The 57,671-nt window shown below is 57.0% G+C and carries 54 protein-coding genes, 1 tRNA gene and 1 pseudogene (1 of these 56 running past the window's edge); 28 read left to right on the forward strand and 28 right to left on the reverse strand.

All coding sequences use genetic code 11. The annotated features are described in order from the left end of the window. Positions 1-313: 313 nt before the first annotated feature. On the reverse strand, positions 314-1,513 hold the full coding sequence (gene tyrS / locus GHO41_RS09210) for a tyrosine--tRNA ligase (protein WP_153329212.1): 1,200 nt from the start codon (positions 1,511-1,513) through the stop codon (positions 314-316). Between the two features lie 212 nt (positions 1,514-1,725). On the opposite strand from tyrS, the gene GHO41_RS09215 reads away from it, so the two are divergent. Beyond that, complete coding sequence (locus GHO41_RS09215; protein WP_048372168.1) at positions 1,726-3,126, forward strand: peptidoglycan DD-metalloendopeptidase family protein; 1,401 nt, start codon at positions 1,726-1,728, stop codon at positions 3,124-3,126. Positions 3,127-3,129: 3 nt separating this feature from the next. Beyond that, complete coding sequence (locus GHO41_RS09220) at positions 3,130-4,221, forward strand: anhydro-N-acetylmuramic acid kinase (RefSeq protein ID WP_153433407.1); 1,092 nt, start codon at positions 3,130-3,132, stop codon at positions 4,219-4,221. Between the two features lie 61 nt (positions 4,222-4,282). Here the strand turns inward: GHO41_RS09220 and erpA are convergent, their stop codons facing one another. Both erpA and argC read right to left on the reverse strand, forming a co-directional pair. Next, positions 4,283-4,633, reverse strand: a complete 351-nt coding sequence (erpA, locus tag GHO41_RS09225; RefSeq protein WP_048372172.1) for an iron-sulfur cluster insertion protein ErpA — start codon at positions 4,631-4,633, stop codon at positions 4,283-4,285. 147 nt (positions 4,634-4,780) lie between these two features. After that, positions 4,781-5,815 carry an N-acetyl-gamma-glutamyl-phosphate reductase gene (gene argC / locus GHO41_RS09230; RefSeq protein WP_048389637.1) on the reverse strand — a complete coding sequence of 345 codons (1,035 nt, stop codon included), beginning with the start codon at positions 5,813-5,815 and terminating at the stop codon, positions 4,781-4,783. Between the two features lie 133 nt (positions 5,816-5,948). On the opposite strand from argC, the gene hemJ reads away from it, so the two are divergent. The 6 genes from hemJ to coq7 all read left to right on the forward strand — a co-directional run bounded on the left by hemJ (position 5,949) and on the right by coq7 (position 9,975). After that, the gene (gene hemJ, locus GHO41_RS09235) at positions 5,949-6,374 is read left to right on the forward strand and encodes a protoporphyrinogen oxidase HemJ (RefSeq protein ID WP_048372176.1); all 426 of its coding nucleotides are present in this window, start codon (positions 5,949-5,951) and stop codon (positions 6,372-6,374) included. A 30-nt stretch (positions 6,375-6,404) separates the two neighbouring features. Beyond that, positions 6,405-7,364, forward strand: a complete 960-nt coding sequence (locus GHO41_RS09240) for a nitronate monooxygenase family protein (protein ID WP_048372178.1) — start codon at positions 6,405-6,407, stop codon at positions 7,362-7,364. A gap of 52 nt (positions 7,365-7,416) precedes the next feature. Continuing rightward, positions 7,417-7,935, forward strand: coding sequence for a DUF805 domain-containing protein (locus GHO41_RS09245; protein WP_153433408.1), 519 nt, complete (start codon positions 7,417-7,419; stop codon positions 7,933-7,935). 76 nt (positions 7,936-8,011) lie between these two features. Continuing rightward, complete coding sequence (locus GHO41_RS09250) at positions 8,012-8,800, forward strand: SDR family oxidoreductase (RefSeq protein WP_048372181.1); 789 nt, start codon at positions 8,012-8,014, stop codon at positions 8,798-8,800. Between the two features lie 66 nt (positions 8,801-8,866). Beyond that, complete coding sequence (locus GHO41_RS09255) at positions 8,867-9,205, forward strand: histidine triad nucleotide-binding protein (protein WP_153329208.1); 339 nt, start codon at positions 8,867-8,869, stop codon at positions 9,203-9,205. 122 nt (positions 9,206-9,327) lie between these two features. Continuing rightward, the gene (gene coq7 / locus GHO41_RS09260; protein ID WP_048372185.1) at positions 9,328-9,975 is read left to right on the forward strand and encodes a 2-polyprenyl-3-methyl-6-methoxy-1,4-benzoquinone monooxygenase; all 648 of its coding nucleotides are present in this window, start codon (positions 9,328-9,330) and stop codon (positions 9,973-9,975) included. Positions 9,976-10,043: 68 nt separating this feature from the next. On the opposite strand, the gene speD is transcribed toward coq7, so the two are convergent. Both speD and GHO41_RS09270 read right to left on the reverse strand, forming a co-directional pair. After that, positions 10,044-10,835 (reverse strand): adenosylmethionine decarboxylase, encoded by a 792-nt coding sequence (gene speD / locus GHO41_RS09265; protein ID WP_048372186.1) that lies wholly within the window; start codon positions 10,833-10,835, stop codon positions 10,044-10,046. 238 nt (positions 10,836-11,073) lie between these two features. Then, complete coding sequence (locus GHO41_RS09270) at positions 11,074-11,496, reverse strand: OsmC family protein (RefSeq protein WP_048372189.1); 423 nt, start codon at positions 11,494-11,496, stop codon at positions 11,074-11,076. Between the two features lie 221 nt (positions 11,497-11,717). On the opposite strand from GHO41_RS09270, the gene crp reads away from it, so the two are divergent. Then, positions 11,718-12,362, forward strand: a complete 645-nt coding sequence (gene crp, locus GHO41_RS09275) for a cAMP-activated global transcriptional regulator CRP (RefSeq protein ID WP_048372190.1) — start codon at positions 11,718-11,720, stop codon at positions 12,360-12,362. Here the strand turns inward: crp and GHO41_RS09280 are convergent. The 7 genes from GHO41_RS09280 to rpe form a co-directional block, all read right to left on the reverse strand. Then, positions 12,359-13,060, reverse strand: a complete 702-nt coding sequence (locus GHO41_RS09280; RefSeq protein ID WP_153433409.1) for a lipoate--protein ligase family protein — start codon at positions 13,058-13,060, stop codon at positions 12,359-12,361. The genes crp and GHO41_RS09280 overlap by 4 nt on opposite strands. Before the next feature lie 25 nt (positions 13,061-13,085). Further along, positions 13,086-13,922: an indole-3-glycerol phosphate synthase TrpC gene (gene trpC / locus GHO41_RS09285; RefSeq protein WP_153433410.1), complete on the reverse strand. Its 837-nt coding sequence runs from the start codon at positions 13,920-13,922 to the stop codon at positions 13,086-13,088. Next, complete coding sequence (gene trpD, locus GHO41_RS09290; protein ID WP_153329204.1) at positions 13,919-14,968, reverse strand: anthranilate phosphoribosyltransferase; 1,050 nt, start codon at positions 14,966-14,968, stop codon at positions 13,919-13,921. Before trpD ends, trpC begins: the two co-directional genes overlap by 4 nt. Before the next feature lie 9 nt (positions 14,969-14,977). Continuing rightward, positions 14,978-15,571 carry an aminodeoxychorismate/anthranilate synthase component II gene (locus GHO41_RS09295; RefSeq protein WP_153329202.1) on the reverse strand — a complete coding sequence of 198 codons (594 nt, stop codon included), beginning with the start codon at positions 15,569-15,571 and terminating at the stop codon, positions 14,978-14,980. Positions 15,572-15,582: 11 nt separating this feature from the next. Beyond that, positions 15,583-17,070, reverse strand: a complete 1,488-nt coding sequence (gene trpE, locus GHO41_RS09300; protein ID WP_048389631.1) for an anthranilate synthase component I — start codon at positions 17,068-17,070, stop codon at positions 15,583-15,585. Between the two features lie 69 nt (positions 17,071-17,139). Further along, on the reverse strand, positions 17,140-17,958 hold the full coding sequence (locus tag GHO41_RS09305; RefSeq protein ID WP_153433411.1) for a phosphoglycolate phosphatase: 819 nt from the start codon (positions 17,956-17,958) through the stop codon (positions 17,140-17,142). Beyond that, positions 17,955-18,629: a ribulose-phosphate 3-epimerase gene (gene rpe / locus GHO41_RS09310; RefSeq protein WP_048372202.1), complete on the reverse strand. Its 675-nt coding sequence runs from the start codon at positions 18,627-18,629 to the stop codon at positions 17,955-17,957. The genes GHO41_RS09305 and rpe overlap by 4 nt, the downstream gene beginning before the upstream one ends. 285 nt (positions 18,630-18,914) lie before the next feature. On the opposite strand from rpe, the gene GHO41_RS09315 reads away from it, so the two are divergent. Next, entirely contained in the window at positions 18,915-19,373 is a 459-nt protein-coding gene (locus GHO41_RS09315) for a transposase (RefSeq protein WP_123750934.1), read from the forward strand. 3 nt (positions 19,374-19,376) lie between these two features. Here the strand turns inward: GHO41_RS09315 and GHO41_RS09320 are convergent, their stop codons facing one another. The 6 genes from GHO41_RS09320 to GHO41_RS09345 form a co-directional block, all read right to left on the reverse strand. Next, positions 19,377-20,201 carry an ABC transporter permease gene (locus GHO41_RS09320; RefSeq protein ID WP_048372203.1) on the reverse strand — a complete coding sequence of 275 codons (825 nt, stop codon included), beginning with the start codon at positions 20,199-20,201 and terminating at the stop codon, positions 19,377-19,379. Between the two features lie 10 nt (positions 20,202-20,211). Beyond that, a complete protein-coding gene (locus tag GHO41_RS09325; protein WP_048372205.1) occupies positions 20,212-21,459 on the reverse strand; it encodes an ABC transporter permease in 1,248 nt (415 codons plus the stop codon). A 68-nt stretch (positions 21,460-21,527) separates the two neighbouring features. After that, positions 21,528-22,568, reverse strand: a complete 1,041-nt coding sequence (locus tag GHO41_RS09330) for an ABC transporter substrate-binding protein (protein WP_048372207.1) — start codon at positions 22,566-22,568, stop codon at positions 21,528-21,530. A gap of 40 nt (positions 22,569-22,608) precedes the next feature. Beyond that, positions 22,609-23,733, reverse strand: coding sequence for an ABC transporter ATP-binding protein (locus GHO41_RS09335; protein WP_048372209.1), 1,125 nt, complete (start codon positions 23,731-23,733; stop codon positions 22,609-22,611). Between the two features lie 294 nt (positions 23,734-24,027). Further along, complete coding sequence (locus GHO41_RS09340) at positions 24,028-24,657, reverse strand: response regulator (RefSeq protein ID WP_371928883.1); 630 nt, start codon at positions 24,655-24,657, stop codon at positions 24,028-24,030. A gap of 10 nt (positions 24,658-24,667) precedes the next feature. After that, positions 24,668-27,079, reverse strand: a complete 2,412-nt coding sequence (locus GHO41_RS09345) for a PAS domain S-box protein (protein ID WP_153433412.1) — start codon at positions 27,077-27,079, stop codon at positions 24,668-24,670. Between the two features lie 54 nt (positions 27,080-27,133). Between GHO41_RS09345 and GHO41_RS09350 the strand changes: the two genes are divergently transcribed. Next, on the forward strand, positions 27,134-28,126 hold the full coding sequence (locus tag GHO41_RS09350) for an alpha/beta hydrolase family protein (protein ID WP_153433413.1): 993 nt from the start codon (positions 27,134-27,136) through the stop codon (positions 28,124-28,126). Here the strand turns inward: GHO41_RS09350 and GHO41_RS09355 are convergent. Genes GHO41_RS09355 through GHO41_RS09365 form a run of 3 tightly spaced genes read right to left on the reverse strand, consistent with a single transcriptional unit; the run spans position 28,123 to position 30,585 of the window. Beyond that, positions 28,123-28,890 carry a TerB family tellurite resistance protein gene (locus GHO41_RS09355; protein WP_048372216.1) on the reverse strand — a complete coding sequence of 256 codons (768 nt, stop codon included), beginning with the start codon at positions 28,888-28,890 and terminating at the stop codon, positions 28,123-28,125. The two genes, GHO41_RS09350 and GHO41_RS09355, sit on opposite strands and share 4 nt — an antisense overlap. 1 nt (position 28,891) lies before the next feature. Then, positions 28,892-29,563: an N-acetylmuramate alpha-1-phosphate uridylyltransferase MurU gene (murU, locus tag GHO41_RS09360; protein WP_153329195.1), complete on the reverse strand. Its 672-nt coding sequence runs from the start codon at positions 29,561-29,563 to the stop codon at positions 28,892-28,894. Next, on the reverse strand, positions 29,560-30,585 hold the full coding sequence (locus GHO41_RS09365; protein WP_153329193.1) for an aminoglycoside phosphotransferase family protein: 1,026 nt from the start codon (positions 30,583-30,585) through the stop codon (positions 29,560-29,562). The genes murU and GHO41_RS09365 overlap by 4 nt, the downstream gene beginning before the upstream one ends. Before the next feature lie 132 nt (positions 30,586-30,717). Between GHO41_RS09365 and GHO41_RS09370 the strand changes: the two genes are divergently transcribed. The 11 genes from GHO41_RS09370 (at position 30,718) to GHO41_RS09420 (ending at position 44,796) form a co-directional block, all read left to right on the forward strand. Then, a complete protein-coding gene (locus GHO41_RS09370; RefSeq protein ID WP_048372221.1) occupies positions 30,718-33,468 on the forward strand; it encodes an LPS-assembly protein LptD in 2,751 nt (916 codons plus the stop codon). Beyond that, positions 33,449-34,786 carry a peptidylprolyl isomerase SurA gene (surA, locus tag GHO41_RS09375; RefSeq protein WP_323368856.1) on the forward strand — a complete coding sequence of 446 codons (1,338 nt, stop codon included), beginning with the start codon at positions 33,449-33,451 and terminating at the stop codon, positions 34,784-34,786. The genes GHO41_RS09370 and surA overlap by 20 nt, the downstream gene beginning before the upstream one ends. Then, positions 34,783-35,772: a 4-hydroxythreonine-4-phosphate dehydrogenase PdxA gene (gene pdxA / locus GHO41_RS09380; RefSeq protein ID WP_371928884.1), complete on the forward strand. Its 990-nt coding sequence runs from the start codon at positions 34,783-34,785 to the stop codon at positions 35,770-35,772. The genes surA and pdxA overlap by 4 nt, the downstream gene beginning before the upstream one ends. Then, positions 35,769-36,587, forward strand: a complete 819-nt coding sequence (rsmA, locus tag GHO41_RS09385) for a 16S rRNA (adenine(1518)-N(6)/adenine(1519)-N(6))-dimethyltransferase RsmA (protein ID WP_048372225.1) — start codon at positions 35,769-35,771, stop codon at positions 36,585-36,587. The genes pdxA and rsmA overlap by 4 nt, the downstream gene beginning before the upstream one ends. Before the next feature lie 123 nt (positions 36,588-36,710). Beyond that, on the forward strand, positions 36,711-37,091 hold the full coding sequence (gene apaG, locus GHO41_RS09390) for a Co2+/Mg2+ efflux protein ApaG (protein ID WP_153329189.1): 381 nt from the start codon (positions 36,711-36,713) through the stop codon (positions 37,089-37,091). Continuing rightward, the gene (locus tag GHO41_RS09395; RefSeq protein WP_153329187.1) at positions 37,091-37,972 is read left to right on the forward strand and encodes a symmetrical bis(5'-nucleosyl)-tetraphosphatase; all 882 of its coding nucleotides are present in this window, start codon (positions 37,091-37,093) and stop codon (positions 37,970-37,972) included. The genes apaG and GHO41_RS09395 overlap by 1 nt, the downstream gene beginning before the upstream one ends. A gap of 33 nt (positions 37,973-38,005) precedes the next feature. After that, on the forward strand, positions 38,006-38,332 hold the full coding sequence (gene glpE, locus GHO41_RS09400) for a thiosulfate sulfurtransferase GlpE (RefSeq protein WP_153433414.1): 327 nt from the start codon (positions 38,006-38,008) through the stop codon (positions 38,330-38,332). A 301-nt stretch (positions 38,333-38,633) separates the two neighbouring features. Then, positions 38,634-40,556, forward strand: coding sequence for a PrkA family serine protein kinase (locus GHO41_RS09405; RefSeq protein WP_048372233.1), 1,923 nt, complete (start codon positions 38,634-38,636; stop codon positions 40,554-40,556). A gap of 103 nt (positions 40,557-40,659) precedes the next feature. After that, the gene (locus tag GHO41_RS09410) at positions 40,660-41,934 is read left to right on the forward strand and encodes a YeaH/YhbH family protein (protein WP_048372234.1); all 1,275 of its coding nucleotides are present in this window, start codon (positions 40,660-40,662) and stop codon (positions 41,932-41,934) included. After that, positions 41,931-43,493, forward strand: coding sequence for a SpoVR family protein (locus GHO41_RS09415; protein ID WP_153433415.1), 1,563 nt, complete (start codon positions 41,931-41,933; stop codon positions 43,491-43,493). Before GHO41_RS09410 ends, GHO41_RS09415 begins: the two co-directional genes overlap by 4 nt. A gap of 61 nt (positions 43,494-43,554) precedes the next feature. After that, the gene (locus GHO41_RS09420; protein WP_153433416.1) at positions 43,555-44,796 is read left to right on the forward strand and encodes a multifunctional CCA addition/repair protein; all 1,242 of its coding nucleotides are present in this window, start codon (positions 43,555-43,557) and stop codon (positions 44,794-44,796) included. Positions 44,797-44,954: 158 nt separating this feature from the next. Here GHO41_RS09420 and folK read toward each other — a convergent pair whose 3' ends face one another. Continuing rightward, positions 44,955-45,485: a 2-amino-4-hydroxy-6-hydroxymethyldihydropteridine diphosphokinase gene (folK, locus tag GHO41_RS09425; protein ID WP_153433417.1), complete on the reverse strand. Its 531-nt coding sequence runs from the start codon at positions 45,483-45,485 to the stop codon at positions 44,955-44,957. Further along, entirely contained in the window at positions 45,476-45,829 is a 354-nt protein-coding gene (folB, locus tag GHO41_RS09430) for a dihydroneopterin aldolase (protein WP_048372241.1), read from the reverse strand. Before folB ends, folK begins: the two co-directional genes overlap by 10 nt. 74 nt (positions 45,830-45,903) lie before the next feature. Between folB and plsY the strand changes: the two genes are divergently transcribed. Continuing rightward, positions 45,904-46,473 carry a glycerol-3-phosphate 1-O-acyltransferase PlsY gene (gene plsY, locus GHO41_RS09435; protein WP_048372243.1) on the forward strand — a complete coding sequence of 190 codons (570 nt, stop codon included), beginning with the start codon at positions 45,904-45,906 and terminating at the stop codon, positions 46,471-46,473. A 4-nt stretch (positions 46,474-46,477) separates the two neighbouring features. Here plsY and tsaD read toward each other — a convergent pair whose 3' ends face one another. Then, positions 46,478-47,503, reverse strand: coding sequence for a tRNA (adenosine(37)-N6)-threonylcarbamoyltransferase complex transferase subunit TsaD (gene tsaD / locus GHO41_RS09440; protein ID WP_153433418.1), 1,026 nt, complete (start codon positions 47,501-47,503; stop codon positions 46,478-46,480). 198 nt (positions 47,504-47,701) lie between these two features. Here tsaD and rpsU point away from each other — a divergent pair, with 198 nt between their 5' ends. The 4 genes from rpsU to GHO41_RS09460 all read left to right on the forward strand — a co-directional run bounded on the left by rpsU (position 47,702) and on the right by GHO41_RS09460 (position 52,502). Continuing rightward, positions 47,702-47,917 carry a 30S ribosomal protein S21 gene (gene rpsU / locus GHO41_RS09445; protein ID WP_002551877.1) on the forward strand — a complete coding sequence of 72 codons (216 nt, stop codon included), beginning with the start codon at positions 47,702-47,704 and terminating at the stop codon, positions 47,915-47,917. A gap of 473 nt (positions 47,918-48,390) precedes the next feature. Beyond that, positions 48,391-50,346 (forward strand): DNA primase, encoded by a 1,956-nt coding sequence (dnaG, locus tag GHO41_RS09450; RefSeq protein WP_048372249.1) that lies wholly within the window; start codon positions 48,391-48,393, stop codon positions 50,344-50,346. A gap of 67 nt (positions 50,347-50,413) precedes the next feature. Continuing rightward, positions 50,414-52,261 (forward strand): RNA polymerase sigma factor RpoD, encoded by a 1,848-nt coding sequence (gene rpoD, locus GHO41_RS09455; protein WP_048372251.1) that lies wholly within the window; start codon positions 50,414-50,416, stop codon positions 52,259-52,261. A gap of 164 nt (positions 52,262-52,425) precedes the next feature. Continuing rightward, positions 52,426-52,502: transfer RNA gene (locus GHO41_RS09460), tRNA-Ile, on the forward strand. Positions 52,503-52,706: 204 nt separating this feature from the next. Here GHO41_RS09460 and GHO41_RS09465 read toward each other — a convergent pair. Then, the gene (locus tag GHO41_RS09465) at positions 52,707-52,958 is read right to left on the reverse strand and encodes a hypothetical protein (protein ID WP_218580243.1); all 252 of its coding nucleotides are present in this window, start codon (positions 52,956-52,958) and stop codon (positions 52,707-52,709) included. On the opposite strand from GHO41_RS09465, the pseudogene GHO41_RS09470 reads away from it, so the two are divergent. Further along, a pseudogene (locus GHO41_RS09470) lies at positions 52,936-53,643 on the forward strand (hypothetical protein); the annotation flags it as partial. The gene GHO41_RS09465 and the pseudogene GHO41_RS09470 overlap by 23 nt on opposite strands. A 27-nt stretch (positions 53,644-53,670) precedes the next feature. Here GHO41_RS09470 and GHO41_RS09475 read toward each other — a convergent pair. From GHO41_RS09475 to GHO41_RS09485, 3 genes are all read right to left on the reverse strand, one after another. Then, positions 53,671-55,242, reverse strand: a complete 1,572-nt coding sequence (locus tag GHO41_RS09475) for a hypothetical protein (protein WP_153433420.1) — start codon at positions 55,240-55,242, stop codon at positions 53,671-53,673. A gap of 630 nt (positions 55,243-55,872) precedes the next feature. Continuing rightward, the gene (locus GHO41_RS09480; protein WP_153329182.1) at positions 55,873-57,099 is read right to left on the reverse strand and encodes an SLC13 family permease; all 1,227 of its coding nucleotides are present in this window, start codon (positions 57,097-57,099) and stop codon (positions 55,873-55,875) included. Positions 57,100-57,265: 166 nt separating this feature from the next. Then, positions 57,266-57,671 carry the 3' end of a polyphosphate kinase 2 family protein gene (locus GHO41_RS09485; RefSeq protein ID WP_218580244.1) on the reverse strand. It continues 422 nt past the right edge of the window, so only the last 406 of its 828 coding nucleotides appear in the window; its start codon lies off the right edge, out of view — the gene reads right to left on this strand; its stop codon occupies positions 57,266-57,268.

Raw genomic sequence — 57,671 nt, forward strand, 5'->3', positions numbered from 1 at the left:
GGTTAAGCTTTCGCTCAACCGAGGCGCGCATTCTACAGCAGCCTCTGTTGCTGTCAAGCGGTTATTTTAAGATGTTTCCAAAGTTTCCTTTGTAACATCAACCACTTGCGCTTTCGATCTCTCGTTAGCGGGAGGCGAATTCTACAGCGCTACACGCTGCTGTCAACACCTCATTTCCTGCTTCGATGAATTGAAGCTGGCACCATCAAAATCATCCAACTCATTGATATTCAAAGAGTTTTCCGTTTCGACTACGCCGGAAGTGGGCGCATTATAGGCTAATAAAATGCGCCGTCCAGCACTAATTTCAGTTTTATTCAGCTTTTAGCGTAATTCGCGCAAAAGACTTCTTGCCAGCCTGGCAAACGTGAGTCGAACCCACTGCATATATATAGGAGCGATCAACCACCTCACCATCTATACGCACACCACCCGAGCCCAGCAAATCCCGCGCAACCGCAGAGTTCTTCACCAAGCCTGCTTTATTAAGGACGGCCGCAATCGGCATGTCTTCTGCCGACACGAGTTCAATCTCAGGCAAGTCATCCGGCAACTCGCCATCCTTCATCCGGTTACCCGCACCGCGATGAGCATTAGCTGCCGCCTCTTCACCATGGAAGCGCGCCACAATCTCTTCAGCCAGCTTGATCTTGATGTCACGCGGATTAGCCCCCGACTCAACATCAGCACGCAAAGCATTGATTTCGTCCATCGAACGGAAGCTCAGCAATTCGAAGTAACGCCACATCAACGCATCCGGAATAGAAACCAGCTTGCTATACATCACGCCCGGCGCTTCCTGGATCCCGACGTAGTTACCCAAAGACTTGGACATCTTCTTAACACCGTCCAACCCCTCAAGCAGCGGCATCGTCACGATGCACTGAGCTTCCTGGCCGTAGCCGCGCTGCAACTCACGCCCCATCAGCAAGTTGAACTTCTGGTCAGTACCACCCAGCTCAACATCAGCCTTCAGCGCAACAGAGTCATAACCTTGCACCAACGGATAAAGGAACTCATGAATAGCGATTGGCTGGTTGGTGGTGTAGCGCTTGTCGAAGTCATCGCGCTCGAGCATACGAGCAACGGTGTATTGAGACGTCAGACGAATAAAGTCAGCAGGCCCCATTTGATCCATCCAGGTGGAGTTGAACGCCACCTCGGTCTTGGCCGGATCAAGAATCTTGAAGACTTGGGTTTTATAAGTCTCGGCATTATCGAGTACTTGCTCACGCGTCAGCGGAGGACGCGTGGCACTCTTGCCACTTGGATCGCCAATCATCCCGGTGAAGTCCCCAATAAGGAAAATCACCTGATGCCCCAGATCCTGGAACTGGCGCAGCTTATTAATAAGTACGGTGTGCCCCAAGTGCAGATCCGGCGCCGTCGGGTCGAAACCTGCCTTAATACGCAACGGCTGGCCGCGCTTGAGTTTCTCGACCAATTCAGACTCGACCAGCACCTCTTCGGCACCACGCTTGATTAGCGCTAGCTGCTCTTCAACCGACTTCATATCAGACCCGTAAGGCTCAAATTCAAAAAGGAACCAACCATACAAGATCAGAGACTAATTACAAGTTCTGCCCGGCATATGGCGACCATCCGCCCAGGAAAGGTTCGTCGACTTGCTTCAAGGGTGATTTGGTTATATTTTATACAGTTATTTCATCTTTACCGTGTCAGTCATCTTTTCCAATTCATCCTTTATTCAAAGTCAAATTATCTATGACCAGTCAACCGCCTAAAGCGCCACCGCTTTATCCGAAGACCCACCTGCTTGCCGCAAGTGGTATCGCCGCCCTTTTAAGCTTGGCCCTGTTGGTTTTCCCATCGAGCGAAGTAGAAGCAAAAAGAACAACCCTGAGCCTCGAACTGGAAACCCCTGCCGAGCAACTCAAGCAAGACCAAGGCAGCGAAGAGCTGGTCCAGACGACCAACGACGCTACCCCAGCGCCTTTTGCTCAAATAGAACAGCCAGACAGCCCCCCCGAAGCCACCGCCAAAGTCGAAGAACCCAAAGCCCCAAACCATCGTGAAGTGGTCGTCACCAAAGGCGATACGCTGTCTACTTTATTCGAAAAAGTAGGCCTGCCCGCGTCCTCCGTTCATGAAATTTTGGCCAGCGACAAACAAGCCAAGCAATTCAGCCAGCTCAAACACGGCCAGAAACTTGAGTTTGAAATGGGCCCTGACGGTCAGCTAAACAACCTGCACAGCCAGGTAAGTGATCTTGAAACCATTACCCTCACCAAAAGTGCCAAGGGCTACACGTTTCGCCGCGTGACCGCACAACCGACTCTCAAATCCGCCTACGTACACGGCGTTATCACCAGCTCATTGTCTGCCTCCGGCCAGCGTGCAGGCTTGCCGCACAGCATGACCATGCAAATGGCCAAGGTATTCGGCTACGACATCGACTTCGCTCAGGACATCCACCCTGGCGACCAATTCGAAATCATCTACGAGCAAAAAGTGATTAACGGCAAGAGCGTCGGCACCGGCAACATCCTGTCTGCCCGCTTTACCAACCGCGGCAAAACCTACACCGCAGTGCGCTACACCAACAAGCAAGGCATCAGCAATTACTACACCGCTGACGGCAATAGCATGCGCAAAGCATTCATCCGTACTCCGGTTGATTTTGCCCGTATCAGTTCGCGATTCTCTTCAGGCCGCAAGCACCCCATCCTGAACAAAATCCGCGCCCACAAAGGCGTCGATTATGCAGCTCCGCGCGGCACACCGATCAAGGCAACGGGCGATGGCAAAGTCTTCCTTGCAGGCCGCCAAGGTGGTTACGGCAACACCGTCATCATCCAGCACGGCAACACCTACCGCACCCTGTACGGGCACATGCAAGGCTTCGCCAAAGGCATTAAAACTGGTGGCACAGTGAAGCAAGGCCAAGTGATTGGTTACATCGGTACAACGGGGCTGTCCACCGGACCGCACCTGCATTACGAGTTCCAGGTCAATGGCGTTCACGTAGATCCGCTTGGCCAAAAGCTGCCAATGGCCGACCCGATCGCAAAAGCAGAGCGCACCCGCTTCCTGCAACAAAGCCAACCGTTAATGGCCCGCATGAACCAAGAGAAAGCCACTCTCCTGGCTTCGAGCAAGCGTTAAGCCATGGCCCTCTATATAGGCGTAATGTCCGGCACCAGCCTGGACGGTCTGGACATTGCACTTATAGAGCTGGGAGCGAGCATTAAACTGCTCGCCACCCACTACACGCCCATGCCAGACGCACTGCGCAGTGAACTACTGGGCTTGTGCAGCAGCGGACCAGACGAAATAGCCCGTTGTGCCATCGCTGAAAACCATTGGGTCGAACTGGCCGCTCAGGGCATCAATAGCCTGCTCAAGCAGCAGCAGCTATCGCCCAATGCCATCCGCGCCATTGGCAGCCATGGCCAGACGATCCGGCACGAGCCTGCACAAGGTTTCACCGTCCAGATCGGCAACCCTGCCTTGCTGGCAGAGCTCACCAATATTTGCGTAGTGAGTGACTTTCGCCGTCGCGACGTAGCCGCTGGCGGTCAAGGCGCACCGCTGGTTCCAGCCTTCCATGAAGCCTTGTTTACCGATGATGTAGGCTACCGAGCAGTATTGAACGTAGGAGGCTTCAGCAATTTAAGTCTGATTACTCCTGAAAACCCCGTCGCAGGGTTCGACTGCGGCCCGGGGAATGTTCTGCTGGATGCCTGGATACAAACGCAACGCAATCAACTCTATGACCGAAATGGCCAATGGGCAGCCAGCGGCAATGTCGCCCCTCTTCTGCTTAGCACCTTGCTGAATGACCCTTTCTTTCAAACAAAGGGCCCAAAGAGTACAGGCCGCGAGGTGTTTAACCTCCCATGGCTGCAGAATCACCTGAGCGCGCTTCCGGCCTTTGCCGCAGAAGATGTTCAGGCCACCCTGCTGGAGCTCACCGCGCAGACTATCGTGCAGTCACTGCAGGCAGCCCAAGCGCGTACCAGCGAACTATTAGTCTGCGGGGGTGGAGCGCATAACGGTGCATTGATGGCCCGCCTCGCTCAGTTACTGCAGCAAACACAAGTCAGCAGCACCCAGGCCAAAGGCGTTGATCCTGACTGGGTTGAGGCGATGGCCTTTGCATGGCTTGCGCACTGCTGCCTTGAAAACATCCCCACCAACCGCCCAAGCGTCACCGGGGCACGCGGCCTGCGTGTTCTGGGCGCTATATACCCTGCCTGATCGCAGACAGCAAAACGCCGCGATTCAACGCGGCGTTAAGGGTGTAGCAGGTATCGCGAAATTAAATCGAGAACGATGATCCGCAGCCACAGGTCGTGGTTGCATTCGGGTTCTTGATGACAAAGCGCGAACCTTCCAGGCCTTCCTGATAATCCACCTCAGCACCTGCCAAGTACTGGAAGCTCATCGGATCGACCACCAGGCTTACGCCTTCGCGCTCAACGATGGTGTCATCGTCGGCAACGTCTTCATCGAAAGTAAAACCATACTGAAAACCGGAACAACCGCCGCCCGTTACAAATACGCGCAACTTCAAACGATCATTACCCTCTTCATCGACCAGGCTCTTCACCTTGTGCGCAGCACCTTCGGTGAATTGCAAAGCCGTGGGGGTGAAGGATTCGACGCTCATGCTGACTATCTCCCGGCGCTATGCCGCCATAATGCGTGATGAAGCGCATTATCCGCTTCTCCTAGAAAAGCGGTCAACTATTAAGGGAGCAGCGGCAAGCTTCAAGCTACAGGCTTGCCGCGCACAACGTGAAGCTTACAGCTGCTCTTACGGCAACATCCCGGCGTGAGACAAGCCCAGGCGCTCATCCAGACCGAACAGAATGTTCATGTTCTGCACCGCTTGGCCAGAAGCCCCTTTAACCAGGTTATCGATAACCGACAACACCACGACCAAGTCACCGTCCTGTGGGCGATGCACCGCGATACGGCATACGTTCGCCCCGCGCACACTGCGGGTTTCCGGGTGGCTGCCGGCAGGCATCACGTCAACAAAAGGCTCGTTGGCATAACGCTTTTCGTACAACGCCTGCAAGTCGACCGAACGATCCACCACAGTGGCGTAAAGCGTGGAATGAATACCACGAATCATCGGCGTCAGATGTGGGACGAAGGTCAAACCCACGTCTTTACCCGCAGCACGACGCAGGCCCTGACGAATTTCTGGCAAATGGCGATGCCCTTTTACCGCATAGGCTTTCATGCTTTCGGACGTCTCGGCATACAACGAGCCGACACTCGCACCGCGCCCGGCACCGCTGACACCCGATTTACAGTCAGCAATCAGCACAGAGGTATCCGCCAGCCCGGCTTCCAGCAACGGCAAAAAGCCCAGTTGTGCGGACGTTGGATAGCAACCCGGCACCGCAATCAGGCGGGCCTGTTTGATTTGCTCGCGGTTAACCTCAGGCAAACCATAAACAGCTTCCTTCAGCAACTCTGGCGCGCCGTGCGGCTGACCGTACCACTTGGCCCATTCATCCGCGTCCTGCAAGCGGAAGTCTGCAGACAGGTCGATCACCTTGGTGCCAGCCGCCAGCAATTCGCCAGCCAGTGCATGAGCAACGCCGTGAGGCGTGGCGAAAAACACCACGTCGCAGGCCGCCAATGTCTGAGTGTCCGGCACGCTGAACGCCAGGCCGTCATAGTGACCGCGCAGGTTCGGGTACAGATCGGCAACTGGCAGGCCCGCCTCGGATCGAGAAGTGATGGCAACCACTTCAGCTTGCGGATGCTGTGCCAGCAAACGCAGTAATTCGACACCGGTGTAACCCGTGCCGCCGACAATACCGACCTTGACCATAACCTGCCCTCAACGAACCCACTGGAAAGCCCTCGATAATAGGGACACCGCGCCCCTGCGACAACCGTCAAGGTGACTCTCAGACGCTCTACTACTACTATTTGGTCTACCGTGAACCTGGGAATAACTAAAAATGCTTTATCTATGGATCAAAGCCTTCCACATCATCAGCATCGTCTGTTGGTTTGCAGGCCTGTTTTACCTGCCTCGCCTCTTTGTTTACCACGCACAAAGCGAAGATTCCGTCAGCAAAGAAAGATTTAGCCTCATGGAACGCAAGCTGTATCGCGGCATCATGGGCCCCGCAATGATCGCCACTCTGATCTTCGGCGGCTGGCTGCTCTACCTGACCCCGGGCTTTCTCAGCCAAGGGTGGATGCATGCCAAACTGACCCTGGTGTTCCTGCTAATCGGTTATCACCACATGTGTGGCGCTCAGGTAAAACGCTTTGCCCGTGGCGAGAACACACGCAGCCACGTGTTTTATCGCTGGTTCAACGAAGTCCCTGTTTTATTCCTGCTGGCCATCGTCATCCTGGTGGTGGTCAAACCATTCTGAATTCAACTCTCCCAACCTTGAGGTTATCCAATGTCACTGCCTGCCTTGCTGGATCAACGCTTGCGCCTGCCGGTAGTTGCCGCGCCCATGTTTCTGATTTCTAACCCGCAACTCGTCCTGGCGTGTTGCCGCAATGGTGTCGTGGGCAGCTTTCCGGCGCTCAATCAACGTGACAGCAGTGGTTTCAAAGCCTGGCTTGAAGAGATCGAAGCCGGGCTGGCGACATTGGAAAACCCGGCGCCCTACGCCGTTAATCTGATTGTGCACAACAGCAACCCACGGCTGCAGGCGGATCTGGCGATTTGCATCGAGCATAAAGTGCCCATCGTCATCACCAGCCTGGGCGCGGTTAAAGAGGTCGTTGATGCTGTCCACAGCTATGGCGGGCTGGTTTTCCACGATGTGACCACCCGCCGCCATGCCGAAAAAGCCGCAGAAGCGGGCGTAGATGGCCTGATTGCTGTGGCCGCAGGCGCCGGTGGCCATGCTGGCACCTGGAGCCCGCTCGCGCTGGTGGCAGAAATTCGTCAGTTCTTCGACAAAACCCTTTTGCTGGCCGGTTGCATCAACCACGGCCACGAAATTTTGGCCGCTCAAGTGTTGGGCGCGGACCTCGCTTACTTGGGTACACGCTTTATCAGCACTCAGGAAAGCCATGCCCCTGACGCATACAAAGAGATGCTAGTGGCCTCCCATGCCGCCGACATCATCCACACTGCGGCGGTATCGGGCGTACCCGCCAGTTTCATGCGTCAAAGCCTTGAGAATGCAGGTTTTGATCTGGCAGCCCTTAAAACCCAGGGCGAAGTAAAACTCAAGCCGCTCACCGACGAAGCCAAAGCCTGGAAAACCGTATGGTCCGCGGGTCAGGGTGTAGGAGAAATCACCGATCTCCCGACAACCGAGCAATTAATTACCCGCATGGACGAGGAGTACCGCACAGCGTTAAGCCTTACCTCACAACTGGCCCAGCATTGGCCGCGACACTGACACCTCGAAGCCCGGCGGGCTTTTTTAAAGACACACCGACAAGGAAGCCACCATGCCAGAACCGAGCCTGGGCAATACACCCTCAGAAACACCTTTCGCCACGCTGGACCCTCTGGGGTTCGACGGTCGCATCGGCCGTTTGCGATTTTTGGTCTGGAGCACCGTGATCACCCTCATTGCTATCGTGACCGGGGTATTGGTACTGCTGGCCGTCAATGTTTCACCCACATTGGGTATTACCTGCGGCGCAACACTGGCCATTGCTTATGCGTTCATTAGCCTGAGAATTGGCGCCCAGCGCCTGCATGACCTCAATTGGTCCGCCTGGATGTTGCTGCTTCATCTGGTACCGATGGCCAACCTGATACTCGCGGTCATGATGCTCCTGATGCCCGGCACAGAAGGCCCGAACAAATACGGCCCGCCGCCACCGCCCAACAGCCGCTCAGTCACCATCGGCGCGTGGATCATCATTTTCTTCATCGGTTTGAGCCTGTTCGTGATGGCGGCGCTCTTCGCTTTAGGCTTAATGGCAACGTTGATCAACGCAGCCACCAGCAACACCCTGTAAACTGCGCAGCTAAATGAACGCGTTAACGCCAGGGACATCATTGTCACCGGACTGTACCGTTGCGATGGAGAGAAACATGACCCGTTACGCTTTGATCACTGGTGCTTCCAGCGGCATTGGCCTGGCCCTGGCAGAAGCGCTTGCCCGTCGCGGGCGCAGCCTCATCCTTGTAGCGCGTCAGCGCGATGCACTGGAAAGCATTGCGCTTGAGTTGACCCAGCGTTTCGGTGTCGAGGTGTTATTCCGCGCCTGTGACTTGGGCGAACCCCTGCGCCTGTCCGGCTTTTTGCTGGAGCTGGAGGAAGGTGACCGGCAAATCGACCTGCTGATCAACTGCGCCGGCATTGGCACTTGCGGTCCGTTCCTCGCCCATGACTGGAGCGCCGAGCAAGACCTGATCGAGCTCAACATCCTGGCCCTGACCCGCATGTGCCATGCCATTGGCAACATGATGGCCGTGCAGGGTGGCGGGCAAATCCTCAACGTCTCATCGATCGCCGCCTACCAGCCCGGCCCGTGGCTCAGCACCTACTTCGCGAGCAAAGCGTATGTCCTGCATTTCTCGGAAGGCTTGCGCGAAGAAGTGAAAAAAACCGGCATCAAAGTCTCAGTGCTGTGCCCCGGAGTCACCCGCACCGGCTTTTTCGACGCGGCGAACATGAACCCGGAAGCCGTCAAACGTAATAAAAGTGCCCTGAGCCCTGAAGAAGTTGCCCTTTACACCGTGCGCGCACTCGACAAGAACAAGGCGATTATCATGCCCGGCTGGCGCAACCGCTGGCTCACTCGCATGCCACGCCTGCTTTCTCGCTGGCTGACCCGCAAAATCGCAGCCTCAGTGAACAAATCTTACTGCCCGCGTTAACGAGACTGGGCGTAATCGGTGTCCGTGAGTACACTCAGACCGGACTTCACTCACGGAGACAACGCTTTGGATACTCTGTTTACCAAAATCATCAACCGTGAAATACCGGCCAAGATCATCTACGAGGATGATCAAGTGCTGGCTTTTCACGATATTGCCCCCCAAGCGCCGATTCACTTTTTGGTCATTCCAAAAAAACACATCGCCACCCTCAATGACCTGACCGAAGAAGACAAACCACTGGCCGGGCATATCCTGTTTACCGCGCAGCGCCTGGCCAAAGAGCTGGGCTGCGAAGACGGTTTTCGCGTGGTGATGAACTGCAATGAAAATGGGGGCCAGACGGTTTACCACATTCATATGCACGTTCTGGGTCAGCGCCAGATGAACTGGCCGCCGGGCTGATCGCCCTGCCCGACCGTATACACAGTGGGGGCCACCGCTCCCACGCCGCCGCATGATCCAACGCAAACCCTGCCTGCGCGTTTGAGGTAAACTGGCCACCGTGATTTTTTCCGGAGGTAAGCATGACTACCCAACGTCACTACTCGCCGATTGACCGTCTCCTGTTGCAAGCCGATACCGCCATGCGCACCCTGCTGCCCTTCAGTGGTCAGCCGCATCGCCCTTCCCCGGCCATTGTCAAAACCGAAAAGCCGCTCGATGAAAAAACCGCCCGCCACGTGGCCGGGCTGATGCGCATCAACCACACCGGCGAGGTATGCGCCCAAGCGCTGTACCAAGGGCAGGCCTTGACCGCCAAATTGCCGCACGTGCGCGAAGCGATGGAACATGCCGCTGAAGAAGAAATCGACCACTTGGCCTGGTGCGAACACCGTATCCACCAACTGGGCAGCCATACCAGCGTGCTTAACCCGCTGTTCTACGGCATGTCATTTGGCATTGGTGCCGTCGCCGGCCTGATCAGTGACAAAGTCAGCCTCGGCTTTGTTGCCGCGACTGAAGACCAAGTGTGCAAACACCTCAACGAGCACCTTGAGCAACTGCCTGCCGAAGATGAAAAATCCCGCGCCATTCTCGAGCAGATGCGCCTCGACGAAGAGCAACACGCCGAGTCAGCATTGAATGCGGGCGGCTACCGCTTTCCGGCGCCGGTAAAATTTGGCATGAGCCTGCTGGCGAAAGTCATGACCAAAAGCACCTATCGCATCTGATCCCGGCATCCGGACCATAAAAAAGGCGGTTACCTCTCGGTAGCCGCCTTTTTTTGTTGCGCGAAACCTTACCCCATATTGCGGGCGTAGAAGATTTCGAGCATTTCATGCTTCACGCGCTCAGTGACCTGCGCACGTTGTTCAACCGACAGATTGCTGGTCGCGTCGCCGAACAGGTAATTATCCAGTTCGAAGTTCTTGAGCAGCATCTTGGTGTGGAACAGGTTTTCCTGGTACACGTTCACGTCGGTCATCTGGTAACCGTCGCGGGTGTCTTCGGAGAGGTAGTTCTGGATCGAGTTGATCTCGTGATCGATAAAGTGCTTTTTGCCTTCTACGTCACGGGTAAAACCACGCACACGATAGTCGACCGTCACGATATCCGAATCAAACTGATGGATCAGATAGTTGAGAGCTTTAAGCGGTGAAATAACGCCGCACGTCGACACGTCAATATCCACACGGAAAGTCGCAATACCGTCCACAGGATGAATCTCTGGATAGGTGTGCACCGTGATATGACTTTTGTCGAGATGACCCAAAATGGTCTCAGGCAGCGGGCCAGGGGATTCTTCAATCTGGCTTTCGGTAGGCGTTACCGGCTGCTCAGAAATCAGAATAGTGACGCTGGCGCCTTGTGGATCGTAATCCTGACGAGCGATGTTCAGGATGTTGGCCCCAATGATATCGACCACATCTGTGAGGATCTGCGTCAGGCGTTCTGCGTCGTACTCTTGATTGATGTACTCAACGTATGCCTGCTGGTCTTGCGGGGTTTCCGCGTAGCAGATGTCATAGATGTTGAAGCTCAAGGTCTTTGTCAGGTTATTGAACCCGTGGAGCTTGAGTTTGCTTTTCACCGTTATAAAACTCTCTATGTCGATGCGGCTCGGCCGCGTGATCCAGCATGCCCGTCAAGTGCGTGGACGCACCTGCGTAGGACGGTTAACACCTCTTCGCGATGGCGATTTTGGTTATTTGTTCGGACGTGAGCCGGGGTTATTCCCTGCCACTGCCCTTAAAAAAGTGGCGCATTATGCAGACGTCAGCTTCTGATCGCCAGAGTCTGCAATGCTTTTATGTAAATTGGATGTCGGCTCAGCCTAGCTCAACAATTTCATAGTCGTGGCTGATAGCTACACCGGCTGCGCCCAGCATGATCGACGCCGAGCAATATTTCTCGGCAGACAGCTCAATCGCACGCTTGACCTGAGCTTCTTTCAAGCCGCGGCCCTTGACGACAAAGTGCAGGTGAATTTTGGTGAACACTTTTGGGTCTTCAGTGGCACGTTCTGCTTCCAGAAAAGCCTCGCAGCTTTCAACCGGCTGACGCGACTTTTTAAGGATACTGACGACATCAAAGTTACTGCAGCCACCGAGCCCAAGCAGGAGCATTTCCATAGGCCGTACGCCCAGGTTACGACCGCCACTCTCAGGAGGGCCGTCCATGACAACCACATGGCCGCTCCCTGATTCGCCCAGAAACATGGCTTCACCAGCCCATTGAATGCGTGCCTTCATCACCCAGACTCCACTGTTCTAAAAGGGGCGCCAGCTTAGCACAGGGCCTGAAAGCGGTGACTCACCGCACCAAAGGCTTTATCCGTCAGCCCATAATAAAAAATCTACAAACCATACAGAATCTGTCTGTTAAGCTGGCGCCAAATCACTGGCGCCAGCCAGCCAGCGCTCTCTATATAAATAGATCTGCCCCTTACTGTGTACGCTTTCGGGATACAACCATGGTTGCTATTACCCCTCTATCCAAGATCAAGAATCTCGACAAATTTTTGACTCATTGCCAACGCAGACGCTATCCAACCAAGAGCAATATCATCTGCGCAGGCGAACACTCACACACGCTGTTTTTCATTCTCAAAGGCTCTGTCACCATCCTGATTGAGGACGACGAAGGGCGCGAGATGATCATTGCCTACCTCAACTCAGGCGACTTCATTGGCGAGCTGGGTTTGTTTGAACAGGCAGGGCAAGAACAACCCCGCAGCGCTTGGGTTCGAGCCAAGACTGAATGCGAAGTCGCAGAAATCAGCTACGTAAAGTTCCGAGAGTACGCACAACAAGAACCCGAGATTCTTTACTCCCTGAGCGGCCAGATTGCTCAGCGTTTACGTAATACCACCCGCAAGGTGGGCGACTTGGCGTTCTTTGATGTCACAGGCAGAGTCGCGCGTTGCCTGCTGGACCTGTGCAAACAACCCGACGCCATGACCCACCCGGACGGGATGCAGATCAAAATCACGCGTCAGGAAATCGGCAGAATTGTCGGCTGTTCACGAGAGATGGTCGGCCGTGTGCTCAAAGGTCTTGAAGAGCAAAACCTGGTCAGCGTCAAAGGCAAAACCATGGTGGTGTACGGCACCCGCTAAGGGCGCAGCAGGGGCGCCAGAATCTGTTGATAACTGGCACCCAGGCGCTCGAAGAAATCGGGCGCGGCAAACACTTCATGCAAGGCAATATGGCTGTCAGCGAGGCAGTGTTGATCCAGCGCACAGCGCTGATTGAAACGATTGACGGCAGCCACCATCGACTCACGCTCATCCTCAACCAGCAGTGCACCGTGCACCAGACCTACAGGTCGTTGGCCGCCCTGGCTTTGGCGCCAACGCTGAGCCGTGCCAACCAGTTTGCGGGCATTGAGATTGACGTTAAAACGGCCATCACAAAAGGCGCCTTCGACTTCGCCTAAAGACGCCGTGCCGCCCAAAGCCGTCAACAGATCACAGATCGGGTCACACAAGCGGCGATAGGCCGTTTCGATACGACCGTGATCGCCTTCGCTGCGGGGCGGTGCATACACCAGCGCGATATTGACGGTAGAAGGCGATTGAGGAACAGGCTCTCCGCCCGTATCACGCAACAAAATCGGCCAACCACTGGTGGCCAATTCAACACTGGCTTGATCAAATCCGGCCAACCGGCTCAAGCGCCGAGGCATCACCAGCGCACGGTCAGTAGGCTGCCATAACAGCAAACCCGCCTCCTCATTCCCAGCACACACCGAGGCCAGCAAATCCTGCTCGGCTTTAAGACCTGCTTCAACGGTGAGTTGCTGGATAAGCGCCATAGAGACCTGCCTGACACAAAACGGGTTAATCCAGCGTCGAGCCTGTCACGTGCACGCTGCGCTCCGGGAAGAACAAACGCTGCAGCTCAACACCTGGCTGCTCAGCGCGCATAAACACCTCACCGACGAGGAACGAATACACCTCGCTGATTTCCATCAGCTCAACGTCGGCCCGGTTGAGAATCCCGCTTTCAGTGATCACCAAGCGATCACGCGGCACCCGAGGCAACAAGTCCAGCGTGGTTTCCAGGCTGACCTCAAAGGTGTGCAAATTGCGGTTGTTGATACCCACCAGCGGGGTATCCAAGGTCTTCAAGGCACGTTCCAGCTCATCGGCATCGTGCACTTCAACCAGCACATCCAGGTTGACGCTTTTGGCAACGGCAGCCAGCTCGGCCATCTTCACGTCATCCAGCGCAGAGACGATCAGCAAAACGCAATCCGCCCCCAATGCGCGCGCTTCAACGATCTGATAAGGATCGATCATGAAGTCCTTGCGGATCACCGGCAACTTGCACGCCGCACGGGCTTGTTGCAGGTAAGCATCGGAGCCCTGAAAGTAGTCAACGTCGGTCAATACCGATAAACACGTTGCGCCGCCCAGCTCATAACTTTTGGCAATGTCGGCCGGAACAAAATCTTCGCGGATCACGCCCTTGCTCGGCGATGCCTTTTTAATTTCGGCAATCACAGCCGGTTGCTTCAGCTTGGCCTGAGCCAACAAGGCTTTGGCAAAACCGCGTACAGGATCTGCCTGAGCCGCCAGACCTTCAAGCTCCGCCAGGCTCACGCGTGCGCTGCGCTCGGCGACTTCTTGAACTTTACGCGCCAGAATTTTTTCCAGAACGGTAGGCACACTCATGCTTCATTCTCCTGCTTGAAGATCGCGGTAAAGGCGCCCAGCTCTTCGAGTTTTTCTCGCGCCAGACCTGTGTGCAACGCATCGTGGGCCAAGGCCACACCCTCTTTGAGCGTGTAGGCAAGGTCAGCGGCATACAACGCAGCGCCTGCATTGAGTACGATCATTTCAGCGGCCTTCTGGCCAGCCTCAGTTTTGCGACGGCCCAAGGCATCGCGGATCAGCTCCAATGATTGCGCCGGGCTATCCACCACTAGGCCAAACAAACTCTGGCTCTTTATACCCAAGTCTTCTGGCTGAACCCAGTACTCAGTGATTTCACCTTTTTTCAGCTCAGCCACAAACGTCGGTGCGGCCAGGCTGAACTCATCCAGACCGTCTTGCGAATGCACCACCAGCACGTGTTTGCTGCCCAGACGCTGCAACACTTCAGCCAGCGGACGGCACAGCGCTTGGTTGAACACCCCGACCACTTGATGCAACACACCAGCCGGATTCGTAAGCGGGCCAAGCATGTTGAACAGGGTGCGCAGCCCCAGGTCGCGACGCGGGACCGCCGCGTGCTTCATGGCGCCGTGATGGGACTGGGCAAACATAAAGCCAATGCCGACGCTGTCGATGCAACGCGCCACCTGAACAGGTGTCAGGTTCAGGTACACACCGGCAGCCTCGAGCAGGTCGGCACTGCCGCTCTTGCCCGACACCGCACGGTTACCGTGTTTGGCCACCGTGCATCCGGCAGCAGAAATCACCAGGGCAGACGCCGTGGAGACGTTGAAAATGTTCGCGCCATCGCCCCCGGTGCCAACGATATCCACCACGCCGTCCAGGGTATTGAGCTCGACCTTGTCCGCCAACTCACGCATGGCCGTGACGGCACCGACGATTTCGTCGATGCTTTCGCTCTTCATGCGCATGCCCATCATGAACGCGCCAATCTGTGCTTCGGTACATTGGCCGGTCATGATGTCGCGCATCACATCGCGCATCTCGGCTTCGCTCAAATCAAGGTGACCGACGATACGGCTCAGGGCTGTTTTGATATCCATAAGAAGTCCTTAGCGCGTGCCGTCAGTTTGTTTGAGGAAGTTAGCGAACAATTCGTGGCCCTGCTCAGTCAGAATCGACTCCGGGTGAAATTGCACCCCTTCGATGTTCAGCGTTTTGTGGCGCAGGCCCATGATCTCGTCAACCGAACCATCGGCGTGTTGCGTCCAGGCCGTGAGCTCCAGGCACTCCGGCAGGGTTTCGCGCTTGACCACCAGCGAGTGGTAACGCGTCACGGTCAGCGGGTTGTTCAGGCCCTGGAATACACCCGTGTCCAGGTGATAGACCGGGCTGGTTTTACCGTGCATCACTTGCCGGGCGCGAACTACGTCACCGCCAAAAGCCTGGCCGATGGACTGATGGCCCAGGCACACACCCAGAATCGGCAGCTTGCCGGCAAAGTACTTGATCGCTTCAAGGGAAATGCCCGCCTCATTAGGCGTGCACGGGCCGGGCGAGACCACAATGCGCTCAGGCTTGAGCGCCTCGATCTGGGCCACGGTCAATTCGTCGTTGCGCACCACTTTGACCTCGGCACCCAACTCGCCGAGGTATTGCACGACGTTGTAAGTAAAAGAGTCGTAATTGTCGATCATCAGCAACATGGCAAAGCGCCTCAGGCGTCGGATGCGGGGGTTTGTTCAGCGAGCGCTACGGCACGAAACATCGCGCGACGTTTATTCAGCGTCTCTTCCCACTCCAGGGCCGGTACCGAGTCAGCGACAATGCCGCCACCGGCTTGTACGTGCAATTCGCCATCTTTGATCACGGCGGTCCGAATCGCGATGGCCGTGTCCATGTTGCCGTTCCAGGCGAAATAACCGACTGCGCCGCCATACACGCCACGCTTGACTGGTTCCAGTTCGTCGATGATCTCCATCGCGCGAATTTTCGGCGCACCCGACAACGTGCCCGCAGGCAAAATGGCGCGCAACGCGTCCATTGCGGTCAGGCCGCTTTTGAGCTGGCCAGTGACGTTAGACACAATGTGCATCACGTTGGAGTAACGCTCGATCACCATCTTCTCGGTGAGCTTCACCGAACCGGTTTCCGAGACGCGCCCCGTGTCGTTACGCCCAAGGTCAATCAGCATCAAATGCTCGGCAATTTCCTTGTCATCCCCCAGCAGGTCTTTTTCCAGCGCCAGGTCCGCTTCTTCCGTGGCGCCGCGTGGGCGAGTCCCGGCAATCGGGCGCACGGTAATCAGATTGTCTTCCACCCGCACCAGCACTTCCGGCGAACTGCCCACCACGTGGAAGTCACCAAAGTTGAAGAAGTACATATACGGCGTCGGGTTGAAGCAACGCAGCGCGCGGTACAGATCAATCGGCGCGGCCTTGAAGTCGATCGACATGCGCTGCGACGGCACAACCTGCATGCAGTCGCCCGCCAGGATGTAGTCCTTGATCGTATCGACGGCTTTTTCGTAATCGGCCTGGGTAAAGCTGGAACGGAACACCGGATCAGCGGCTTGCTGCTGGGTGAAATCCAGGCCACGGCGCGGGGCAATCGGTTGGCGCAACTGCTCAAGCAACGCCTCAAGACGCGCCTGGCCCTGGTCATAGGCATCAGCCTCAGACGGATCCACCAGCACAATTGCGTGCATCTTGCCGGCCAGGTTATCGAACACCACGACAGCGTCCGACACCATCAGCAAAATGTCCGGCACACCCAGCGGGTCCGGGTTCGGGCATTTACCCAAACGCTTCTCGACATAACGCACGCAGTCGTAACCGAAATAACCCACCAGACCGCCGTTAAAACGCGGCAGACCGGCAATGGTCGGTACGTTGTAACGCGCCTTGAACGCCTCAACGAAAGCCAACGGGTCTTCAACCTCGTGAGCTTCGATTTCTACACCGTCGTGGGTGATGCGGATCTGTTGCTCATGGGCACGCAACACCGTGCGGCATGGCAAACCAATGATCGAATAACGCCCCCACTTCTCGCCGCCCTGCACCGACTCCAGCAGATAGGAGTTGGGCTGGTCGGCCAGTTTCAGGTAGATCGACAGCGGCGTGTCGAAGTCGGCAAGGGTTTCACGTGCAAGCGGGATACGGTTGTAGCCAGCAGCGGCCAAGCGCAGGAATTCTTCGCGGATCATGAGGTGCCTCGTGGTCTGAGGTAAAACAGTCAGGTATGCAAACGTGCCGGATCTGCGGCCAGATAAAAGTCAGGCGCGCCAACGCCAACGGGCCAGGGCCTTGATAACTTTCATCCAGAGTTTGCGAGTGACCACCACGATGGAATCTCTTTGAGAGGGGTGAACAGGAGCGCCCAACGTTATCTCAGGCGCCGAATCTAAGCAACCGGCTATCAGCTCTTGCAGGTTATCAATAACTGCATCCGGTGACTCTTCGGCAATCGGTCGGCCATGGTTATAGCCGTAACTCAGCGCAACACAGCGTACACCTGCGGCCTTGGCCGCCAGCACGTCATTGCGCGAATCGCCGACAAACAGCGACTCTTGCGGGGTTACACCGGACATTTTCATGACAAAAAACAGCGCTGCAGGGTCCGGCTTTTTCTGCGGCATGGTATCGCCGCCGACAATCCAGCGAAAAAACCGGCCCAACTTCATCTCATCCAGCAGGGGCGCCACAAACCGCTCGGGTTTGTTGGTAATCAGGGCCATTTCAACGCCCTGCTTTTGCAGCCACTTGAGGCTTTCGCGCACACCCGGGTAAACCTTGGTATGTTCATGGCCGCCCGCGTAGGCTTCCATAAAAATCTCCAGCGCCTGCTCGGCTTCGGCGTCATCGACGCCCTTGGCGTCCATGTTGCCCGCCAGCGCACGACGCACCAGCAACGGCGCACCGTTTCCGACCCACATCCGCACGTTCTCGATGCCCGCCGGTGGGCGCCCCAGTTTGAGCAGCATGCTCTCAACGGCGACGGCCAGATCTGGAACCGAGTCGATCAAGGTTCCATCCAGATCGAACATCACCAGTTTAGGCAGCGGCCCCTGAAGCGACTGCTCAAAACGGCTCATGGGCGCGCCAACGCTAGCTCGGCGCGCATTTTCTGGATGACTTCTTCGTAGTTCGGCGTGTTGAAAATGGCCGAACCGGCGACAAAGGTGTCTGCACCGGCTTCAGCGATTTCACGGATATTGCCGACGTTCACGCCACCATCGATTTCCAGGCGGATATCACGGCCCGAAGCGTCGATCAGTGCACGGGCTTCCCGCAGCTTGTTCAACGTACCGGGAATGAACTTCTGCCCGCCGAAGCCCGGGTTCACGCTCATCAGCAAGACCATGTCGACCTTGTCCATCACGTACTTGAGCACATCCAGCGGCGTGGCCGGGTTAAACACCAGGCCCGCCTTGCAACCGCCTTCGCGGATCAACTGCAAAGAGCGGTCAATGTGCTGAGTGGCTTCGGGGTGGAAGGTGATGTAAGTCGCCCCGGCTTCGATAAAGTCGCCAATGATCCGGTCGACCGGGCTGACCATCAAATGGGCATCGATGGGCGCGGTGATGCCGTACTTGCGCAGCGCGGCGCAGACCATCGGGCCGATGGTCAGGTTGGGGACGTAATGATTGTCCATGACATCGAAGTGCACGATATCAGCGCCCGCGGCGAGCACATTGTCGACTTCCTCGCCCAGGCGGGCGAAATCGGCAGAGAGAATCGATGGGGCAATAGCGAAGGGCTGCATAACGCACCTTTTAATAAGCAAATCACGGTGGCGGGCATTGTATACGCCCTGCCAAGAAGCGCCACCGCACCGTGATGATTGGCGCCCAAAGCCAACTTCACGACCGCTTCGCGCCCGATCGCAGCCTGCGGCAGCGACTACAGGGCGCATACCTATGTAGTCGCTGCCGCAGGCTGCGATAAGGGCCAAAGGACCTTCCAGCAATATCTTGCGAATAAAGAAGGCGGCTCCGTCTACGCCCAACGGCTAGTTTTAAAAAACACGGACCTAGACGAGGGCAAAGGAATGCCGCGTTGCTATACCAGCAATCGCCTATTAAAAGGCCGCTACTGCGAACCAGGACGACTGTATCTACTCACCACGGTGACTGATCAACGGCGTCCAGTGTTTGAAGACTTTCAGTTAGGCAGGCTTTTAGTCGATCAATTTAAACAAGCCCATGACGAAGGCATCGTGACATCAAAGGCATGGGTCGTGATGCCGGACCATTTTCATTGGTTAGTCGAACTGAACAACAAAACACTGGGCGAATTAATGTGCCGTATCAAGTCACGCAGCAGCGTGACCGTTAACAACGCCAGCCAGTCCAGCGGTCGACTATGGCAAAAGGGTTATCACGACAGGGCATTGCGCCGTGAAGATGACCTCAAAGAAACCGCCCGCTACATCGTACAAAACCCGATCCGTGCGGGCCTGGCCGCACGAATCGGGGACTATCCCTTATGGGATGCGTGCTGGATGTAACCCTTATGCCTGGGCTGTGCGCATTTTTTCGCTGCGCCCGCGCAGCCATTCCAGGGTCAGCAGCAACACCACCGAGAAGGCAATCAACAACGTCGCCGCGGCGGCAATGGTCGGGCTGAGGTTTTCGCGGATGCCGCTGAACATCTGCCGTGGCAAGGTCGCTTGTTCGGGCCCGGCCAGAAACAGGGTCACGACCACTTCATCAAACGAGGTCGCAAAGGCAAACAACGCCCCCGAAATCACCCCCGGCGCAATCAGTGGCAAGGTCACCCGACGGAACGCCGTCAGCGGCGAAGCCCCCAGGCTGGCCGCAGCACGCACCAGGTTCTGGTTGAAGCCCTGCAAGGTCGCCGACACGGTGATGATCACAAACGGCACGCCCAACACCGCGTGCACCACGATCAACGAAAAGTAGCTGTTACCCAGGCCCAGTGGCGCAAAGAACAAGTAGCTGGCCACACCGATAATCACCACCGGCACCACCATCGGCGAGATGACCAAGGCCATCACCAGCGCCTTGCCCGGGAAGTGCCCCCGGGTCAGGCCAATGGCCGCCAACGTACCAAACACCATGGCCAGCACGGTCGCGGCAGGCGCCACGATCACGCTGTTTTTCAAGGCCCGCATCCACTCCGCCGAGCCAAAGAAATCCTGGTACCAGTGCAGCGAAAAGCCCTGCAACGGATACACCAGAAAGCTGCCCGAGTTGAACGACAACGGGATGATCACCAGCACCGGCAAAATCAGAAACAACAGGATCAACCCGCACAGAATGCGCAAGCTGTAAAACCACACCCGCTCAATGGGCGACATATAAGGACTCAGCATGGCGGTCTCCTTAGCTCAAGCGCAGGCGGCTTGCGCCTACCAGCCAGTTGTAAATCAGATAAAGCACCACGGTCGCCAACAGCAGCAGGCCGCCCAATGCCGTCGCCATACCCCAGTTGATGCTGGTGTTGGTGTAGAACGCCACGAAGTAGCTGACCATTTGATCGTTCGGGCTGCCCAGCAAGGCCGGGGTGATGTAGTAGCCAATCGCAATGATGAACACCAGCAAGCAACCCGCGCCCACACCGGCATAGGTCTGTGGGAAATACACTCGCCAGAAACTGGCAAACGGATGGCAACCGAGTGAGATCGCAGCGCGCATATAGGTCGGAGAAATGCCTTTCATCACGCTGTAGATCGGCAGAATCATGAACGGCAACAAGATGTGCACCATCGCGATGTAGACACCGGTGCGGTTGAACACCAGCTCCAGCGGCTTATCAATAATGCCCAGGCTCATCAGCCCGCTATTGATCAGGCCACCCGATTGCAACAAGACAATCCAGGCCGCGACCCGAACCAGCACCGAGGTCCAGAACGGCAACAGCACCAGAATCATCAACAGGTTGCTTTTGCGTGCCGGCAAGTTGGCCAACAGGTACGCCAGCGGATACGCCAGCACCAGGCAGATGCACGTGATGACAAAACCCATCCAGAACGTACGCGCAAAAATGTCCAGATAGATCGACTGATCCGGAGTGGCCGGGGCTATTTCGCCCAAGTCGTCGATACGGTGATCAACGGAGGCCAACAGGTAAAACGGGGTAACGCTTGAGGTGTTGCGCTTGATTGCCTGCCAATAAGCCGGGTCGCCCCAGCGCTCGTCCAGGCCTTCCATCGCGTCTTTGTAAGACGCTGGCTGCGCCTTGAACGGCAAGCCCTTGGCGGTTTTCATCAGCAGGCTGCGGTAGCCGGCCAATTCCATATTCAGACGCTTGGACAAATCACCCAGCACTTGATTCTTGCGGGCTTCGGCCAAGTCTTCACTCAACGCCTGGTACACCGGCTCAGCGGGCAACCCCTTACCGTCCCAGCTGTGCACGGCCACCACCGTACGCGGCAAGCCCTCTACCACTTCCGGGTTACCGACACTTTTGTAGAGCAGGGCCGCGATGGGCACCAGGAACACCAGCAACAAGAAAATAACCAACGGTGCGATCAGGGCCTGCGCTTTCCAGCGATTAACCCGTTCGGCACGCTTTAGGCGTTTTTTCAACGACGTGTTGGAGACCTCGTTCAGGGGAACGGCGATGGCCATGGCGAACTCCGGAAATCTTTAAACGATGGCGGCGTGGCCAGATCAGCCACGCCGCAGTTGCGTACTGCTTACTTGGCAGCCCAGGCGTTGAAACGCTGCTCCAGTTGCTCACCGTTATCAGCCCAGAAGCTGACGTCGATTTGCACCTGATTAACGATGTTTTGCGGGGCGGTCGGCATATCTTCCTGCACGTCTTTAGGCAGCAAAGGCATGGCTTCTTTGTTCGCCGGGCCGTACGCAATGTTTTGCGAGTAGAGACTCTGCTGTTGCGGCTGCAAGGTGAAAGCCATGAACTTCTTCGCCACGTCGGCTTTAGCCTTGCTCAGGCCTTTAGGGATGGCCCACGCATCGAAGTCATAAATGCCGCCATTCCAGACGATCTTCAGATTGCTTTCTTTTTGTACCGCAGCGATCCGGCCGTTGTACGCCGAGCTCATGACCACATCGCCAGAGGCCAGGTACTGCGGCGGCTGAGCGCCCGCTTCCCACCATTGGATGAAAGGCTTGAGCTCATCGAGTTTTTTGAAGGCGCGGTTCTGCCCGTCCTTGCTCGCCAGCACGGTGTACACATCTTTCGGCGCCACGCCGTCGGCCATCAAGGCAAATTCGAGGGTGTATTTGGCGCCTTTACGCAAACCGCGCTTGCCAGGGAATTTTTGCGTGTCCCAGAAATCCGCCCAGCTGGTCGGAGCAGTTTTCAGTTTGTCCGCGTTGTAAGCCAGCACCGTTGACCACACGAAGAAGCCCGCGCCGCAGGTCTGGATTGCGCCTTTGACGTACTGGTCCGGGTTGCCGAACAGTGCAGGGTCCAACGCTTCAAACATGTCTTCATCGCAACCACGGGCCAGTTCTGGCGACTCAACTTCTACCAGGTCCCAAGAGATGCTTTTGGTGTCGACCATGGCCTTGATTTTGGCCATTTCACCGTTGTACTCACCGGCGATGATTTTGCCGTCGCCCTTGGTTTCCCACGGCTGGTAAAACGCTTTGACCTGCGCCGCCTTGTTCGCGCCGCCAAACGACACTACGGTCAGGTCAGTCGCGGCCAGCGCACTGCCCGCAAACATCAGGCCGAGGCTCAGAGCCGTTAACTTTAAAGTCTTGTGCATTGTGTGTTCTCCGCTGTGCAGGGTAGGTGAAGACGGGCGATCAATTCGCCTCTAATACAGGGTCCAGCGCACGTACATGTTCGACTTGCCAGCCCAGCGGCACGACATCGCCGACGGCCAGGGTGGGGTCCAGCTCGGCAATCGGCTGTTTCACAAAGAAATCGGTCTTGCCGCAGACTTCCAGACGAACCCGGACGTGGTCGCCCAGATAGATAAATTCTTCGACACGCCCCGAGAAACGGTTGGCGCAGGACTCGCTCGCGTCCTTGAGGGTGATGCGCTCGGGACGAATTGACAGCGTCACCGGATCGCCCGTGCGGCCCACATTCACGGCCAGCGCCTGCACCTTCTCGCCACGGCTCAACTCGACCACGCAGCGCTCTCCGTCCTGGCTGTGCAGGCGGCCGCTGAGGCGGTTGTTTTCGCCAATAAAGTTGGCCACAAAGGTGTTTTTAGGTTCTTCGTAGAGGGTACGCGGCGGGGCAATTTGCTGGATCTCGCCCTGATGGAACACCGCCACCCGGTCCGACATCGTCAGCGCTTCGCCCTGGTCGTGGGTCACGTACACCACGGTCACGCCCAGGCGTTGGTGCAGGTGCTTGATCTCCATCTGCATGTGTTCACGCAGCTGTTTGTCCAGTGCGCCCAATGGTTCGTCCATCAGGACCAACTGCGGTTCGAACACCAGCGCCCGCGCCAGGGCAACGCGCTGCTGCTGGCCACCCGACAATTGCGCCGGATAACGCTGCGCAAACGCGTCGAGCTGGACCATGCTGAGGACTTTTTTCACCCGCTCGCTGACATCGGTGCGGTTCAGGCCGCGCACCGTCAACGGAAACCCGAGGTTTTCGGCCACCGTCATGTGCGGGAACAAGGCGTAGTTCTGAAACACCATACCGATGTCGCGCTTGTGCGGCGGCACATTATTGATGGCCCGCCCGGCCAGCAAAATCTCGCCAGCGGTCGGCGTTTCAAAGCCGGCCAGCATCATCAGACTGGTGGTTTTGCCCGAACCGGACGGTCCGAGCAAGGTCAGAAACTCGCCTTTGCGAATATCCAGATTAAGATCTTTGACGATCAGGTTTTCGCCGTCATAGCTCTTTTGCACGCCACGGAAGCTGACCAATACATCACTCGCCCCAGCGCTTGCACCGACCTCACTCATAACCGCACCTTTTGTTTTGGACTGCTGTAATCCAAGACTAAAGAAGGTGCCAGCCCGCAGAAATCGGGGCGCAGGAGAGATTTACATCAGCAGGCTGGAAGGCTTTTTGTAGGGATTGCCCTATAGCAATGTCGCAAACAGAACGCCCCCTGCCACCCGGCCCAACGACTACGTTGAGAGCCGTCACAAAACTGTCGCAAACAGATATGCACACCCAAAAAAACTGTAGGGGCGAGCTTGCCTCGCGATCTTTTTTGCCTTCTAAAAATCGCGAGGCAAGCTCGCTCCTACGGTTTAGATCAACTTATGCTCCATCGCATACTTCACCAACTCCGCCAGCGAAGTAACGTTGAGCTTCTGCATCAAACGCGCTTTATGGGTGCTGATGGTCTTGCTGCTCAGCGCCAGTTGCTGGGCAATGTCGTTGACGTTCGCGCCTTGAGCCAGGCGCTCAAACACCGAAAACTCACGCTCGGACAACAACGCGTGCAGCGGCCGCTCATCCGTCAGTCCCACCTCAAACACCATGCGATCTGCCAGCTCCGGGTCGATATAGCGCCCGCCCGCGGCCACCTTGCGAATGGCGGACAACAGCAGTGCCGGGTCGCTGTCTTTAGTGGCATAGCCCGCCGCGCCAAACTTCAAGGCACGGGCCGCCATTTGCGCTTCGTCGTGCATCGACAACACCAAAATAACCGGCGGGTTGTTCAACGCACGAATCCGCGGGATGGCCTCCAGCCCATTCACCCCCGGCATGGAGATATCCAGCAGCACCACTTCACACGGCACATGGCGCAAGGTTTCAAGCAACTGCTCGCCATTGCTCGCCTCGCCCACCACCAACAAGTCTTTCGCCAGGCCGATCAATTGCTTGATGCCTTCACGAACGATGGTGTGATCTTCTGCTACCAGTACACGAATCACAGGTCCTTCCTTATTCAGAATCACTTGGGTCTGGCTGGCGTTGAATCAATGGCACGCGCACCGCCAGGGTAGTGCCCTCGCCCGGTTCACTGTGCAGGTCCAGGGTGCCGCCAAGCATCAGGACGCGCTCGCGCATGCCCACCAGGCCGAAGGAGGTCGAGCGCCCGGCCGTCGGTTCAAAGCCGCGGCCATCATCACTGATGGTCAGGCACAACTCCCGACCTTCGACACTCAAGGTCAACTCAACCGTTTGCGCATCGGCGTGGCGCAGCACGTTGGTCAGGGCTTCCTGCAAAATCCGGAACAGGCCCACTTCCTTGGCCGCACTCAACGGCGGCAGTTGTTCAGGGACTTGTACCAGACACGGGATATTCGAGCGTGCTTCAAAACGACGGGCCTGCCACTCAATCGCCGAGCTGATCCCGGCATCCAGAATCGGCGGGCGCAAGGCCGTGGCCACATCACGCACGAGCTGGAACAACTGGGCGATGAGTTTTTTCATACTATTGAGCCGCTCACGCAACCCCGGATCAAGGTCCGCATAGGCCAGCTCACACATCGAGGTTTCGAGTTTAAGCACCGTGAGCATTTGCCCCAGCTCGTCATGAACCTCGCGGGCAATTCGCGCCTTTTCTTCCTCGCGCACGCTCTCCAGGTGCGCTGACAACTCACGAAGCTGACCGCGCGAGCTGTCCAGCTCCAGCTCGATGCGCTTGCTCTCGCTGATGTCCCAGACAATCCCGTCCCAAACCACCGTACCGTCTTCAAGACGGCGGGTAATGGCTTTGATCTCGGCCCAGCGTTGCAGCCCTTCGCGGGTCAGGATTCGCCCTTGCCACGACCAGTCGCTGTCACTGTCTATGGCCACGTCCTGCACCCGATGGTAATCAGCTCTGTCATCCGGATGCACGAGGCTGCGCAGGCCAACATCATGTCGGCGTAAGGTCGCCGGAGAAAACCCCACCAGGCTCTCGCTGCCTTCACTGATGTAAGGGAAGTCCAACTCGCCCGTCAGCAACGAGCGCTCCAATCGAAACACAAGCCCCGGCACGTTGGCTGCAATGCCTTGCAGGCGCGCATCGCTTTCTTGCAGGGCAGCCTGTACACGGCGGCGCTCGGTGATGTCATGCAGGTAAACCACCAGGTATTCGGCCTGTTTAAAGCGCAGGAAGCTCAAGGTCACGTCAGCCGGGAACTCGCTGCCATCAGCCCGCACGCAAATCGCTTCCATGCGCTGCGCCGTGTCCTCGTTACCCCGCGCGCGGCGCCACAAGCCCAACCAGCGGTCCATGTTCAGGCCTGGCTCGAAATCACTCAATGGTCGGTCGAGCACCGCGCCAAGTGAATACCCCAACATGCTTTCGGCCGCCTGATTGGCATACCGGACATGGCTGTCCCAGTTAACCCATAAAATGCCCACCGGGCTTTTGTCGATGGAAAACTGCGTCAGGCGCAGGGCCTCGGCGCTGGCAGCCCCCTCGGCGAGGTCTTCGCGGGCTTTCAACAACGCCTGCTCCAGAACACTCTGCTGGCGGCGCTGCCACACCACAATGGCCATGCTGGCCAACATCAGCGCTGCGAACAACAGCACGAGGTTTTGCCAGAAGCCGGGGGAATGGGTTGAGCGCGCGAACTTGGGCTGCAGCCAGCGCGTGTGCAGTTGTTCCATGTCCCGTGCCGGTATCGCATGGAGCCCGCGCTCCACGATGCCAGCCAGCTCGGGCAAGTCCCGGCGCGTACCCACCCGCAAGAGCTGCGGCAAGCCAATGTCGCCAACCACTGCCAACGCTGTGAACTCAGGCTCGGCAGAAAGCCGCGCCAGTTGCGCTTCATCAATCACCGCATAGGTGGCTTGCTGACTCAGCAGGAGTTGCAGGGCCTGACGCTCCAGCGGCACGCCTTGCAGATTGAGCCCTGGATAACTGGAGCGCAAAAAATCTGCCGTCGCACTGGGCATCCGCACGGCGACACGGGTTTTGCTGTCGATGCGATCAAGGTCTACCGAACCTGAGCCATTGCGTTCACCGACCAACAATTGCGGGACCCGCATATAAGGGTCAGAAAAAATCCACACGCGCAGCCCGGCTGGGGTTTGCTTAAGCCCCGGCGCGATGTCGATTTGCCCCTCACGCGCGGCCTTCTCCAACTGTTCAAGGTCCGGGTAGGTGCGCCAGGTCAGGTCAATGTCCAGGCTCTGCGCCAGCCATTTCATCAGCTCAACATTGGCCCCGGACAACTGCTGCAAGCGTTGGTCAAACGTGGCATAAGGCGCCTGCAATACCAGGCCGACCCGCAGCGCTTTATGCTGCGCCAGCCATTGCTGTTGCTCGGGACTTAATTGCGCAGCCGGGATGGACGCCGCGTGCCCCATCAAGGGCAGCCACAACCAGCCGATAACCAACAGATAGCAAAAACGCTTCATCGCAACACTCACACCCATTACGCTGCCGGGATAACTTCTGGCCTGGAATTACTTATGTCTTCTTTGCGCCTAGCGTTGGCGGCGTTGTACCTGTCATCTGCCTTACCGGTCCTGGCGGCCGAGCCAGCTCCCGACACCACACCCGCGCAACCCGCACCCGTGGTGCGTCAACCCTTGCCTGAACGCAGCCAGGAAGATGCCACTGCACTTGAACGACAAGTGCCGGCCGCTGAGCAGCAACACCTGCAAGCCGCGCAGGACACTTTTCTGGCGCTCTGGAAACCGGCCAACAGCAGTGACCCCAGCGGCGTCGTGGTGATCGTCCCCGGTGCTGGTGAAAACGCGGACTGGCCACGGGTCGTAGGCCCATTGCGCAACAAACTGCCAGACGCCAACTGGGCCAGCCTCAGCCTGAGCTTGCCTGACCTGCGCAGCGAAGCCAGCCAACCGCGCGCGGCCGAACCAGAGAAAACTCCTACAGAGCCCGCGCCGAACAGTAGCAGTAAAGAGGCCAGCACCACAGCCAAACCCATCGAGCAGGCCGCCAGTGTCGGTACCGAGAACCCGGACACCGAGCTGCAACCCGAGCAAACCCTGGAAGCGCTGACCAACGCTGATGCCGAGCGCATTTTCGCCCGCATCGACGCGGCCATTGCCTTCGCTCAGCAGCAACACACGCGCAGTATTGTGCTGCTCGGGCACGGCACGGGGGCTTATTGGGCAACGCGTTACCTGAACGAAAAGCAGCCCAAGCAGGTGCAAAAGCTGATCCTGGTGGCAGCGCAGTCACCCGCTCAGGTCGAACCCGATATCAATGTATTGGCCCCGGCGCTCTCGGTTGAACTTCTGGATGTGTTCTACAAAGACAAACCGCTTATGCGCAAAGCCGCCTTGCAACGGCTACACGCCAGCAAACGCATGGATCGCTCAAATTTTAACCAGGTCGGTCTGGACACCATTGCCGGCAATCGCGAGGCTGAGCAGGAACAACTGTTGCGCAGGGTTCGCGGCTGGCTCAGCCCGAAGGCAGTGGATAAGCCAGACTAACGAAAACCGCGGTACTCACGGATCAACGCATACGCGTGATGCAGCTCACGGGTTTTATCGGTGGCCTCACGCACCTGCGCCGGGGTTGCACCGGCGCCCGCCACTTTGTCCGGGTGGTGACGGCTGAGCAAACGCCGGTAAGCCCGTTTGATGTGCTCGGGGTCGGTGCTCGCGGTCACGCCGAGCAAGGCCAGCGCCTGCTGGTACGTGCCGCCTCGGGTCGCGGGCGTTTTTTTCTGCGGCTCGTAATCGGCCCCCAGCAGTTGCACTTGCTGCGGGGCCCAGCCCAACCAACGGCCCCACTGAAAAATTAATGTTCTCTCTTTGGGGTCAACCCGCCCGTCCGCCACGATCATTCGCCAACAGGCACGCAACACGCCTTCGGCCGCCGTTGGCTGAGCCCGCAGGCGCAGCAGATAACCGCGCAACGAGTCATGCCCGGACTTGCCCCGGTTAAACGCGGCAATCGCACGCTGCTGCGCGGCCGGATTCATGTCGAGCTGGCGCATTTCCTGGCGCGCCTGTTCGATATGTTTATCCACAACCCGCCCGCCGCTCTTGGCCAGCCGACCGAGTAAAACAAACAGCAGCTCATCATTGCGCAAGGCCGGGCGGCCACCCAGACGCTCACGCAATTGCGCCCAACTGTGAAGTTGCAAGCGCCGGTCAAGGGCTTGCCCCAACAAGGCGCCAAGCATGGCCCCCGGAATGCTGGCGATGAAAAAGCCAGCCCCGGCTCCGATCAGAGTCCCTGGCCACAGCATCTTAGTGTTTGCCCTTAATCAACAACTCAGCCTCTGCCAACCGTTCATGTGTACCGACATCCACCCACTGCCCCTGCAAGCGCTCGCCTGTCACTGCACCTGCAGCCATGGCGGTGCGCAGCAAAGGCGCCAGCTTGAATGCCCCCGCTGTCGAGCCGTCAAACAGCGTCGGGCTCAAGACCGCAATCCCGCTGTAAGTCAGCGTGTCGGCACCGGGCAGCGCGTCCTGCACGCGACCATCAATCAGCGAAAAATCGCCGGCGGGATGATGCGCCGGGTTGTCCACCAGCACTAAATGCGCCTGCCCGGCCAGGGGTTGGCGCAACCCGGCGAAATCGTAATCGGTCCAGATGTCGCCGTTAACCACGACAAAAGGTTTATCGCCCAACAGCGGCAAGGCTTTAAAAATGCCTCCACCGGTTTCCAGCGGCTCGCCTTCGGCGGAGTACTGAATGCTCACGCCAAAGCGTGCACCATCGCCCAGGTGGTCTTCGATCTGCTGGCCGAGCCAGGCGTGATTGATCACGATTTCGGTAAAACCTGCCGCTGCTAGCGCGCGCAGGTGGTACTCGATTAATGGCACGCCGCCTGCGCGAATCAACGGTTTAGGCGTGTGCAGGGTTAACGGGCGCAGGCGTTCGCCTTTGCCCGCAGCCAAAATCATCGCTTTCATGCAGGGGTCTCGGCCGAAAGGCGCAGGCTGGCGAACAACTCACCCAGCTCAGCCAGTTCAGGACGGCGCGCCAGAACCGCTTCTATATAAGAGAAGAAGCGCGGCACGTCGGCCAGGTAGCGGGGTTTGCCATCACGGTGGCAAATACGGGCAAAGATGCCGATCACTTTCAAGTGGCGCTGCACGCCCATCAAATCACTGGCCCGCAAGAACTCTTCAAAATTGGCACCCACCGGAATACCCAGCGGCAAGGCCAGCTTCCAGTAGTCTTCCAGCCAGGCGCGCACGCGCTCTTCGGGCCAACTCAGGAACGCGTCTTTGAACAGGCAGGTGATGTCATAGGTCACCGGGCCATACACGGCATCCTGAAAATCCAGCACGCCGGGGTTGGGAATACTGAGCATCAGGTTGCGCGGCATAAAGTCGCGGTGCACCAACACTTGGGGCTGCGCCAGTGCGCTGTCGATCAACAGCGTGCTGACACGCTGCCAGGCCGCCAATTGTTGCTCGGTGAACTCGACGCCCAAATGGCGGCGCACGTACCACTCCGGGAACAGCTCAAGCTCGCGGCGCAGCAAGGCCACGTCATAGCTGGGCAAAGGGGCCGTCATCGGCAATTGCTGGAAGGCCAGCAAGGCTTCGATGGCGTCCTTGAACAATTCATCGGCGTTGCTGCTGTTGATCACGTCCAAAAAGGTTTTATTGCCCAGATCGTTGAGCAAAAGGAACCCGCGCTCCAGGTCTTGAGCGTAAATTTTTGGAACATTTATCCAGCTGGTACGCAATAAATCTGCGATTTCGACGAAAGGTTGGCAGTTTTCCTGGGGCGGAGGAGCGTCCATCACGATAAAACTGCGGCCCTCGCCCTCCCATCGGAAGTAGCGTCGGAAACTCGCGTCACTGCTGGCCGCAGTCAATGTGGCCGGGGGCACGGGACCCCATCCCTCGTTCTCGAACAAGGTGTGCAACTGTTCATCAAGCCAAACATTCAGGTGTTGCAAGCGTACATCTTGGTCAGGCATTACAAGGGTCTCCGACGGCGCTAGCCGTCAAGCGGGTCATGCTTTATTATCCAGAATCTTTTCCAGACCATCGATAGGCGTGCGGTCCCCCCACCGCGGGCTGATGGCACGCAGGAAGCCCGGACTAATAAGATGGCATTGAAATCCCCCGCGTTTCGTAAAAAATTTCCGTTGCTGGTAACTGGCAGTCTGCTGGCCATGCAACCTCTAGCCGTGCCATTCGTATTTGCCGAGGAGCAGTATGACTGTTCCGCATCGGCTTCGGGTGGCTGGGATTGCGCGCCGAAAGCAAATACTGCGCAATTGCCACCACGCCCATCGCACAACGGCACTGTGGCGCAAGCCAATGGTGAGTCTGGCGAGCAAGGTGAGCAAACCCCGCTGGTGACATCCGCCAAAGGTCGTGGCCTCAAGGCGCGCAGTGCTGACTACAGCCACCTTGACTGGGTCCCGCGTGACAAGCTCACGCCGGCGCAACTGGCTGAAACCGGCCCGTATTGCTCTGGCGCCTATATCGAGCCTACGCGTCCCGGCATGCGTGACACCACCAGCAAAAGCGATTCGCCGACCTTCATTGGCGCCAAAGCTTCCCGCTACCAACAGGAAGAGCAAATCGCGACCCTGGCCGGTGATGTGGTCATGCGCCAGGGCAGCATGCAGGTCGAGGCTGACGAAGCCAACTTGTACCAGGCCGAGAGCCGTGGCGAGTTGAGCGGCAATGTGCGTCTGCGTGACAACGGTGCACTGCTGGTTGGCGACCACGCCGATGTGCAGCTGGACACCGGTGCCGCCAAGGTCGACAACGCCGAGTACGTGTTGCACAAGTCGCGTATTCGCGGCAGCGCGCTGTACGCCAAACGTGCCGAAGACGCGATCATCCGCCTCAAGGACGGTACGTACACCACGTGCGAACCGAACAGCAACGCCTGGCAGCTCAAAGGCAACAACATCACGTTGAACCCGGCCACCGGTTTCGGTACCGCAACCAACGTGACACTGCGGGTTAAAGACATTCCTGTCCTTTACACCCCGTACATTTACTTCCCGATCGATGATCGCCGTCAGTCCGGTTTCCTGCCGCCGTCCTTCAGCAGCAGCTCCGACACCGGCTTTACGCTCGTGACCCCGTACTACTTCAACCTGGCACCCAATTACGATGCCACGTTGTACCCGCGCTACATGACCAAGCGCGGTCTGTTGATGGAAGGTGAGTTCCGCTACCTGACCGAGTCCAGCGAAGGACAGTTCGGTGCCGCGTACCTCAACGACGACAACGACGATCGCAAGCTGCAGACCGACTACGAAAAAACCCGCTACATGTACAACTGGCAGCACAAGGGCGGGCTTGATTCGCGCGTGCTGACCGAAGTTGACTACACCAAGATCAGCGATCCGTACTACTTCCAGGATCTGCAAAGTGATCAGGTCGGCGTCGAAAGCCGTGACTACCTGAACCAGCAAGCAGCTGTCAGCTACCGTGGCGATGACTTCACCGCCAAGCTGAACGTGCACGCTTACCAGTTGGCGACCGTGACCCAGGTCACGCCGTACAACCAGATGCCACAGCTCACCTTCAATGGTGGCCTGCCGTATCACCCGGGTGGCGTGAACTTCTCCTACAACACCGAGCTGGTGCGGTTTGAGCGTGACCTGGAAAACGGCAACTACACCGACGAATACGGCGTCACCACGCCGCGTCTGGATAACAACGTACAAGGCCTGGCGCGCGCCAACGGCACACGTCTGAACCTCGTGCCAGCCATGTCGTTGCCGATGACTTCGAGCTACGGTTTCGTGACCCCGTCCCTCAAGTACGCGTACACCCAGTACGATCTGGATCTTGATGGCCGTGGCAAAACGCAAATGGTCACGGCTGGCGACAAGTTCGACAGTTCGGTCAGCCGCAGCGTACCGATCGCCAGCGTTGACAGCGGCCTGTACTTCGACCGCAACACCAACTGGTTCGGCAATAACTACCGCCAGACCTTGGAACCACGGGCGTTCTACCTGTATGTGCCTGAGCGTGACCAGGCGAACATCCCTGTATTCGACACCAGCGAAAGCTCGTTCAGCTATTCCTCGCTGTGGCGTGACAACCGCTTCACCGGCTCTGACCGCATCGGCGACGAAAACAAACTGTCGCTGGGCCTGACCAGCCGCTGGATCGAAGAAAACGGCTTTGAGCGTCAACGCGTGAGCATTGGCCAGGCGTACTACTTCAAAGACCGCAAGGTTCAGTTGCCAGGCGTGAGCGACGATCGCGATGACTCGACGTCACGTGTGTCTCCATATGCACTGGAATACGCTTACCGCTTCAACCGCGACTGGCGTGCAACCGCTGACTACAACTGGGACCCGGAAACCCGTAGCCCACGTTCTGGCAGCGCGATGATGCACTACCAGCCAGAAGACAACCCGAACAAGGTCGTCAACCTGGGCTATCGCTATCGCAACGACCAGGTGGTGTACAACCAGTACACCGGCAAGTGGCAGTTCGGCGGTGATTACCTGACCCCGAGCGATCCTGGCTTCATCAAGGATTACTACAAAATCCAGCAGCACGACTTCTCGGTGATCTGGCCGCTCGTGCCGCAATGGAGCGTCATCAGCCGCTGGCAGTACGATTACAACCGCAACCGTACCCTGGAAGCCTTCGGTGGCTTTGAGTACGACAACTGCTGCTGGAAAATGCGCCTGATCAGCCGCTACTGGGTTTCCAACGACGAATACACCCAAGAAGCCCCGCAAAACGAAAAGGGCGACCATGGGATCTTCCTTCAAATTGTGCTGAAAGGTCTCGGCGGCGTTACAGGCGCCAAAGTAGAGAGCTTCCTCGACAAAGGCATCCAAGGTTATCGTGAACGTGAAGATCAAGCTTTCTGAGTGTCTGCGCCCCCTAGTATTGGGCGCATTGTTCCTAGGTACTGCGGCGGCACACGCTGCAGTTCAGCCCCTTGATAAGGTGGTGGCCATCGTCGATAACGACGTGATCATGCAGAGCCAACTGGACCAGCGTGTCCATGAAGTTCAGCAAACCATCGCCAAGCGCGGGCAGGGTGTCCCCCCTGCCAGCGTTCTGGACCAACAAGTGCTTGAGCGTCTGATTGTCGAAAACCTGCAACTGCAGATCGGCGAGCGTTCGGGCATTCGTATCACTGACGAAGAACTGAACCAGGCCATCGGCACCATTGCCCAGCGCAATAACATGACCCTTGATCAGTTCCGTCAGGCGTTGGCCCACGACGGCCTGTCCTATGACGATGCGCGCGAGCAGGTTCGCCGCGAAATGATCATCAGCCGTGTACGTCAACGCCGTGTGGCCGAGCGTATTCAGGTGACCGATCAGGAAGTGAAAAACTTCCTCGCCTCTGACCTGGGCAAGGCGCAATTGTCCGAGGAATACCACCTGGCCAACATCTTGATCCCGACGTCTGACAGCGCGAGTTCAAGTGAAGTCCAGGCGGCGGCCCAGAAGGCTGAAGACCTCTACAAGCAACTCAAACAAGGTGCTGACTTTGCCCAGTTGGCGATCGCCCGCTCCGGCAGCGATACCGCTCTGGATGGCGGCGACATGGGCTGGCGTAAAGCGGGCCAGTTGCCACCTCCGTTCGATCGTATGCTGAGCAGCATGCCGACAGGCGACATTACGCCTCCGGTCCGCACGCCTGGTGGCTTCATCATTCTCAAGCTGCTCGACAAGCGCGGCGGCCAGACCGTGATGGTCGACGAAGTTCATGTTCGTCACATCCTGATCAAGCCAAGCGAAATCCGCACTGAAGCGCAAACCAAGGAACTGGCACAAAAACTCTACGACCGCATTCAGTCGGGCGAAGACTTTGCCACCCTGGCCAAAACCTATTCGGAAGACCCAGGCTCAGCCCTTAACGGCGGCGACCTGAACTGGATCGACCCGAACGCGCTGGTGCCGGAGTTCCGTGAAGTCATGGCTGAAACCCCACAAGGCGTCCTGTCCAAGCCATTCCGTACTCAATACGGCTGGCATGTTCTGGAAGTATTGGGCCGTCGCTCCACTGACAGCACCACCCAGGCCCGCGAGCAGCAAGCCATGAACGCCTTGCGTAACCGCAAGTACGACGAAGAGCTGCAAAGCTGGCTGCGTCAGATCCGTGACGAAGCCTACGTAGAAATCAAACTCCCTGGCGCAACCAACCAGGCAGAGAGCGCAGACCCAGCACAGTGAAAACACAGCGTTTTGCACTGACACCCGGCGAGCCGGCAGGCATAGGTCCCGACCTGTGCCTGCTTCTCGCCTCGCAACGCCAGCCACATCCCCTGATTGCCATTACCAGCCGCGACCTGCTCCACGAGCGGGCCGCGCAACTGGGCGTGGCTGTCAGTTTGCTGCCCGTCAGCCCGGACAACTGGCCCGGCCAACCGGCACCTGCAGGCAGCCTCTATGTCTGGGACACGCCGCTCAATGCCCCTGTCACCGCAGGCACATTGGACAAAGCCAACGCCCCGTTCGTACTGCAAACCCTGACCCGTGCAGCCCTTGGCTGTGTTGCAGGCGACTTTGCAGGCATGATCACCGCGCCCGTGCACAAAGGCGTGATCAACGAAGGCGGCATCGCGTTTTCTGGCCACACCGAATTTCTGGCAGACCTGACCGGCACCGAGCAAGTCGTGATGATGCTTGCCACGCGCGGGCTTCGCGTCGCGTTGGTGACCACTCACCTGCCGCTGCGTCAGGTGGCCGATGCAATCACACCTGAGCGCATAACCCGGGTAACCCGAATTCTGCATGCCGACCTGCAACACAAGTTCGGCATCGCCCAGCCGCGTATCCTCGTGTGCGGGCTCAATCCCCACGCCGGTGAAGGCGGTCACTTGGGCTTTGAAGAAATCGACATCATCGAACCCACCCTGGAGCGTCTGCGAAGCGAAGGCATGGACCTGCGCGGCCCATTGCCTGCCGACACTCTGTTTACCCCCAAATATCTGGAGCACTGCGATGCAGTGCTGGCGATGTACCACGACCAAGGCCTGCCCGTGCTCAAGTACAAAGGGTTTGGCGCCGCCGTCAACATCACCCTGGGCTTGCCGATCATCCGCACGTCTGTTGACCATGGCACCGCCCTGGATCTGGCAGGCAGCGGCAAGATCGACACTGGCAGTCTGCAAGTCGCCCTGGAAACCGCCTATCAGATGGCCGAGACACAACTATGACCGAGCAATACCAACACAAGGCGCGTAAGCGCTTTGGCCAAAACTTCTTGCACGATGCGGGCGTTATCGACCGCATCCTGCGCGCGATCAATGCCAAGTCGGGCGACCGCCTGCTGGAGATTGGTCCGGGCCAGGGCGCACTGACCCAAGGCATCCTCAGCAGCGGCGGGCAACTGGACGTTGTCGAGCTGGACAAAGACCTGATCCCGATCCTGAATCAGCAATTTGCCGGCATGAGCAACTTCAACCTGCACCAGGGCGACGCGCTGAAGTTTGACTTCGCCACGCTCAATGCTGCGCCACGCACGCTGCGTGTCGTCGGCAACCTGCCGTACAACATCTCCACGCCGCTGATTTTTCACCTGCTGAAAAACGCCGAGCTGATCCGCGACATGCACTTCATGCTGCAAAAAGAAGTGGTTGAGCGCATGGCAGCAGGGCCTGGCGGCGGAGACTGGGGTCGTCTGTCGATCATGGTTCAGTACCACTGCCGCGTCGAACACCTGTTCAACGTCGGCCCTGGCGCCTTCAACCCGCCGCCAAAAGTTGACTCGGCGATTGTCCGCCTGGTGCCACACGACGTACTGCCCCACCCGGCCAAGGATCACCGCCTGCTGGAGCGCGTGGTGCGTGAAGCCTTCAACCAGCGCCGCAAAACGCTGCGTAACACCCTTAAAGCCTTGCTCAGCAACGACGAAATCGAAGCCGCCGGCGTCGATGGCAGCTTGCGCCCGGAGCAACTCGACCTCGCCGCTTTCGTGCGCCTGGCCGACACACTCAGCGAAAAAGCGGCTAACGCGCCCGTCGCTGACTGATTACTGAGAAAAAACGGTGCCCGTACCAGACATAGCCTCTGGCCGGGCACCCGCCCTCTAGCCTAGACTCAGGCAGCTGTTTTATTCCGAACGTTGTCTGTGCTTTTCAGTAAGGCCTCTCGCATGCATGAGCCCCGCTATGTGATCGACGTCAGCGTCGTCACGCGTTACCTGCCAGAACAATCTCAACCCGAGCATCAGCGCTACGCCTTTGCCTACACCATTACAGTAAGCAACACAGGCACCGTGGCGGCCAAACTGCTGTCCCGGCATTGGGTGATTACCGATGGTGACGGGCATGTCGAAGAAGTGCGCGGAGCCGGAGTGGTCGGGCAACAGCCATTGATCGAGCCCGGCGAGCAGCACACGTACAGCAGCGGTTCGGTGCTCACCACCACAGTGGGCACCATGCAGGGCAGCTACCTGATGCTGGCAAATGACGGCCATCAGTTCAAAGCCATCATCAAGCCCTTCCGCCTGGCCGTACCCGGAGCGCTTCACTGATGGCGGTCTATGCCGTGGGTGACTTGCAAGGGTGCTTGCAGCCCCTCAAGTGCCTGCTGGAGCAAGTGGCCTTCGACCCGGCCAACGATAAACTGTGGCTGGTGGGCGACCTGATCAACCGCGGTCCGGAATCACTCGAAACCCTGCGCTTTCTCTACCACATGCGCGAATCTGTGGTGTGCGTGCTGGGCAATCACGACCTGCACCTGCTGGCGGTTGCCTACAACATCGAACGCCTGAAAAAGGGCGATACGCTGCGCGACATCCTGCAAGCGCCCGATTGCAACGACCTGCTTACCTGGCTGCGACAGCAACCGCTGCTGCACTACGACGCCGAGCGCAATACGGCGCTGGTGCACGCCGGGATACCGCCGCAGTGGTCACTGAAAAAAGCCCTCAAATACGCCGGTGAAGTTGAACACGCCTTGCGCGATGACAGCCTCATCAAGCCGTTCCTGGACGGCATGTACGGCAACGATCCGGCCAAGTGGGACAGCGACCTCACCGGTATCACCCGCCTGCGGGTCATCACCAACTACTTCACCCGCATGCGCTTTTGCACCCGCGACGGCAAACTCGACCTCAAGAGCAAAGAAGGTCTGGGCACCGCGCCGCCGGGATTTGCGCCATGGTTCAGCTACAAAGAACGCAAAACCCGGGACACCAAGATCATCTTTGGCCACTGGGCGGCACTTGAAGGCCAATGCTCTGAGCCTGGCGTGTTCGCACTCGATACCGGCTGCGTCTGGGGCGGTGCGATGACCTTGCTCAATGTCGATACCGGCCAGCGCCTGAGCTGCGACTGTGATGAGCAGGGGCACCCGGCCCCTCAACTGCTTTGCCCTCCAACCCCCTCTTCGCAACCGCCGCTCGCGCCCTGATTCGCACGCGCTGTCTGGCTAAAGGAAACTCCCATGACCGAATTCAAACGCATTCCCCCAGAGCAAGCCCAAGCCTTGCGCGAAAAAGGTGCTGTAGTCGTCGACATCCGCGACCAATCCACCTATGCCGCCCTGCATATCACCGGCTCACAGCATCTGGACAACCAGTCGATCGCTGACTTCATTCGCGCAGCCGACCTCGACGCCCCGCTGATCGTCACCTGCTACCACGGCAACTCCAGCCAAAGCGCAGCGGCTTACCTGATCAGCCAAGGGTTTTCTGACGTTTACAGCCTCGATGGCGGCTTCGAACTGTGGCGCACAACCTACCCCGCAGAAACGTCCAAATCTGAAGCCTGAAAATATTTTCATCCGCCCAAGCCCGCGTCCTGAGCGGGCTGGCGCTCTTGCAGACCAACGGTCGCGCCAACAATTCACGCATCTCTTCTTGACCTCCCTGATTACCAACTATCCTTAAGCGCAGGCCATCCGAATCTGGGGAGAGCCGGTACACCGGTGTATGGATCATCAGTAGTAACTTCAAGGGGTTAAGCGCCTTGATGGTGTCCTGGGGGGTACACGGCAACTGCAACGTTGCTGCATGCCAGCACTCGAACTGACCGATCAATCGCCGGCTCCACGTATCGAGCGAGGTGACGTCATGAGTATTTTTAGCCACTTCCAACAACGCTTTGAATCCACACGCCAAGAAGAGCTAACGCTCCAGGAATACCTTGAGCTGTGTAAACAAGACAAAAGCGCTTACGCCTCAGCTGCCGAACGGCTGCTGATGGCCATCGGTGAACCGGAACTCCTGGACACCTCAACCAACTCCCGCCTGTCGCGCATTTTTTCGAACAAAGTGATTCGCCGCTATCCGGCCTTTGCCGACTTCCACGGAATGGAAGAGTGCATTGACCAGATCGTGTCGTACTTCCGCCATGCCGCGCAGGGCCTGGAAGAGAAAAAACAAATTCTCTACCTGCTCGGCCCGGTGGGCGGCGGCAAGTCTTCGCTGGCTGAAAAGCTCAAAGAACTGATCGAGAAGGTCCCGTTCTATGCGATCAAGGGCTCACCCGTCTTTGAATCACCGCTGGGGCTGTTCAACGCGACCGAAGACGGCGCGATTCTTGAAGAAGACTTCGGCATCCAAAAACGCTACCTGAACACCATCATGTCGCCTTGGGCGACTAAACGCCTGGCCGAATTCGGTGGTGATATCAGCCAGTTCCGCGTGGTTAAACTCTACCCTTCGATCCTCAATCAGATCGGCGTGGCCAAAACCGAGCCCGGTGACGAGAACAACCAGGACATTTCGGCCCTCGTCGGTAAGGTCGATATCCGCAAACTCGAAGAATTCCCGCAAAACGACGCCGACGCCTACAGCTACTCGGGCGCACTGTGCCGGGCTAACCAGGGCCTGATGGAATTCGTCGAGATGTTCAAGGCACCGATCAAGGTGCTCCACCCTCTGCTCACCGCCACCCAAGAGGGCAACTACAACAGCACCGAAGGGCTGGGCGCGATTCCGTTCAACGGCATCCTGCTGGCTCACTCCAACGAATCGGAGTGGCACACCTTCCGCAACAACAAGAACAACGAAGCGTTCATCGACCGGATTTACATCGTCAAAGTCCCGTACTGCCTGCGCGTCAGCGACGAAGTCAAAATCTACGACAAGCTGTTGTTCAACAGTTCGCTGGCTAAGGCCCATTGCGCGCCGGACACCCTGAAAATGCTCGCGCAGTTCACCGTCCTGTCGCGCCTCAAAGAGCCAGAGAACTCCAACATCTACTCCAAGATGCGGGTCTATGACGGCGAGAACCTCAAAGACACCGACCCGAAAGCCAAGTCGATTCAGGAGTACCGCGACAGCGCGGGCGTGGATGAAGGCATGACCGGTCTGTCGACCCGTTTCGCGTTCAAAATCCTTTCCAAAGTGTTCAACTTTGACCCGCACGAAATTGCTGCCAACCCGGTGCACCTGCTCTATGTGCTGGAGCAACAGATCGAGCAAGAGCAGTTCCCGGCGGAAACCCGCGAGCGTTATTTGCGCTTCCTCAAGGAATACCTGGCACCGCGCTACATCGAATTCATCGGCAAGGAAATCCAGACCGCTTACCTGGAGTCCTACAGCGAGTACGGGCAAAACATCTTCGACCGCTACGTGCTTTACGCCGATTTCTGGATTCAGGACCAGGAGTACCGCGACCCGGAAACAGGCGAAATCCTCAACCGCGTAGCGCTCAACGAAGAGCTGGAGAAAATCGAAAAACCGGCCGGCATCAGCAACCCGAAAGATTTCCGCAACGAAATCGTCAACTTCGTGCTGCGCGCCCGCGCCAACAACAATGGCAAAAACCCGACCTGGCTCAGCTACGAGAAGCTGCGCGTGGTCATCGAGAAGAAAATGTTCTCCAACACCGAGGACTTGCTACCGGTTATCAGCTTCAACGCCAAAGCGAGCAAAGAGGACCAGCAAAAACACAACGACTTCGTAACCCGCATGGTCGAACGCGGCTACACCGACAAACAAGTACGACTGCTCTCCGAGTGGTATCTGCGAGTCAGAAAATCGCAGTGAGGCAGTTGTAGGCCTCAAGCCTCAAGCTGCAAGAAGAAAACACACGCGCTGTGCTTCGACTTGCAGCTTGCAGCTGACAACTTGAAGCTGCCCGGAGGGCCTTATGAGCTATGTGATCGACCGACGCCTCAATGGCAAGAATAAAAGCACGGTAAACCGTCAGCGTTTCCTGCGGCGTTACCGCGACCACATCAAAAAGGCGGTCGAAGAGGCCGTAGGCCACCGCTCCATCACCGACATGGAGCATGGCGAGCAAATCAGCATCCCGGGCCGCGACATTGATGAGCCCGTGCTTCACCACGGCCGTGGTGGCAAGCAAACCACGGTTCACCCCGGCAACAAGGAATTCACCAGCGGCGAACATATCCAGCGCCCGCAAGGGGGCGGCGGAGGGGGCGGCGGCCCGGGCAAAGCGGGTAATTCCGGTGAGGGCATGGACGAATTCGTCTTTCAGATCACCCAAGAAGAGTTCCTCGAATTTATGTTCGAAGACCTCGAATTGCCGAACCTGATCAAACGCCACCTCACCGGCACCGACACCTTCAAAACTGTGCGCGCGGGCATCAGCAACGAAGGCAATCCGTCGCGCATCAACATCATCCGCACCCTGCGTTCGGCCCACGCACGGCGCATCGCGCTGTCCGGCAGCAGCCGGGCAAAACTCAAAGAAGCCAAAGCTGAACTTGAGCGGCTAAAACGCGAAGAACCGGACAACTTCGGCGATATCAAAGACATCGAGGCCGAAATAGAGAAACTCAGCGCGCGGATACACCGCGTGCCGTTCCTTGATACGTTCGACCTCAAGTACAACCTGCTGGTCAAACAACCCAACCCCAGCTCCAAGGCGGTGATGTTCTGCCTGATGGACGTTTCCGGGTCCATGACCCAGGCCACCAAAGACATCGCCAAGCGCTTCTTCATCCTCTTGTACCTGTTCCTGAAACGGAACTACGACAAGATTGACGTGGTGTTCATCCGCCATCACACCAGCGCCCGCGAGGTCGATGAAGAGGAGTTTTTCTATTCCCGGGAAACCGGCGGCACCATCGTGTCCAGCGCACTCAAACTGATGCAAGAGATCATGGCCGAGCGGTATCCGGCCAATGAATGGAACATCTACGCGGCCCAGGCCTCGGACGGTGACAACTGGAACGATGACTCGCCTATTTGCCGCGACATCCTGGTCAACCAGATCATGCCGTTCGTGCAGTACTACACTTACGTTGAGATCACCCCGCGCGAGCATCAGGCGCTCTGGTTCGAATACGAGCGCATCAGAGACTCGTTCCCCGACACGTTCGCTCAACAGCAACTGGTCTCGGCCGGCGATATCTACCCGGTCTTCCGTGAACTCTTCCAGCGCAGGTTAGCCACATGACCGCCAAAGAGCAAAAACGCCAACCCATTTCCACAGGGTCCGAGTGGACCTTTGAGCTGATCCAGGCTTACGACCGCGAAATCAGCCGCCTCGCGGAACGTTATGCGCTGGACACCTACCCCAACCAGATTGAGGTGATTACCGCTGAGCAAATGATGGACGCCTACGCGTCCGTCGGCATGCCGCTGGGTTACCACCATTGGTCCTACGGCAAACACTTCTTGAGTACCGAGAAGTCCTACAGCCGTGGGCAGATGGGGCTGGCTTACGAAATCGTGATCAACTCCGACCCGTGCATCGCCTACCTGATGGAAGAAAACACCATCTGCATGCAAGCCCTGGTCGTGGCCCACGCGTGCTACGGGCATAACAGCTTCTTCAAGGGCAACTACCTGTTCCGGACCTGGACCGATGCCAGCTCGATCATCGACTACCTGGTGTTCGCCAAGCAGTACATCATGCAGTGCGAAGAACGCCACGGCATCGATGCCGTCGAAGACCTGCTCGACTCCTGCCATGCCTTGATGAACTACGGCGTGGACCGCTACAAACGGCCCTATCCGATTTCTGCCGAAGAAGAACGCCGTCGCCAGAAAGACCGCGAAGAGCACCTGCAAAAGCAAATCAACGACCTGTGGCGCACCATCCCCAAAGGGGTGGGCAAATCCAGTGAAAAGGACAACGCCCGCTTCCCGGATGAGCCGCAGGAAAACATCCTGTACTTCATTGAAAAACACGCGCCACTGCTGGAACCCTGGCAGCGTGAAGTCGTGCGCATTGTGCGCAAAATCGCCCAGTATTTTTACCCGCAGCGCCAAACCCAGGTGATGAATGAGGGCTGGGCCACGTTCTGGCACTACACGCTGATGAACGACCTGTACGACGAAGGGCTGGTCACCGATGGCTTCATGATGGAGTTCCTCACCTCGCACACCAGCGTGGTCTTCCAGCCAGGCTTTGACAGCCCGTACTACAGCGGCATCAATCCCTATGCTCTGGGGTTTGCGATGTACCAGGACATCCGCCGCATGTGCGAGCACCCCACCGAAGAAGACCGGCGCTGGTTCCCGGACCTTGCAGGCAGCGACTGGCTGACCAGCATCAAATTTGCCATGAGCAGCTTCAAGGACGAGAGCTTCATCCTGCAATACCTGTCGCCCAAGGTCATTCGCGACCTCAAGCTCTTCAGCATCATGGACGACGATCAAAAAGACGACCTGCTGGTGCCTGCGATTCACGACGAGAACGGTTACCGCACCATCCGCGAAACGCTGGCAGCGCAATACAACCTGGGCAATCGTGAACCCAACGTGCAGATCTGGAGCATTGATCGACGCGGCGACCGCTCCCTGACCTTGCGCCACCAACAACATGACCGCAAACCTCTGGGTGACTCCACCGACGAGGTACTCAAGCACCTGCACCGTCTGTGGGGCTTCGATATCCATCTGGAGACCCTGCAAGGCGACCAGATCATGAAGGTCCAGCACGTACCGCCCAAAGGCGAGCATGGTGAAAACGACTACGGCCGTCTGGACTTGTCCGCCGTCCACCTGTAACCACATCGACCTCCGCTAACGCGGCACACGGGTTATCCTGTCGCGCTAACGGAGGCTTTTTATGAAGATCTATAAAGTGGGCGGCGCAGTGCGCGACCGCTTGCTGGGCAAACCCGTCACCGACATCGACTGGGTGGTGGTGGGCGCGACTGCCGAGCAAATGCTCGCCGAAGGGTTTCGCCCGGTGGGGTCAGACTTCCCGGTATTTCTTCACCCAAAAACCGGTGAAGAATATGCACTTGCCCGAACCGAACGCAAAAGCGGCCATGGCTATGGTGGCTTTATCTTCCATGCCAGCCCCGACGTCACCCTCGAAGACGACCTGATACGCCGCGACCTGACCATCAATGCGATGGCCGAAGACGCTGATGGCAATATCACCGACCCGTACCACGGCCAGCGAGACTTAGAAGCACGCATTCTGCGCCACGTTTCCCCCTCGTTTGCCGAAGATCCCTTGCGAGTCCTGCGTGTTGCCCGCTTTGCCGCCCGTTATGCAGGGCTTGGTTTCAGCATCGCTCCCGAGACCCTGGAACTCATGCGCCAACTGTCCGCCTCTGGCGAACTGCAGGCCCTGACGCCCGAGCGTTGCTGGAAAGAAATCTCTCGCGCACTCATGGAAGATGACCCACAGGTATTCATCGAAGTGCTGCGCAGTTGCGACGCGCTTGAAGTGCTGCTGCCAGAGGTCAACGCCTTGTTTGGCGTGCCACAACCTCCCGCTCATCACCCCGAAGTCGACAGCGGTCTGCACACGCTGAGCGTGCTTGAACAAGCCGCCTTGCACCATCAACCGCTGACCGTGCGCTGGGCTTGCCTGCTGCACGACCTCGGTAAAGGGCTGACACCCGAAAGCCAGTGGCCACGACACATTGCCCACGAGCACAAAGGGCTGCGTCTGATCAAAGCCGTCAACGAACGCTACAAAGTACCGAGAGATTGCCAGGAATTGGCCCTGTTGGTGGGCGAGTACCACACCCATGGTCATCGCGCCCTGGAGCTCAAGGCATCGACATTGCTGGAGTTGTTGCAGCGGTTTGATGTATATCGCCGCCCTCAGCGTTTTGAAGAATTTGTGGTGGCCTGCGAAATGGACGCCAGAGGGCGTTTAGGTCTGGAGAACCGCCCTTACCCACAGGCGGACTATCTGCGCGGCGCGGCCCTGGCAGCACAAGGCGTGACCGTACAACCGCTGATCGAGCAAGGTTTCAAAGGCCCCGAACTGGGCGAAGCCCTCAAGCACGAACGGCTCAAGGCCTTGCAAGCCTACAAAGACGCCGCCAAACACAAGACGATGCCGTAGCAGTTGCCGAGCGTGCGAGGCTACGTCCGGCTGCGCAGCAGTCGTAAATCAAACACTGCGGGGCGACCGTAAAACCTTGCAGTTGGTGTTTACGATCGCTACGCAATCGGACGTAGCCTCGCAGGCTCGTCAACTGCTACAGGGTTTTGCGCGCCCCCTTAAACCGAGCGTTCAAGCATCTCTGCCGGCGTCAATTGCACGCCCCGCCACTCAAACGCCACAGGCGCCAATACCTGGTCGATCTGCGCTTCGGCCCACATCTGGGCAAGGGTTTTACCCACGCCCGGATGCACCTTATCTGGCGCCATCAACGACAACGGCCACAGCACAAACGCATTCTTGAGAATTTCTGCTCGCGGCAAGGTCAGGAATTCAAAGTCGCCCACCAGATCGCCGTAAAACAACACATCGATATCCAGCGGCAGCCCTTTGCGATCCGGGGCATAACGCCCGTTATCCGCTTCAATCAACTTCAAACGTCGGCTTAATTCCATCAGTGGCAAATCGGTTTTGGCCGCGACCACCAGATTGAAAAATGGCCCGCTTTTGATGCCTACCGGCTGACTTTCAAACACCGCCGAACACGTCATGCCCACTAAAAAGCCCGCAAGCGCGTCCAGCCCGGCACACAAATGCCGTTCACGCTCGGTATTGCTACCGAGCCCGAGATAAACCTCTGTTAGCGGCATCCGCGCTCAATCTCCACACCCACCCCTGTGGCCGCCGCAACGGCGCCGGGCTTGGTCAGCTTGAGGTGCAACCAGGGAATATTGAATTCACTCATCAGCACCTGCGCCAAACGTTCGGCAAATGTTTCTACCAGTTGGAACTGAGCCTGCTCGGCAAACGCCTGGATGCGCGCCGACACACTGGCGTAATCCAATGCCAGGGTCAGGTCGTCTCCGGCCGCTGCCGGGCGGTTATCCCACGCAAAACTCAGATCTAGCCGCAGGCACTGACGGATGCCGCGCTCCCAGTCATAAGCACCGATAACGGTGTCAACTTCCAGGCCTTCGATAAACACTCTGTCCAAGCACTCTTCTCCGCAGCACGACAAGGGCGCAATGCGCCGTTAGAATCAGGGCGTCCTTGCCCGGAATAGTTAGCATGTTTTGGTTACTGGCGATGCTCGCCTACCTGCTTGGTTCTATGTCCTTCGCTATTTTGCTCAGCCGCCTGACGGGAAACCCCGACCCGCGAATGAGTGGCTCAGGCAATGCCGGCGCAACCAACATGTTGCGCCTGGCCGGTAAAAAGCTCGCCATCCTGACCTTGCTTGGCGATCTGTGCAAAGGGCTTTTACCGGTATTGCTGGCCTATCAACTGGGCTGCACGCTCCAGCAACAAGCCTGGATCGGCGCCTGCGCCGTTGTAGGGCACATGTACCCACTGTACTTCCGCTTTCGCGGCGGCAAGGGCGTTGCCACCGCGGCCGGCATGCTGCTGGGCCTTTATCCGCCCGCCGCGCTGCTGGCTGCTGTCGCATGGCTGCTGACCTTCCAGCTCAGCCGCACGAGCTCGCTGGCCTCACTGATTGCCGCCCCCCTCACCCTGCCCTTGCTGGCCTGGCAAGAACCTGCAGCGCTGCTGCCCATGAGCGCCCTGACGACGCTCATTGTGTGGCGGCACCGCAGCAATCTACGCGACCTGATGGCTGGGCGCGAACGGCATTTCTGAACACTTACAGCGGTGGCAACTGCTCCATCGGCCAACGTGCCTGCACGCTGATCGCCAGGCTCTCGTGCTGGCCCGCCAGCAAACGCTGACACCCGGCATAAGCAATCATCGCGCCATTATCGGTGCAGAACTCCGGGCGAGCGTAGTACACCTGACCGTTCATCTCGCCGAGCATTTTCTCGAGCGATTCACGCAGCGCCTTGTTCGCACTCACCCCCCCGGCAATGACCAGACGCTTCATCCCGGCAGCCTTCAGCGCGCGCTTGCACTTGATGGTCAGGGTTTCGACAACGGCTTGCTGAAACGCCAGCGAAATATCGCAACGCGCTTGCTCCGTATCTTCGCCCGCGTCCACACAACGCTGCCAGGTATTCAGCGCGAAGGTTTTAAGGCCGCTAAAACTGAATTGCAGCCCCGGACGATCGGTCATCGGCCGCGGGAACACAAAACGCCCGGCAACCCCTTGTGCAGCCAGGCGCGCGATCTCAGGGCCGCCCGGATAACGCAACCCCATCATCTTGGCGGTTTTATCGAAGGCTTCGCCCGCCGCATCATCCAGGCTCTCGCCCAAGAGCTCGTATTGACCGATGCCATCGACACGCACCAGCTGCGTATGGCCGCCCGACACCAACAAAGCGACGAACGGGAACTCAGGTGGCTGTTCTTCCAGCATGGGGGCCAATAAATGGCCTTCCATGTGATGCACGCCAAGGGCAGGAATACCCCAGGCAAAGGCCAGCGCTTGGGCACACGAAGCCCCGACCAGCAAGGCCCCGACCAGTCCCGGCCCTGCCGTATAGGCAATGGCGTCAATCTCTGTAGGCACGCAATCGGCCTCAGCCAACACCTGACGAATCAAGGGCAGCATGCGCTTGACGTGATCACGCGAGGCAAGCTCCGGCACCACACCGCCATAAGCGCGGTGCAGGTCGATCTGACTGAACAGCGCATCGGCCAAAAGCCCGCGCTCACTGTCGTATAGCGCGACGCCGGTTTCGTCGCAGGAAGTTTCTAATCCCAGTACTAGCATGGGTTTACGCCTTGTTGAGGCTCAATTCGAAGGCGCGCATAATAGTCGCCACTCCCGCCCCCGACCAGCGGTTTTCGATCAGAGGCTTTGCATTCCGGGCGTTGAGGGGTTAACATCCGCAACCCTTAAAAACCGACGTCTTACAACGCAATTTAGCCTTGGGACGTTGACCCCGGTAATGAATGAAGGTAGCTCTGGATGCCAGCCGTCAAAGTAAAAGAGAACGAACCCTTCGACGTAGCTCTGCGTCGTTTCAAGCGCTCCTGCGAAAAAGCCGGTGTACTGGCTGAAGTTCGCAGCCGCGAATTTTACGAGAAGCCGACTTCTGAGCGTAAGCGCAAAGCAGCAGCAGCTGTTAAGCGTCACGCGAAGAAAGTTCAGCGCGAGCAGCGCCGCGCCGTTCGTCTGTACTAATACACAGACGTTCGTTGCAAGCTTCTGCCAAGCCCGGCCTAAAGCCGGGCCGTAGGCAGTTGCAGCAAGTTACACGCTCTACCGTCAAGGCCGCAGATGCGACCGCGACAAAGCGTAACACCACGTCAGACCTGGTTTTAACAACCAGCGGTGCACGTCTTTACTGACGAGCCTTACAAGGCTACCGACGAGCACACTTTTCCTGATTATCCCAAGACAATCAGCCCAAGGTACTTCTCCTGTGCCTGCTTATGAGCCACCCGAGACCCACCACAGGTCAATTCGGACTCAGAGCGCAACACCTATCGAACATATTCGTACTGATTAAAACCCTAGTCAGATGAGATTCGACAGATACACTTCCCCACAATGACTGAGCAGACGCCACACGATCGAGCCATGCACCTGCGTGCACGCCATCATGCCAAGCCACTCATCTGGGTTAATTTCTGCTCCGTGATGACGAGAACGCCATGGCCGGGTTAATCCCCCAGAGCTTTATTGACGACCTTCTGAACCGCACCGATATCGTCGATGTCGTCAGCTCGCGCGTGCAAATGAAGAAAGCAGGCAAGAACTACACGGCTTGCTGCCCGTTTCACAAAGAAAAAACGCCCTCGTTCAGTGTCAGCCCCGACAAACAGTTTTATTACTGCTTTGGCTGCGGCGCAGGCGGCAATGCCCTCGGCTTCATCATGGACCACGACAACCTGGACTTCCCCCAGGCCGTCGAAGAGCTGGCAAAAGCTGCCGGCATGGAGATTCCCCGAGAAGAAGGCGGCCGCTCACACAAGCCACGGCAACCTACCGACTCACCGCTCTACCCGCTTCTGACCGCCGCCGCCGACTTTTACCGGCAAGCGCTCAAGAGCCATCCTGCGCGCAAAGTCGCCGTCGAATACCTCAAAGGCCGCGGCCTGACCGGCGAAATCGCTCGCGACTTTGGCCTCGGTTTCGCCCCGCCCGGCTGGGACAACCTGTTCAAGCACTTGAGCAACGACACCCTGCAGCAAAAGGCGATGATTGACGCCGGGCTGCTGGTGGAGAACGCCGAGACCGGCAAACGCTACGACCGCTTTCGCGACCGCGTGATGTTCCCGATCCGCGACAGCCGTGGCCGCATCATTGCGTTCGGCGGCCGCGTGCTCGGCGACGACAAACCCAAATACCTGAACTCCCCGGAAACCCCTGTGTTCCACAAGGGCCAGGAACTCTACGGGCTGTTTGAGGCACGCAAATTCAACCGCAGCCTCGATGAAATCATCGTGGTTGAAGGCTACATGGACGTCATCGCGCTGGCCCAGCAAGGCCTGCGCAATGCCGTCGCCACCCTCGGCACCGCCACCAGCGAAGAGCACATGAAACGCTTGTTTCGCGTGGTGCCCAGCGTTCTATTCTGCTTTGACGGCGATCAGGCTGGCCGCAACGCTGCCTGGCGCGCCCTTGAGGCCACACTTTCGTGCTTGCAGGATGGTCGCCGTGCGCGCTTTCTGTTTTTGCCCGAGGGCGAAGACCCGGACACACTGGTGCGATCCGAAGGCACCGACGCCTTCAAGGCGCGCATCAACCAGCACGCACAACCGCTGGCCGATTACTTTTTCCAGCAACTGACCGAAGAAGCCGACCCGCGGTCGCTTGAGGGCAAAGCCCACATGGTCACGCTGGCAGCACCGTTGATCGACAAAGTGCCGGGCGCCAACCTGCGCACGCTGATGCGTCAGCGCCTGACCGAAATCACCGGCCTGACCCACGACATGGTCAGCCAACTGGCACAAAGCGCGCCCGTCAAACCTCAGGCCCAACCCGCTTACGACCCCGGCATTGATTACGACGCAATGCCCGACTACAGCGACTTCCAGCAACCGGACGTGTACATCCCCCAACAGGAATGGACCCCGAAAAAGCCTGGCGCTGGCGGTAAAAAGTGGGAAAACAAACCTTGGGACAAAAAAGGCAAACGCGGTGCCGAGCGCGAGCAGGCCTGGGTGCCGGTCGGCGTCGAACCGCCCACGCTAACGGCCTTGCGCACCCTGCTGCACCATCCCCAACTGGCAAAAAAAGTTGAGGACGCCGGGCACTTTGCGGCCGAAGACCAGACCAATAATCAACTACTGATTGCTCTGGTAGAAGCCGTACAGAAAAATCCTAAGCTAAGCTCTATTCAGTTGCTGTCGCGCTGGCACGGCACCGAGCAGGGTCGATTGTTACAACGATTGCTGGAAAAGGAATGGCTAATTGACGCCGATAACCTTGAACAACAGTTTTTCGACACCATAACTAGCTTGTCAGCACGCCAACGTGAGCGAAATCTAGAGCAACTTCTTCGAAAAGCACGTCAAGGCGAGCTTAGTACCGAGGAAAAAAACCAGTTACGCGACCTCTTGAGTCGCAATAATCCTGCATCAAACCCGACCTCAACTGGCGCGTGAGGTCACAGCTAAGGTATAATCCTCGGCTTGTTTTTTGCCCGCCAAGACCTTCAGTGGATAGGGTGTTATGTCCGGAAAAGCGCAACAGCAGTCTCGTATCAAAGAGTTGATCACCCTCGGCCGTGAGCAGAAGTATCTGACTTACGCAGAGGTCAACGACCACCTGCCCGAAGATATTTCAGATCCGGAGCAAGTGGAAGACATCATCCGCATGATTAATGACATGGGGATCCCCGTACACGAGAGTGCTCCGGATGCGGACGCCCTTATGTTGGCCGATGCTGACACCGACGAAGCCGCTGCTGAAGAAGCAGCCGCAGCGTTGGCGGCAGTAGAGACCGATATTGGTCGTACGACTGACCCTGTACGTATGTATATGCGTGAAATGGGTACGGTAGAGTTGCTGACACGTGAAGGCGAAATCGAAATCGCCAAGCGTATCGAAGAAGGCATCCGTGAAGTGATGAGCGCAATCGCGCACTTCCCTGGCACGGTTGACCACATTCTCTCCGAGTACACTCGCGTCACCACCGAAGGTGGCCGCCTGTCCGACGTTCTGAGCGGTTATATCGACCCGGACGACGGTATTACGCCACCTGCCGCAGAAGTTCCGCCACCTGTCGACGCCAAAGCGGCTAAAGCTGACGACGACAGCGACGATGACGAAGCAGAATCTTCAGACGATGAAGAAGAAGCTGAAAGCGGTCCAGATCCGGTCATTGCTGCCCAGCGTTTTGGTGCCGTCTCTGATCAGATGGAAATCACTCGCAAGGCGCTGAAAAAGCACGGCCGCGACAGCAAGCAAGCCATCATCGAACTGGTTGCCCTGGCTGAGCTGTTCATGCCGATCAAACTGGTTCCGAAGCAATTCGAAGGTTTGGTTGAGCGTGTTCGCAGTGCCCTGGAGCGTCTGCGTGCACAAGAACGCGCCATCATGCAGCTGTGCGTACGTGATGCACGTATGCCACGCGCCGACTTCCTGCGCCTGTTCCCGGGCAACGAAGTTGACGAAAGCTGGAGCGATTCGCTGGCCAAAGGCAAAAGCAAATACGCTGAAGCCATTGGCCGCCTGCAACCGGACATCATCCGTTGCCAGCAAAAGCTGTCGGCACTGGAAGCAGAAACCGGCTTGACGGTTGCTGAGATCAAGGACATCAACCGTCGCATGTCGATCGGTGAGGCCAAGGCCCGCCGCGCGAAGAAAGAGATGGTTGAAGCGAACTTGCGTCTGGTGATCTCCATCGCCAAGAAGTACACCAACCGTGGCTTGCAGTTCCTCGACCTGATCCAGGAAGGCAACATCGGCTTGATGAAAGCGGTAGACAAGTTTGAATACCGCCGCGGCTACAAATTCTCGACTTATGCCACCTGGTGGATCCGTCAGGCGATCACTCGCTCGATCGCCGACCAGGCCCGCACCATCCGTATTCCGGTGCACATGATCGAGACGATCAACAAGCTCAACCGTATTTCCCGCCAGATGTTGCAGGAAATGGGCCGTGAACCGACCCCGGAAGAGCTGGGCGAACGCATGGAAATGCCTGAGGACAAAATCCGCAAGGTATTGAAGATCGCTAAAGAGCCGATCTCCATGGAAACCCCGATCGGTGATGACGAAGACTCCCATCTGGGCGACTTCATCGAAGACTCGACCATGCAGTCGCCAATCGATGTAGCCACCGTTGAGAGCCTTAAAGAAGCGACACGCGACGTACTCGGCGGCCTGACGGCACGTGAAGCCAAAGTACTGCGCATGCGTTTCGGTATCGACATGAATACCGACCACACCCTTGAGGAGGTTGGTAAGCAGTTCGACGTTACCCGTGAGCGGATTCGTCAGATCGAAGCCAAAGCGCTGCGTAAGCTGCGCCACCCGACGAGAAGCGAGCACTTACGCTCCTTCCTCGACGAGTGATCCCAAAACCCCCGGCCCTGCCGGGGGTTTTGCTTTGTGGGCAATACAGCGCCTGCACGCCTTCAAATGCGACAGAATTCGCACACAGAATTCTTCGTACCTCTAATTAAGATTTTTCGGATAGCACTCCTAAGAAACCATCGTTATAATCCCCGGCTTACTTAGGGCCTATAGCTCAGTTGGTTAGAGCAGGGGACTCATAATCCCTTGGTCGCAGGTTCGAGTCCTGCTGGGCCCACCACATTAAAAGCCGCGCACTGCGCGGCTTTTTTGTGCCCTTAACAAAAAGCTCATCGCCCCACTCCCCCTGTAGCAGTTGACGAGCCTTGCGAGGCTACGTCCGGCTGCGCAGCAGCCGTAAACCACGCTGAAAAGATCGCGAGACAAGCTCGCTCCTACAGACAGCGAACACTAAACCCCTGTAGCCGCTGCCGAGCCCCTCCCCTCACAAAAACGCAATCCACAACCCCGCCATCAGCAAAGTCACCAAGGTCACCGGCACCCCGGACTTTGCGAATGACCCGAACGAGATCTTGATACCGCACCCCGCCGCCTGTTCCACGACGATGATCCCGGCCAGGCTGCCGAAAATAATAAGGTTGCTCGAAAACCCGGTACCCAACGCTATCGCAGCACCTAACGACTGCGCGTTGTTGTCCGGGTGCAGGTACGGGGAAAGCAGTATGGTGGTGGTCAACTTCGCCTACGGCATGCCGATAAAGCCCTTTATCCAGACCATCCTGCCCCACGGCCTGAGCCTGCCCAAAGTGCCGAAAGGGGATCAAGTCTGGCAGCACAGCGAAACCGCCCAGCAGCGCGTGGACGCCGACGGCAACTGGTCGCGGCAAACCGACGGTCGCATACAGGACTTTTCAGCCGATCGCGAAGTCCAGGCCCTGGACAACCAGGAGCACTATCAAAGCCACACCCAAGAAGTGGACGACCATTCAAAGGAGACAGTAGGCGGCGTCAAAACCATCGAAGCCATGGGCGCCGTGAAACTGCTAGCAGGCGGATCGATGAGCGTAGCGGCTGTGGATGATTTACACCAAGCCACGGGCCGGGATCTGAATCTGGTGGTTGGGGATAAGTACAACGCCACCGTCGGTGGCGATATGCAAGAGCGGATCGAGGGACTGCGCAAGAGTGTGGCCGGGGATGGCCAGCGTTTGGTTGCGCCGAAAAACTGGATCGGCTCCGAGAGCGTTAACTTGTTTCAGGTGGTTTGTGATTTGCTCGACCTAGTGCAGGAGATGAACACGCAACTGGCTGGGCACGTCCATGAAGAAAGTCCTGTACCTAATAATTCAGAAATATTAATTAGTACAGGAACAAAAGCACAAATCATGTCAGATGCGCTTAAAAAATCAGCGGGTGATTAACGAACCATAGTTAGAGCCCAGCCGCTTCTACTTAAAACCCTCGGATGTCAATAACTCCGAAAAGAAAAAAGGAGCTAGATTTATACTTAAATTTACATTTCTGTATGAATCGACAACGCTCAAAACATCCTTTTCTAGAATACCAATTTCGACCTTTTCAGCGTTTATAACGGTTCTATAAAGCGATTCCATTTTTTTTACTGCTACGCTATGCCTTCCCGAATCATATTTCTCTACAATCCCGCTGAGCAACATAAGCTCGGCAAAAATATACCCACCTAAATTTACCGCTACTACATGAAAGCAATCAGCCTCCACACCTACATCTATACTTACCTTATCAGGAAGTTCAAGAGACACTTTGCTTACAGCTCCCGCTATAATTAAACCCATCTCTAATAGTCGGTGCTGCGCTTTTTCAAGCTCACCGAGAGAGATAAACACAGGCTCATAAAAATCAAAGTGCTTTTTTATAGTTAAGAACTTCTCAATTGCTTCAATGACAGATGAACAATCTGAAAAATCGCTCGTCGGGTTCAAATTAATACATGTGGAGCACCCAGGGAATTCTAGAGCCAACCTGACATGCGTAGAAGACCTAAACATTTGGATCAACTTAAATAACTTCAACCCCTCTGTGATGTCATAGTTTTTAATTAATTGGGGGTGGGCCAAAAATTTTAGCCTTTTGCCGTTATCAAATACCTGAATTTCAAAAAGACTTGAGCTCATTCTGAATTTTCTTAAATCGCTACTAATCCATTGATTCAAAATTCCCCTATAGAGATCCGTGGAGAATTTCAAAGAATGACCATTAGAAAGATTCTTAAATATTAATGAGCCTGACGCATCAGGTATGACGTTTGTAATTTCAAGGATCGCGGATTCACTAGTAAAAAACGGTAAAGCAGTAGCAATACCAAATCGTAACTCTGAACCATGGACATTGTTTACATCTAAGCTCCCCTTAAACCCAAGCGACATATCAATAAACTGCTTGAGCTGATCATCACCTTTGATTGAAAAGCTAAGCTTATGTGCGCCTTGTTCAAATCCAGAGGACTCTAGATATTTAGTTTTTTTCTCTATATATTTAAGGCTTTTACCGCCTATCATTGACACCATCATTTCTCTAAGGCGCGAGCCTTTAAGCGGCGTAATACTTTGAGTAAAGTTCAGCCTCATAGTTCTTTTGTTGAGTTTAACTTTTGGGTTAATGGCAACTAAAGACGCAATTTTTTTTAGGACCCTATCTATTAGCTCTTTGTCAACATGATATAAATATGCGGCAGTTGGAGATTCGCCACCTTCATATTCAATTAGCACATAAAAAGCAGGAACTGGTGTTGTTACCATTTTCTTTAAGTTGGATAATTCCACATCAACAAACTTATTCTTTCCGTCTGTGGTTTTTACCTGAATCTTCGTCTCGACTTGTCCTTCATGCAGCGACATAGCATCGAGAAACATATTTTCCTCATCAATTTCAACATATAGATCCCAACCATTCCTATCTGATACGGCCTTGTTCGCAGTCATACCTGAAATCGCGCAAAGTCCGCTAAAAAAATCTTCCCCTGCTTTGCCCAAATCTCTCATCTCGCCTCCATTCCGGTTGATCTATCCAGAAATAAGATGCCACGTTTATGAAAAAAAAAGCGCTAAAAAAGCACTTATCCCCCTCCCGCCGACGGGCTTCGCGTCCTTTTTTTGTGCAAACCCAGGGGGTAGTGCAATCAATCAGCTAGGCCACGGTGTGTATGGGGTCTGACAGCTTGGAGGCGATTGCACAGAGCGGAAGGATTTGTAGGGTTGTGAGAAGTCAGGCTCAAGGCGTGTCCAGAAAGTGTCCAGATCCGTAGAGTACATGCGGGAAATATGGGAATAAATATTCGTAAAAACCTTTATTTGCTGGGTTTTACCAATGAACCCTGGTGTTTTAAGTAGGCTCATAATCCCTTGGTCGCAGGTTCGAGTCCTGCTGGGCCCAACATACTCAAAGCCGCGCACTGCGCGGCCTTTTTGTGCCCAACCTAAACACCGTCAAAAGCTCGCAGCCTTCGGCAGCTCCGACACAGAGCTCACGCTCCCCCGTAGCAGTTGACGAGCCTTGCGAGGCTACGTCCGGCTGCGCAGCAGCCGTAAACCACGCTGAAAAGATCGCGAGACAAGCTCGCTCCTACAGCCAGCGAACACTAACCCCCTGTAGCCGCTGCCGAGCCCCTTCCCTCACAAAAACGCAATCCACAACCCCGCCATCAGCAAGGTCACCAAAGTCACCGGCACCCCGGACTTTGCGAATGACCCGAACGAGATCTTGATACCGCACCCCGCCGCCTGTTCCACGACGATGATCCCGGCCAGGCTGCCGAAAATAATAAGGTTGCTCGAAAACCCGGTACCCAACGCAATTGCAGCACCTAATGACTGCGCGTTGTTGTCCGGGTGCAGGTATGGGGAAAGCAGCATGACCGCCGGGTTGTTGCCGACCACATCACTGAGCAATGAACCGGCCACAAACAGCGAAATTGGGTCGTTAACGTCGATACCCACATGGCGCAACCAGTCAAACAGCGATTGCGGCAGTCCGGTATTGGCGAGTGCCTGGTTGCAAATGAACAAGCCGATAATCAGCAGCAACAGGTTGCCGTCAACTTGCTTGAGCACGTCTTTGGAAGCCAGGCTGCGGTTGACCAGCAGGATGCCCGCGCCGGCCAGGGCCACCAGTTCTCGCGGCCATATATCGGCCACCAGGGCGATGATTACGGCGCTGGCGACGATGATGGCTTTGGTCGTTTCGACTTTATCGAGCTGTATGGGAGGGTGGACAACCGCTTTATCGGTCTTGCGCTCCAGCGTCCATTTGCCACGGTATTGCCACGCGATGATGCACCAGATGATGGGCAGCGATAAAAGCGCCGGCACCCCTGCGGCAATCATGAATTCGTTAAACGAGAGATCAAGCGCTTGGGCCGCAATCATGTTTTGCGGGCTGCCGATCAGGGTGCCCGCGGCACCGGAGTTGGCCGCAAAACAAAATGCCAGCAGAAACGGCACCGGGTTAAGCCCCCGTGCCAGCGCCACGCTGACCAGCAGCGGCGTCATCGACAACACCACCACGTCATTGGTCAGCAATGAGGAAAGCCCGGCACTGACGGCAATAAACACTGCCAACAGCGCGACCGGGGTAATTTTCAGCGTTGCGACTTTCTCCGCAGCCCAGGCATAAAACCCCGAGACCGTGAACGCCCCCGACACCACCATCAAGCCAAACAGCAGCCCAAGGGTGCGGTAGTCGATGGCATCCCACGCGGCTTGCGGGCTAAGGCTTCCTGCTACGATCATGGCCAGGGCGCCAACGACTGCAGCGCCCGTTCTGTCCACGTTAAATGCCGGCAGCTTACCGACACCCATTACCAAATAAACCATGAAGAAAATGAGCAGGGTTGTGTACATAACGACGCCTAATGCAATGAAGCCCGTCACAGGCCGATATAAGGTGAACCGCTAAATGCCAATAGCGCTTCCTGCTCTGATCAACCAACAGGAAACGCCATGAGATGTCAGACCTGGCCATCGCCGCCCTGAACGTTCAAAACCTTCAGGGCGGCGCTCTAGTGATTTAGAGTTTTTCTTTCTTGGCCTGGTGGTACTTCCTTCTGATTTCTTTGAGATCAACCGTAGGTTTGGGCAACTGCATTTTCATATCTTTGAGCGTCTTCTCAACAATGCTCCCGACAGCCAGGTTGCGGAACCACTTGTGGTTGGCCGGGATGACATACCAGGGCGCATGATCAGTCGAACATTTGTTCAACATCGCCTCATACGCCTTGATGTAGTCGTCCCACAGGGCGCGCTCTGAATAATCACCCTCGCTGATTTTCCACTGCCGCATCGGATCATCCAGACGCTCTTCAAAGCGTCTGAGTTGCTCTTCAGGCGAGATGTACAAGAAGAACTTCAAGATCGTCGTGTTATTCGAATGCACGGTGCTTTCAAATGCATTGATCAAGTCGTAGCGCTTTTCA

Source organism: Pseudomonas sp. FSL R10-0399, from assembly GCF_009600165.1.
Lineage (GTDB): Bacteria > Pseudomonadota > Gammaproteobacteria > Pseudomonadales > Pseudomonadaceae > Aquipseudomonas > Aquipseudomonas helleri.

Coding starts and splice junctions, on each gene's coding strand:
- GHO41_RS09220 (WP_153433407.1), top strand. CDS start 3,130: ATGGCCCTCTATATAGGCGTAATGTCCGGCACCAGCCTGGACGGTCTG.
- tsaD (WP_153433418.1), bottom strand. CDS start 47,503: ATGCTAGTACTGGGATTAGAAACTTCCTGCGACGAAACCGGCGTCGCG.
- GHO41_RS09345 (WP_153433412.1), bottom strand. CDS start 27,079: ATGAAGCGTTTTTGCTATCTGTTGGTTATCGGCTGGTTGTGGCTGCCC.
- coq7 (WP_048372185.1), top strand. CDS start 9,328: ATGACTACCCAACGTCACTACTCGCCGATTGACCGTCTCCTGTTGCAA.
- trpC (WP_153433410.1), bottom strand. CDS start 13,922: ATGAGTGTGCCTACCGTTCTGGAAAAAATTCTGGCGCGTAAAGTTCAA.
- trpD (WP_153329204.1), bottom strand. CDS start 14,968: ATGGATATCAAAACAGCCCTGAGCCGTATCGTCGGTCACCTTGATTTG.
- GHO41_RS09410 (WP_048372234.1), top strand. CDS start 40,660: ATGAGCTATGTGATCGACCGACGCCTCAATGGCAAGAATAAAAGCACG.
- glpE (WP_153433414.1), top strand. CDS start 38,006: ATGACCGAATTCAAACGCATTCCCCCAGAGCAAGCCCAAGCCTTGCGC.
- erpA (WP_048372172.1), bottom strand. CDS start 4,633: ATGAGCGTCGAATCCTTCACCCCCACGGCTTTGCAATTCACCGAAGGT.
- GHO41_RS09325 (WP_048372205.1), bottom strand. CDS start 21,459: ATGGCCATCGCCGTTCCCCTGAACGAGGTCTCCAACACGTCGTTGAAA.
- GHO41_RS09330 (WP_048372207.1), bottom strand. CDS start 22,568: ATGCACAAGACTTTAAAGTTAACGGCTCTGAGCCTCGGCCTGATGTTT.
- folK (WP_153433417.1), bottom strand. CDS start 45,485: ATGCCGCTAACAGAGGTTTATCTCGGGCTCGGTAGCAATACCGAGCGT.
- murU (WP_153329195.1), bottom strand. CDS start 29,563: ATGAAAGCGATGATTTTGGCTGCGGGCAAAGGCGAACGCCTGCGCCCG.
- crp (WP_048372190.1), top strand. CDS start 11,718: ATGGTTGCTATTACCCCTCTATCCAAGATCAAGAATCTCGACAAATTT.
- GHO41_RS09245 (WP_153433408.1), top strand. CDS start 7,417: ATGCCAGAACCGAGCCTGGGCAATACACCCTCAGAAACACCTTTCGCC.
- GHO41_RS09320 (WP_048372203.1), bottom strand. CDS start 20,201: ATGCTGAGTCCTTATATGTCGCCCATTGAGCGGGTGTGGTTTTACAGC.
- trpE (WP_048389631.1), bottom strand. CDS start 17,070: ATGATCCGCGAAGAATTCCTGCGCTTGGCCGCTGCTGGCTACAACCGT.
- dnaG (WP_048372249.1), top strand. CDS start 48,391: ATGGCCGGGTTAATCCCCCAGAGCTTTATTGACGACCTTCTGAACCGC.
- argC (WP_048389637.1), bottom strand. CDS start 5,815: ATGGTCAAGGTCGGTATTGTCGGCGGCACGGGTTACACCGGTGTCGAA.
- GHO41_RS09335 (WP_048372209.1), bottom strand. CDS start 23,733: ATGAGTGAGGTCGGTGCAAGCGCTGGGGCGAGTGATGTATTGGTCAGC.
- GHO41_RS09395 (WP_153329187.1), top strand. CDS start 37,091: ATGGCGGTCTATGCCGTGGGTGACTTGCAAGGGTGCTTGCAGCCCCTC.
- rsmA (WP_048372225.1), top strand. CDS start 35,769: ATGACCGAGCAATACCAACACAAGGCGCGTAAGCGCTTTGGCCAAAAC.
- GHO41_RS09355 (WP_048372216.1), bottom strand. CDS start 28,890: ATGCTGTGGCCAGGGACTCTGATCGGAGCCGGGGCTGGCTTTTTCATC.
- apaG (WP_153329189.1), top strand. CDS start 36,711: ATGCATGAGCCCCGCTATGTGATCGACGTCAGCGTCGTCACGCGTTAC.
- plsY (WP_048372243.1), top strand. CDS start 45,904: ATGTTTTGGTTACTGGCGATGCTCGCCTACCTGCTTGGTTCTATGTCC.
- GHO41_RS09240 (WP_048372178.1), top strand. CDS start 6,405: ATGTCACTGCCTGCCTTGCTGGATCAACGCTTGCGCCTGCCGGTAGTT.
- GHO41_RS09420 (WP_153433416.1), top strand. CDS start 43,555: ATGAAGATCTATAAAGTGGGCGGCGCAGTGCGCGACCGCTTGCTGGGC.
- GHO41_RS09270 (WP_048372189.1), bottom strand. CDS start 11,496: ATGAAGGCACGCATTCAATGGGCTGGTGAAGCCATGTTTCTGGGCGAA.
- GHO41_RS09215 (WP_048372168.1), top strand. CDS start 1,726: ATGACCAGTCAACCGCCTAAAGCGCCACCGCTTTATCCGAAGACCCAC.
- GHO41_RS09365 (WP_153329193.1), bottom strand. CDS start 30,585: ATGCCTGACCAAGATGTACGCTTGCAACACCTGAATGTTTGGCTTGAT.
- GHO41_RS09480 (WP_153329182.1), bottom strand. CDS start 57,099: ATGTACACAACCCTGCTCATTTTCTTCATGGTTTATTTGGTAATGGGT.
- GHO41_RS09295 (WP_153329202.1), bottom strand. CDS start 15,571: ATGTTGCTGATGATCGACAATTACGACTCTTTTACTTACAACGTCGTG.
- hemJ (WP_048372176.1), top strand. CDS start 5,949: ATGCTTTATCTATGGATCAAAGCCTTCCACATCATCAGCATCGTCTGT.
- GHO41_RS09350 (WP_153433413.1), top strand. CDS start 27,134: ATGTCTTCTTTGCGCCTAGCGTTGGCGGCGTTGTACCTGTCATCTGCC.
- rpe (WP_048372202.1), bottom strand. CDS start 18,629: ATGCAGCCCTTCGCTATTGCCCCATCGATTCTCTCTGCCGATTTCGCC.
- rpoD (WP_048372251.1), top strand. CDS start 50,414: ATGTCCGGAAAAGCGCAACAGCAGTCTCGTATCAAAGAGTTGATCACC.
- GHO41_RS09250 (WP_048372181.1), top strand. CDS start 8,012: ATGACCCGTTACGCTTTGATCACTGGTGCTTCCAGCGGCATTGGCCTG.
- GHO41_RS09305 (WP_153433411.1), bottom strand. CDS start 17,958: ATGAGCCGTTTTGAGCAGTCGCTTCAGGGGCCGCTGCCTAAACTGGTG.
- rpsU (WP_002551877.1), top strand. CDS start 47,702: ATGCCAGCCGTCAAAGTAAAAGAGAACGAACCCTTCGACGTAGCTCTG.
- GHO41_RS09475 (WP_153433420.1), bottom strand. CDS start 55,242: ATGAGAGATTTGGGCAAAGCAGGGGAAGATTTTTTTAGCGGACTTTGC.
- GHO41_RS09415 (WP_153433415.1), top strand. CDS start 41,931: ATGACCGCCAAAGAGCAAAAACGCCAACCCATTTCCACAGGGTCCGAG.
- GHO41_RS09405 (WP_048372233.1), top strand. CDS start 38,634: ATGAGTATTTTTAGCCACTTCCAACAACGCTTTGAATCCACACGCCAA.
- GHO41_RS09370 (WP_048372221.1), top strand. CDS start 30,718: ATGGCATTGAAATCCCCCGCGTTTCGTAAAAAATTTCCGTTGCTGGTA.
- GHO41_RS09315 (WP_123750934.1), top strand. CDS start 18,915: ATGCCGCGTTGCTATACCAGCAATCGCCTATTAAAAGGCCGCTACTGC.
- tyrS (WP_153329212.1), bottom strand. CDS start 1,513: ATGAAGTCGGTTGAAGAGCAGCTAGCGCTAATCAAGCGTGGTGCCGAA.
- GHO41_RS09280 (WP_153433409.1), bottom strand. CDS start 13,060: ATGGCGCTTATCCAGCAACTCACCGTTGAAGCAGGTCTTAAAGCCGAG.